The sequence below is a fragment of the Ensifer sp. VA4 genome (genome assembly GCF_055710065.1).
In genome coordinates, this window is sequence record NZ_JBVQPO010000020.1 from 1 (window position 1) to 54,761 (window position 54,761).

Consider the following 54,761-nt stretch of genomic DNA (forward strand, 5'->3'; position numbering starts at 1 on the left):
GTGGCATCCTATGTCGTTTCAAACGCCTCCAAGCTCGAAGAACTCGATATCAATCCATTGATGGTGTTGCCGAATGGCCAAGGTGCCGTTGCCGCCGACGCCCTGATCCGCCGGAGGAAATGACGCGCATGACCGGACCGATCCGCACACGCCGCGAAGGCGGCATTCTCGAAGTCACCATCGACCGGCCAAAGGCCAATGCCATCGACCTTGCGACCAGCCGGGTGATGGGCGAGATCTTCCGCGACTTCCGCGACGACGACAACTTGCGCGTCGCGATCATCACCGGGGCGGGCGAAAAATTCTTCTGTCCGGGATGGGACCTGAAGGCTGCCGCCGCCGGTGACGCGGTCGACGGCGACTATGGCGTCGGCGGTTTCGGCGGCATGCAGGAGCTGCGCGACCTCAACAAGCCGATCATTGCCGCGATCAACGGCATCTGCTGCGGCGGCGGCCTCGAGATCGCGCTTTCGACCGACATGATCCTTGCTGCCGAGCACGCGACCTTCGCGCTTCCCGAGATCCGCTCCGGCACCGTCGCCGATGCCGCCTCGATCAAGCTGCCGAAGCGCATCCCCTACCACATCGCCATGGACATGCTCTTGACCGGCCGCTGGCTCGATGCGGCCGAGGCCCACCGCTGGGGCTTCGTCAACGAGATCCTGCCATTGAGCAAGCTTATGGAACGCGCCTGGGAGCTCGCCCGCCTGCTCGAAAGCGGACCGCCGCTGGTTTACGCCGCGATCAAGGAAGTGGTCCGCAACGCCGAAGGCGAGGCCTTCCAGACGACCATGAACAAGATCACCAAACGGCAGTTCAAGACGGTCGACATCCTCTATTCGAGTGAAGACCAGCTGGAAGGCGTGCGTGCCTTCGCCGAGAAGCGCGACCCGGTCTGGAAGGGCCGCTGAAGGCGGATGAATGTGCGCGGTTTTCCGCCGCACTGAACAGACGCCGCCAGGCATGGCGGCGCAGGTAACAGAGCCGGGCGACCGGCAGGATGACGTGGCAGGACGCGCGGACGAGACCGCGCGCCACGAAACACGCATCCATAAGCCAAGCTTATGGAAATAAATTGTAATTTAGGGCGTTACAAGAAGTGTTCCAGAGATTACGCTTATCGATCTGAATGAAGGACGCCCCGGCCGAGGGAAGGAGAACAAGCCACCGAAAGAACAAGAAGCGGCCGCTTTGGGCCGATCCGAAGCCATCGATACAATGGCTGTACGCAGCAATCTCTAACCAACCACAACGAACGGCGAATGCCGACAGAGAAGGGAACAGGGGAATGAGCGATTACAAGGATTACCTCACACGACAGGTCATGCTCGGCAAGATGAACCGGCGCGAGTTTCTCGGCCGCGCGGCTGCAGCCGGCATTCTCGCCTCGACGGCAGGCACGCTGTTTGCGACCAGCGCGGCGGCGCAGGAGCCGAAGCGCGGCGGCCATCTGAAGCTCGGCCTCGAAGGCGCGGCCGCCACGGACTCGAAGGACCCGGCCAAGGCGCTGTCGCAATTCATGTTCGTCGTCGGCCGCAACTGGGGCGACATGCTCGTCGAAAGCCATCCGACAACAGGCGCGCCGGTGCCGGCGCTTGCCGAATCCTGGGAGCCATCGGCCGACGCGTCGACCTGGACGTTCACGATCCGCAAAGGCGTCAAGTTCCATGATGGCAAGGAACTGACGGTCGACGACGTCATCAAGACACTGCAGCGTCACACCGACGACAAATCGGAGTCCGGTGCCCTCGGCGTGATGAAATCGATCAAGGAAATCAAGGCGGACGGCGACAAGCTCGTGTTGACGCTGACGGAAGGCAACGCCGACATGCCCCTCTTGCTTTCCGACTATCACCTCATCATCCAGCCGAATGGCGGCATCGACAATCCCGACGCGATGATCGGCACCGGCCCCTACAAGGTGTCGAGCTTCGAACCCGGCGTTCGCGCTACCTTCGAGCGCAACGCCGACGACTGGCGCACCGACCGCGGCTATGTCGATTCGGTGGAACTGATCGCCATGAACGATGCGACCGCCCGCATCGCCGCGCTCTCCTCCGGCCAGGTGCACTTCATCAACCGTGTCGATCCGAAGACGGTCAACCTGTTGAAGAGGGCGCCGACGGTCGAGATCCTCAACACGTCGGGCCGCGGCCATTACGTGTTCATCATGCATTGCAACACCGCGCCGTTCGACAACAACGACCTGCGCATGGCGTTGAAATACGCGATGGACCGCGAGACCATGGTTGAGCGCATTCTCGGCGGCTACGGCAAGGTCGGCAACGACTTCCCGATCAACGAGACCTATGCCCTCTTCCCCGAGGGCATCGAGCAGCGCGCCTATGACCCGGACAAGGCGGCCTTCCACTACAAGAAGTCCGGCCACAGCGGCCCGGTTCTTCTGCGCACCTCCGACGTCGCCTTCCCGGGCGCGGTCGATGCGGCCGTGCTCTACCAGGAAAGCGCCAAGAAGGCGGGCATCGAGATCGAGGTAAAGCGCGAGCCGGGCGATGGCTATTGGACGAACGTCTGGAACGTGCAGCCCTTCTCGACCTCCTACTGGGGCGGCCGTCCGACCCAGGACCAGATGTACTCGACCGCCTATCTGTCGACGGCCGACTGGAACGACACCCGCTTCATGCGTGCGGATTTCGACAAGATCCTGCTCGAGGCCCGCTCCGAGCTCGACGAAGCCAAGCGCAAGGAGATGTATCGCACCATGGCCATGATGGTGCGCGACGAAGGCGGCCTGATCCTGCCGATGTTCAACGACTTCGTGAACGCCGCCACCAAGCAGGTGAAGGGCTACGTGCACGATATCGGCAACGACATGTCGAACGGCTATGTCGCGACCCGAGTGTGGCTGGACGCATGATGATGGAAAGCGGACCGCTCACTGGTCCGGTTCCGACGGATGGGACCGCGGATGCATCGCATCCGCGGTCTGCCGAACCTACCGGAGTACCAGCAAAACCCAACCCTGCCGCCGATGGTGAGATCGCCGGCACCTTCTGGCGGCGCTTCACCTTCCGTCGCCCTCTCGCGGCGCTGATCCTGCAGCGCCTCGGCTTGAGCGTCGGCCTGCTCTTCGCCGTATCGCTGATGATCTTCGGCGGCATCGAGGCGCTTCCCGGCGACTTCGCCACCACCTATCTCGGCCAGTCGGCAACGCCGCAGGCGGTGGAAAACATCCGCAAGGACCTTGGCCTCGACAAGCCCTGGACCGAGCGCTACGTCTCCTGGCTCGGCGGCGCCCTGCAGGGCGATTTCGGCACCTCCTGGGCGAGCAAGAACTCGGTCGGCGAACAGATCTCCAAGCGCCTCGGCAACTCGCTGTTCCTCGCCTTTTTTGCAGCACTCATATCCGTGCCGCTCGCCGTCGGTCTCGGCATGCTGGCGGTGCAGTTCCGCAACAGGCTGCCCGACAAGATCATCAACGTCATCTCGCTCGCGGCCATCTCGCTGCCGGAGTTCTTCGTCGGCTATCTGCTGATCATGTTCTTCGCCGTCAAATTCGGCATCGCGACCTTCCCCGCAACCGTCTATGACAGCATGAGCTTCACCGAACGGCTTTCGGCGATCGCGCTTCCCGTCGCAACCCTCGTTCTCGTCGTTCTCGCCCATATGATGCGCATGACCCGGGCGGCGATCCTCAACGTCATGTCGTCGGCCTATGTCGAGACGGCGGAGTTGAAGGGTCTCAGCATGTTCCGCATCATCGCACGCCATGCAGCCCCCAATGCGGTGGCGCCCGTCATCAACGTCATCGCGCTCAACCTCGCCTATCTCGTCGTCGGCGTGGTCGTGGTCGAAGTCGTCTTCGTCTATCCCGGCATGGGACAATACATGGTGGATGCGGTGACCGTGCGCGACATGCCGGTCGTCCAGGCCTGCGGCCTGATCTTCGCGGCCTTCTACATCTTCCTCAACATGGCGGCCGACATTCTCGCCATCATCGCCAATCCGAGACTGAGGCACCCGCGATGAACCTGAGATCCATCCCCTTGAGCGCCTGGATCGGCATCGCCGGCATCGCGATTGCGACCTTCTGTGCCGTCTTCGCACCGGTCATCGCCCCATTCGGCGAGCGCGACGTGGTCGGCGACATCTGGCTTCCCGCCGGCGGCGACTTCCTGCTCGGCACCGACAATCTCGGCCGCGACCTGCTCTCGCGTCTGATCTACGGCGCCCGCACCACCATCTTCGTGGCGCTGGCAGCAACCGTGCTCTCCTTCTCGCTGGGCATGCTCCTGAGCTTTACGGCGGCCGTCGTCGGCGGTTTCACCGATCAGCTCTTCTCCCGCTTCAACGACCTGATGATGGCGATCCCGACGCTGATCTTCGCCCTCGTCGTGCTCGCCGTGCTGCCGCAGCATCTGTGGATCCTGATCCTCGTCATGGCGGTGCTCGATTCCACCCGCGTCTTCCGCATCGGCCGTGCCGTTGCGCTCGATGTCGCGGTCATGGAGTTCGTCGAGGCCGCAAGGCTGCGCGGCGAAGGCTCGCTCTGGATCATCTTCCGCGAGATCCTGCCGAACACGCTGTCGCCGCTCTTGGCCGAGTTCGGCCTGCGCTTCGCGTTCTCGATCCTGTTCCTCTCCACCCTCTCCTTCCTCGGCCTCGGCATCCAGCCGCCGGCCGCCGACTGGGGCGGCATGGTCAAGGACAACAAGGACGGCATCATCTTCGGCATCTCGGCGGCGCTGATCCCGGGGGCAGCGATCGCCACGCTCGCGATCTGCGTCAACCTCGTGGTCGACTGGCTGATGAAACGAACCTCCAGCCTCAAGGGAGGACGCGGCGATGCCTGAACTGCTCTCCGTCAAGAACCTCAAGATCGAAGCGACCAGCTACCCGCCGGGCGAACCGCCCAAGGTCGTCACCCTCGTCGAGGGCGTGTCCTTCGATGTCGCGAAGGGCAAGGTGCTGGGCCTCATCGGCGAATCCGGCGCCGGCAAGTCGACGATCGGCCTTTCGGCGCTCGCCTATGGCCGCGGCGGCGTGCGTATCACCGGCGGCCAGGTCCTGCTCGAAGGCCAGGACATCCTGACGCTCGAAAAGAACGGCATCCGTTCGATCCGCGGCGCCCGCGTCTGCTACGTCGCGCAATCGGCCGCCGCCGCCTTCAACCCGGCCCACCGGCTCGGCGACCAGGTGATCGAGGCGTCGCTCCGCCACGGCATCATGAGCCGTGAGGAGGCAAAGAAGCGGGCGCTCTATCTCTTCCGGGTGCTGGGCCTGCCCAATCCGGAAACCTTCGGCGACCGCTATCCGCACCAGGTCTCCGGCGGCCAGCTCCAGCGCGCCATGACCGCCATGGCGCTCTGCCCCAATCCGGAACTGATCGTCTTCGACGAGCCGACGACCGCACTCGACGTCACGACCCAGATCGACGTTCTGGCAGCAATCAAGCACGCGATCGAGGAGACGCATACGGCCGCGCTCTACATCACCCACGATCTCGCGGTGGTCGCCCAGATCTCCGACGACATCATGGTGCTGCGACACGGCAAGACCGTCGAATACGGCACGACCAAACAGGTGATCGAGGCGCCGCGGGAAGACTACACCCGTGCGCTCGTCAGCGTGCGGCAAACCAAGCGCGACGAGGCAACCGACCAGACCGGAGCGCAGTTGAAGATCGAGCATATCAGCGCCGGCTATGCCAATGGCTTCAAGGTGCTGCACGATGTCTCGATGCACCTGCCGAAAGGGCAGACGCTGGCGATCGTCGGCGAAAGCGGCTCGGGCAAATCCACCCTTGCCCGCGTCATCACCGGCCTCTTGCCGCCGACCGAGGGGCGCATCTCCTTCGAGGGCAAGGAACTGCCGCGCGCCCTGAAGGGCCGCAGCAATGACGAGCTCCGGCGCATCCAGATGATCTACCAGATGGCCGACACGGCGATGAACCCGCGCCAGACGGTGCGCGACATCGTCGGCCGGCCGCTCTCCTTCTATTTCGGCATGCGCGGCCAGAAGAAGACGGAGCGGGTCAAGGAGCTCTTGGACCAGATCGAGATGGGCAGTCGCTTCCTCGATCGCTATCCGGCCGAACTTTCCGGCGGGCAGAAGCAGCGCGTGGCTATCGCTCGCGCCTTGGCCGCCAAACCGGAGCTCATCCTCTGCGACGAGCCAACCTCGGCTCTCGATCCGCTTGTGGCCGAAGGCATCCTGAACCTGCTCTTGAAGCTTCAGGAGGAAACCGCTGTTTCCTATGTCTTCATCACCCACGACATCGCCATCGTCCGGGCGATCGCCGACAGCGTTGCGGTCATGCACCGCGGCCGCCTCGTACGCTTCGGGCCGAAGTCGAAAGTGCTGTCGCCACCCTTCGACGACTATACCGACCTGCTTTTGAAGTCGGTTCCGGAGATGGAGATCGGCTGGTTGGAGCGCGTCCTGAAGACGCGAAGGATGGAAAGCGCCGGAAACTGACGCGGCGCCGGAAAACATGCGTGCCCGTCGTGGAGCGCAACTTGAAGGGAAGCCGCCCGCGCACAGGCGTTCGGCTTCCCTGCCCCCAATGCCGCGTCTCGACGCGACGGGCGCATTCACGCTTCGCGTGGGCTCGCGTCAATGCTCCCAGAAATGCTTCTTGATCTCCACATCGACCTGCTTTTCTGTCAGGCCGATGTCATCGATCAGCTCCGGCGCATCGGCCGCCATTTGGGCAAGCTGATCGCGGTAGTGCTGGCGATCGTCCCACATGGCAAAGAGACGCTTCGGGTGAAACCACTTGGCGATGCGGCCGTCGCCGGGCTCGGACGTCTGCTCGACGTCCTCGGATACGGCGTGGTAGAAGTCGGACATGCCTGACAGAAGCTTGCTCATGGTCGTCCTCCCACGTGATGTTCAGCGCAAACTCTAGCCTCATAGAGCTATGCGGCAATCGCACATGTGCGGTGTTTTGCTTCCAGCATTTGTAGTATTTTGCTGGAGCCGCAGCAGAACGAACCGGTAGAACGGCAAGGAGGAGGCAGGTATGGCCCGCATCCTGACGCCTCGTTTTGTGCCTGCGGTCCTGTCGGATCGCGAGCGTGCGGTTGCCGAACGCTTTGCCGCCGGCCTGACCTATCGCCAGATCGGCGAAGCGCTCTGCATTGCGCCCTCGACCGTGCGCAGCCATCTCGCGGCGATCTACGGCAAGCTCGGCGTTCGCAACAAGATCGAGCTGGCGTCGGAGATAGCCCGGCCAGCGGAGGGAACGACCGCGGCTGCGACGGAGCAAGGACCACCGGTGCTCGCCCTGTTCCCGATCGAAAGCCTCAACGAGGAGCAGCGCTGGCGTCGGTTTGCCGATGGCCTTTCGTCGGATATCTGCGTTGATCTCGCACGCTATGCGGACCTGCCCGTCATCGGCTTTCACACCATGAAGCTGCTTGGCAACCATCCAGAGAACTACGATGACCACGTCCAGGCCGTCGGCGCGACCTACGCGGTGACGGGCCAGGTGCGCGCAGACGACCGGCAGGTGCGGCTGACGATCCAGCTCTCGGAAACGCGCTCCGGTCTGACGCTCTGGAGCGAACGCTATGACCGGCCGATCGGAGACATACTCGCGCTTCAGGACAATTTGACCGAGAGCGTTGTCAACGCGCTGGCAGGATGCTTCGGCAAGCTGGCCGCGCTCGTACGTAGCGCCAGCCGCAAGAAGACACGCTCGAACCTGCACTCCTACGATTATTATCTTCTCGGCGTCGAGCAGCTCAACCGGTTCAGCGCGGAGGGAAACGCCGCGGCAATTGAGCTTCTCACGCGGTCGCTCCAGTTGGACCCCGCACGGGTAAGGGCCTGGATCGAACTGGCCTACGCCTATTCCGTCCAGGCCTGCAACGGCTATGGCGTCGACCTAGCCACGACCATCGGGAACTGGCGATCGGCGATAGAACAGGCCCTGCGGCTCGATCCGACGAACCCCTTCGCCCACACCTGCCTTGGCGATCTCAAGGCATGCCTGGGCGATCTCAAAGGCGCGGCCGACGCCCAGGCAATGGCGCTCCAGCACGGCAAACACAGTGCCGACACGCTGGCGCTGCTGGCCGGAAGCAAGGCTTTGGTGGCTGGAGACCCGGACGAAGCGATGGCGCTGATCGAGAAGGCGCTGTCCCTCAATCCCCTGGCGCCGCCCTGGTATTACGGCATGCTCGGCCGCGCCCTCTTCGTCACCGGACGCCACGCGGAGAGCCTTTCGGCGCTGGAACACAGTTCACAGGAATCGCCGAATACCCTCATGTTCCAGGCGATGGCCCAGGCTTTTGTCGGGCAATCATCCGAAGCGGCGAGCACCGCGCTGAGGCTTAAGACCGAGTTCCCGCTTTTCTCGGTCGAACGGTTCATCGCCGGCTATCCGGTCACCAACCCTCCGGCGCTGCAAGCAGTTCAGGAAGGATCCCGGCTGGCGATGTTCGACTAGAACGCCGTGCGTTCAACTGAACGCACGCCGCCGCTCGGCTCTGGCAACTGTGTGCTCCGTTACCTCTGCCGGCAGTCGACATCGCCCAGGCGTTGCGCCGCCTCGCCTTCAAAGGTCACCGTCGCCTCGCCCTTTGCCGAGCAATCGCCCGTGGCGCCGCTTCCGGCGCGGAAATGCACGACCGGCTGGCCCTCGATCATGATGCTCGGCACCACCTCGTAAAGTTCCGGCGGGCAATTGGCGACGTCGGAGAGCCTAAGCGCCGGCTGGCCGCCGATCATGACGCTGGAGGCGCCCGAAAGCGCACAGGACGGGATCGGCGCCCGCGCCTCCTCGGCCATCGCCGACGGAGCCGGCAGAGCGGACGAAAGGCAGGCGATGACGGCCACTGCAGATTTCATGATCCCTCCTCCATGGATCCGCGTCGGCGAAACCTATCACAAGGCCGCGCCCCCGCCTCAATATTCGGTGGGCACGGTCAAGAGCTCGGCATCGGGCGTATCGAGAAAGGCGCGGACGGTCTGGGGCATATGGCGCGAGCCGAAGGAAAGCACGCCGCAACGCGAGAGCATCTGGCGCAGGTCCGGCTGCTGGCCGAGAGAGCGCCAGATCATGCGCGAGGCATAGGGCAGGTTCTCCTTGCGCCAGGAGACCCCCATGGTGGTGCCGCGCAGATAGACCCGCTGGTGCACTTCGAACGGAAGAAGGATCGTCTGCGCCAGCATCGGCTCCCGCCCGATGCTGCGCTCGGCGATGAAGATGCGGTTTCGCCAGAAGGTGACGAGCCCCACATATTTCGAGAATTGCTGGATCTCGTTTATCGGATCGCGGATGCGCTCGATCGACTTCACCCGGATCGAGCCCGCCTCCTCGTAGATCCGGGCCGAGGAGCAGACGACGAGCCCCGGCCAGGACGGCGAGACGTGATAGGTCTGATAGTAGCCGATGTGACGCCGGAGACCGACGATATCGCCCGGAAAACCTTCGAGCAGCAGGCCGGCATCCGAGCGATCACGGTCTGGCCGCACCATCCGGGCCTCGAACTGTTTCGGGGTAAGCGAAAAGTCTTCGGCGGCAAGCCCGAAGAAGCGGGCGATGCGCGCGACATTGTGCGGCGACGGCCGCGCCTCGCCGCCGATATAGCGGTTGAATTGCTGCCGGTTGATGCCGATCTCGCGGCAGATCTGCGAAATCGAACGCCTGGTTGCGCAGGCAAAACGCAGATTGGCCGAGAAGATTTCGATGTCCTGCACGCCACTCCCCCAAACATATGCTCCCGTCGCGCCGGCCGCTGCGGCCCGGAGCAGTCGAGAGATAGCGTAAAAGAGCGTAAATCAGCGTCAAGTCGCGAAATTGTGCACGACCCCGCAGGCGCTAGGTTTTCCCCACAGCGCCACGCGTCTTGAAACGCGCGTAGATCGCTGCAGCACCTTGATCTGCTGCATGTTTTTCCCTTCCATCGGCGACGATTGAAGGGACATGCGGGAGAAACATCATACAAAAAGGGAACCTGGAAATGACCGACTTCACGAAGCGACCCGACGGCCTTCTTGTCCCGGCTGGCCTTGCCGCGGCTGGCATCAGCCGGCGCGGCTTTCTGGCCGGCACCGCCGTGCTTGGCCTTGCGGCCGGACTTGGCGGCACGCTGACGGCCAAGGACGCGCGTGCCGAGGAGCCGAAGCGCGGCGGCCACCTGAAGCTCGGTCTCAAGGGCGGTGCCACCACCGATTCGCTCGACCCCGCCGCCTATAGCGGTTCGGTCTCCTTCGTCATCGGTCACCTCTGGGGCGACACGCTGGTCGAATCCGATCCGAAGACCGGCGCGCCGCTGCCGGCACTTGCCGAATCCTGGGAGCCCTCGGCCGATGCGTCCGAGTGGACCTTCAAGATCCGCAGCGATGTCAGCTTCCATGACGGCAGCAAGCTGACCGTGGCCGACGTCGTCGCCACGCTGAAGCGCCATGCGGACGAAGGCTCGAAGTCCGGCGCCCTCGGGCTGATGCGCTCGATCAAGACGATCGAGGAAAAGGCCGGCGCACTGGTGCTGACGCTGACCGAAGGCAATGCCGACCTGCCGCTGCTGCTGACCGACTATCACCTGATCATCCAGCCGAAGGGCGGCGTCGACAATCCGGCCTCGCCGATCGGCACCGGTCCTTACAAGCTTTCAAGCTACGAGGCCGGACTGCGCGCCACCTTCGAGAAGAACGCCGATGACTGGCGCTCCGACCGCGGCTTCGTCGATTCGGTCGAGATCATCGTGATGAACGACACGACGGCGCGCATCGCGGCGCTTTCCTCGGGCCAGGTCCACTTCATCAACAACATCGACCCGAAGACCGTGCCTCTCCTGAAGCGGGCGCCGCGCGTCGAGATCCTGCGCACCGCCGGCAAGGGCTTCTACAGCTTCCTGATGCATTGCGACACCGCCCCCTTCGACAACAACGATCTGAGGCTTGCGCTGAAATATGCGGTCGACCGCCAGGCGATCCTCGACCGGGTTCTCGGCGGCTTCGGCACGCTCGGCAACGACTATCCCGTCAACGGCAACTACGCGCTGGCGCCCGAAGGCATCGAGCAGCGGGCCTATGACCCCGACAAGGCCGCCTTCCACTTCAAGAAGTCCGGCCACGACCGGCCGATCCTTCTGCGCACCTCCGACGCCGCCTTCCCCGGCGCTGCCGATGCTGCGGTCCTCTTCCAGGAAAGTGCCAAGAAGGCCGGCATCGAAATCGAAGTGCGCCGCGAACCGGAGGACGGCTACTGGACGAACGTCTGGAACGTCCAGCCCTTCTGCGCCTCCTATTGGGGCGGCCGGCCGACACAGGATGCGCGCTATTCCACCTCGTATCTCTCGACTGCCGAATGGAACGACACGCGCTTCAAGCGCGCGGATTTCGACAAGCTCCTGCTCCAGGCCCGCTCCGAGCTCGACGAGACCAGGCGCAAGGAGATGTACCGCACCATGGCGATGACGGTGCGCGACGAAGGCGGCCTGATCCTGCCCGTCTTCAACGACTATGTGAACGCCGCCTCGGCCTCGCTGAAGGGCTTCGTCGATGACATCGGCAACGATCTTTCCAACGGTTACGTCGCCAGCCGCGTCTGGTTCGACAGCTAAGCAATTCCAGCGAAAGTGCAACGCGGTTTCGCGTCAGGAATTGCGAAAAGCAATGGAGCAATTCCAGTGAAAATGGGGCGCGCTTTCGCGTCCCGAATTGCCCGAGAGAACGAACGAAGAGATAGTTAGAACGACATGTCCGAACGTGAATTCACCTTGATCGAGAACGAATGGATCCGGCTGAAGGACGGCACCCGGCTCGCCGCCCGCATCTGGATGCCCGCCGGCGCCGAAGCCGATCCGGTACCGGCCGTGCTTGAATACCTGCCCTATCGCAAACAGGGCGGCACGAGCCTGCGCGACGAATCCACCTATCCGGTCTTCGCGGCCGCCGGCATTGCCGGGGTGCGCGTCGATATCCGCGGCTGCGGCGAAAGCGATGGTGTCATCGACGGCGAATATACGCCGCGCGAACTTGCCGACGGCTGCGAGATCATCGAATGGATCGCCGCGCAGCCCTGGTCCAACGGCAAGGTCGGCATGATGGGCATCTCCTGGGGCGGCTTCAATTGCCTGCAGGTCGCCGCCCTCAAGCCGCCGGCGCTGAAGGCCGTCATCTCCATCGCCTCGACGGTCGACCGTTACAACGACGATATCCACTACAAGAACGGCTGCCACCTCTCGGCCCAGCTTTCCTGGGCCGCGACCATGCTCGGCTACCAGTCGCGCTCGCCGGACCCCGCAATCGTCGGCGACCGCTGGAAGGAAATGTGGCTGGAGCGGCTGGAGAACGAGCCCTTCTTCATGGAGGAATGGCTGGAACACCAGCGCCGCGACGCCTTCTGGCAGCACGGCTCGATTTCGGACGATTTCGGAAGCGTCGAGATCCCGGCGCTCGTCATTGCCGGCTGGGCCGACGGCTACCGCAACACGCCGCTGAAGGCGGTCGAGGGTCTCGGCGACAAGGCGAAGGCGCTGATCGGCCCCTGGGTACACAAGTATCCGCATTTCGCCTTCCCGAAGCCGCGCGCCGATTTCCATGGCGAGGCGATCCGCTGGTGGAATCGCTGGCTGCGCGACGAGAAGAACGGCGCCGAGGATGGGCCGCAGGTGCGCGCCTATATTCTCGACGGTCCGCGCCCGTCGCTTAGGCGCGACAGCGATCCCGGCCGCTGGGTGGCGAAGGATGCGTGGGCGTCCCCGGAAATGCAGCTCTTCGGCGTTTCCCATGACGGCAGGCTGACGCCTTCGGCCGGCGGCACCGGCATCGGCGAGATCTACCTGAAATCGCCGCTCGATACCGGCACGGCCTCCGGCGAATATTTCACGCTGAAGCCCGACGCCGAAATGGCCGGCGACCAGCGCATCGACGATGCCGGTTCGCTCACCTTCGAGACGGCACCGCTGCTCGAAGCCGCCGACTATCTCGGTCAGCCGACGCTGACGGTCGAGGTCACCTGCCAGGCGGCAACCGCCAATCTCGCCGTCCGCCTCGTCGATGTGCATCCGGATGGAACCGCGACCCGCGTCGCCTTCGGCGTGCTCAACCTGGCGCATCGCGACGGCAACGCCCAGCCGCGGCCGATGGAGCCGGGCCGCAAGACGCGGATCACGCTGGTGCTCGACGCTTGCGGCTATCGCTTCCGCGCCGGCAACCGTATTCGCGTGTCGCTCTCCACCTCCTATTGGCCGTTGATCCTGCCATCGCCCACGGATCCGGGCCTGACGATCGATACATCAAGCCTGTCGCTGGCGCTGCCCCTGCTCGGTGCACACAAGGAGATTGTCGTGCCCGAGCCGGCAAACCCGGACCCGCTGCCGAAGTACCGCGAACTGACGCGCGGCAGCACCAGCCGGACGGTCGAGCGCGACATGACCCACGGCATGACGCACTACCGGATCTACGAGGACACCGGCCTTTCCGAACATCCGGATACGGGCCTCGCCACCCAGGACATCCGCGACGAAACCTGGTCGATCGCGCCTGACGATCCGCTGTCGATGATCGGAACCTCGACCTGGACCTGCGTCGCCAAGCGTGAGGGCTGGTCGGTGCGGACGGTTTCGACTTCGACGCTCCATTGCACGGAGAGCGAATGGATTACAGAAGCCGAGGTCGTCGCCTATGAGGGCGGGACCCAGATCTTCGAGAAGCACTTCAAGAAGCGGATCCGCCGCGATCTCATGTAGAACGCGCAGGGGAAGAGGCGTGCGGTGGGTCGCCGCCGCGTCCGGTTTCCAGCCGCCTGCTTGACACCACCACAAAAGCATTGTACCGATCGGTAAACAATTTACTGATCGGTACAATCATGCGTCGTTTCTTCTTTCGTCATCAGCCTCCCGTCCACATCTCCCGCGGCCTGATCGCCGGCATTGGCGGCCTTGTTGCCATCGCGGCCATCGGCGCACTCACCAATCTCGTCGGCCATCCCCTGCTGATGGCGCCGTTCGGGGCGAGCTGCGTGCTGATCTTCTCCGTCGCCGCCAGTCCGCTGTCGCAGCCGGCCAACGTCGTCGGCGGCCATTTCGTCGCCACCCTCGTCGGTCTCGTTCTGAGGACTGTCTCCCCCAACGAATGGTGGGCGGTGGCGATCGCCGTCGGCGTGGCGATCGCGCTGATGGCGGCGCTGCGCATCACCCACCCGCCGGCCGGCGCCAATCCCCTCGTCGTCTTCTCGGCCGATCCCGGTTTCGAGTTCCTGCTCTTCCCGGTGCTGACCGGCTCGCTGATCCTCGTCGCCGTCGGCGCGCTGTTCCACCGCTTCGCCAAGGTCGAATATCCGCTGGTGAGGAAACCGGCATGAGCCGCGTCGTCGCCGAACGCCGGGACGTCATCGCCATGCTGGCCGAGATCTTCCGCGAGCATGGTTATGACGGCGCGAGCCTCAGCCTGATCACCGAGAAGACCGGCCTCGGCAAAGGCAGCCTCTACCACTTCTTCCCCCGCGGGAAGGAGGAGATGGCCGAAGCCGTGCTTGGCGACATCGCCGCCTGGTTCCGCACCCACATCTTCGACGCGCTGCGCAACACGGAAAATGCCGAGCAGGCGCTGGAGGTGATGTTTGCCGCGGTCGATAGCTACTTCCGCCAGGGCCGCAGGCTCTGCCTGATGGGAGTGATCGCGGCCAGCGGCGCCCATGACCGCTTCGCGCGCGAACTCAACGGCTATTTCTCCGACTGGCGCGCCGACCTCGCCGTCACGCTCGAGCGCAACGGCACCCCTAGGGCCGAGTGCGCAGCGCTTGCCGAGGAGATCATCGGCGGCATTCAGGGTGCGCTGATCCTCGCTCGAAGTCTCGACGACCCCGGAGCTTTCGGCCGAGTGCTCGCTCGGCTGCAGACCCGGTGCCTGCCTTATCGTGAAAAGCGAGATACGGGCGGGTAGCCGCCCGCGTATCGCCCGTTCGCATCAATTGACAAAAATCAGATCGCCGCTTGAGCCTGCCTTGACAAACGCCTCCGTGCCCGCATATTAACCGATAAGTTAAATAACTCTAAGGTTAAAGACTGGGTGCATTGGGGCGCCCAGCGAGGAGGATTCATGCCAGCGGCGACCGCGAACGCAAGACGCAAGGAAATCGGCCTGGAAATCGTGCGCGACTTCGAAGCGCCTGCGAGCCTCGTCTTCAGGGTCTGGTCGACGCCCGAGCACATGCTGCGCTGGTGGGGACCGCGTGATTTCACCCCGCATTCGGTCAACTTGGACTTCCGTCCGGGCGGCGCATGGCGCGCCTGCATCCGCTCGCCCGAAGGCCGCGACTACTGGATGGGCGGTGTCTATCGCGAAGTGCGGGAGCCGGAGAAGCTCGTCTTCACCTTCGCATGGGACGAAGAGGGCGAGCCCGGCAGCGATACGCTCGTTACCGTTTCCTTTGCCGATATCGGCGGCAAGACCCGGCTGGTCTTCCAGCAAACACCATTCGAGACCGTTGAAGAGCGCGACTCGCACCAGGAAGGCTGGGGCGAGTGCCTCGACAGGCTCAGGGACTATGTCGAACACATCTGAGATCGCGCAAGACGCAAGCGGGCTCGGCCTGAAGGCAACCCGGTGCGAATGGATCGGGCTGGCCAAGGCGGGCGATGGCGACACGGGCGGCGACCTGGCGCTCGTCGATAAGGCGACGCCATCGGGCAACGTCGGATAACGCACCGCGGCATCGATACGAAAGCAATGCTGCGCCCACCGGCGCCGGCCACCCAGCCGGCGAACGAGGCCGTACGCCCAACCTCAGGGAGGAAACGATGAAAAAGCTCTATCGCGGCAGCTGCCATTGCGGCGCCGTCACCTTCGCGTGCCGGCTCGATCTCGCCGAGGGCATCCGCCGCTGCAATTGCTCCTTCTGCGCCAAGACACGGATGCAGAAAGCGTTTGCCCTTCGAGAGGAATTCGAGATCACCGCCGGCAAGGACAGGCTCTCGACCTATCGCGCCGAAAACTCCAACTGGCGCGAGGGCGACGTCGATCACTATTTCTGCAGCCATTGCGGCGTCAGGCCCTTCTCGCGCGGCTATCTCGAGGATTTCCTCGGGCATTTCTACGCGGTCAACGTCGCCTGCTTGGATGGCGTCAGCGACGCGGAGCTCGGCGAAGCGCCACTGATCTACGAGAACGGCCGTGCCGACGACTATTTCAATCCGCCGGCCGACACGCGCTTCATGTGACGGTGCCCGTCTCGAAACAGGCGCAGGGACATCAGGCGATCGTGAGTGCGCGCAACGCCGCGAGCGCCCGCTCCGCATCCGCCTCCGGCACGAAGATATGATCATGATAATAGGCCGCGATCACGTTGGCGCTGATGCCTTCGCGCGTCAGCGCCGCCGAGACGGCCGCAGTCAGGCCGACGGCTTCCAGCGCCGAATGCACGTTGAGCGTGATGCGCCGAAGCAGCGGACCGTAGTCGAGCCCCGCCTCGTCCGCATCGCTGCGGGCAAGCACCAGCGTCAACCCTTCATCCTCGCGATAGGTGGCCAGCGGTTCCAGCGCCTGATAGCGCGCAACGTCGCGATAGGCGACCGTGCAATAGACGTAGGTCTGCGGAAACAGCACCGGGCTCATCGTCGCCAGCAGCTTCGCGAGATCCGTTTCCCCGGCCATGACGTTCCCCCTGTTTCGCACTGCTTCTTCGAATGAAGTGGTAGCGGATCGTCACGTTGGCGTGAAGCACGCGATCGCGATTTGACCATTGTCATTCCCGTGAAAACATGAGGTCATCAAGCGCCGGAAGCGGAAACCAGGTGGCGGAGAAGATGAAAATGGTGACTTACAGTCAATCGAGACACATCTCTCGCGGACTCGTAATGCGGGCTGCCGCCTTCGCCGCTCTGCTGGCGTCGGCGCCGATCGCCGCCGCCCAGGAACCGGCCGTGGTCATCCCGCCGCCCTCGCTCGATGAGAAGATCTCCGGAACGACGGAGATCGCCGTCTTCGCCGGCGGCTGCTTCTGGGGCGTGCAGGGCGTCTTCCAGCATGTCAAAGGCGTCAGAAACGCCGTCTCCGGCTATTCCGGTGGCACTGCGGCAACGGCCGATTACGAGACGGTGAGCGGCGGCAAGACCGGCCACGCGGAATCGGTGGAAGTGACCTACGACCCGCGTGAGGTGACCTATGGGCGGCTGCTACAGGTCTTCTTCTCCGTCGCCCACAATCCGACGCAGCTCAACTATCAGGGGCCCGATCATGGCACCCAGTATCGATCGGCCGTCTTCACCGTTACCGCCGAGCAGAAGCGCATCGCCGATGCCTATATTGCCGAGCTCGCCAAGGCAGGCGCGTTCCCGGCAAGGATCGTCACGGAGGTCACGCCGTTCAAGGGCTTCTACGCCGCCGAGGACTATCACCAGGACTTCCTGACGCGGAACCCGACGCACCCCTACATCGTCTATAACGACCTGCCCAAGATCGAGAACCTGCGGGCGTTGTTCCCGCAGGCCTTCCGGGCAGATCCGGCTCTGGTTTTCAAGGCGAAGAGCTGAGCATTCCACAAGAACCGTGTAGCGGCCGCAAATGCGTCGTACCAGATCGCGGCGTCAGCGGGTACCGACGAGAACCGCAACCCCCTCGGCCAGCCGCCGGAACCCTTCGCGCGCGCCCTCGCTCATGTGCCGCGCCCTGAGCCAGGCATGGATCATCTGCGGCTCTTCGCGGAAGGTCACGTTCACGCCCGCCGCGGCGAGGCGCCCGGCATAGATGCGGGCGTCGTCGCGCAACGGGTCGAAGAAGGCCCCGGTGATGTAGCTCGGCGGCAGGCGCGAGAGGTCCCTTTCCGCCAGGGGCGCGGCGAAGGGATTGTCGGCCGGCGCCTGCAGGATCTTGCGATAGTAGATCGTGTCGGCGGTCGTCAGCCCCGGCGCCTCGGCCATTTCCACATAGGAGCCGGAGACCAGGTCGCCGCCGAGCCCCGGATAGATCAGCACCTGGCCGACGATGCTTTTGAGGCCTTCGGCCCGAGCCTTGAGCACGATGCCTGCCGTGAGGTTGCCGCCGGCGCTGTCGCCGGCAACAACGACCGGACGGCCGTCGGACAGCAATTCCTTCAGCACCGCGTAGCAATCGTCGAAAGCGGCGGGCCAGACATGCTCCGGCGCCAGGCGGTAGTCGACCGACACCAGCTCGGCCCGAGCAAAATCCGCAAGCTCGGCGCAGATCGCATCGTGGCTGTCGAGCGAGCCGACGACGAAGCCGCCGCCGTGAATGTAATAGATGCGCGTCTCGGCCGAGACCGTCGCCGGGCGGTAGCGCCGGATCGGGATGCGGCCGTCGACGAGCGTGTCCTCGCGGGTGAGACCGGCCGGGCTCGGCGCATCGAATTCGGCGCAGAGCGCATCATACCATTTGCGCTGCTGCTCGATCGAGGCATCGACCGCGTCGGCGGGATAGAAGTCCTCGCAGCGGCGGTGAAAGGCGAGGATCCCCTCCTCCGTCGGCATCGGCCGCTTGCTCGCCTGGTCCACGTCATCCTCCACTGATCCCGCTCTTGCGCGCAAGCTTATCACCGCCGCCCCGGCTCCCTGTCCGAAAACCGACATGGCTGGAAAAAATGACCAGTCGATCCGCTTACGTTTCGCCGCTTGCCAGCGCCGCCCCGCAGCTATTAACTCGCGCCATGGCCTTCACGTTTCGACAGTTGCAGTATTTCGTTGCCGTCGCCGAACAGGGTTCGATCACCCGCGCGGCGCAGAACCTTTCGATCTCGCAATCCTCGATCACCGAGGCGATCAAGGAGCTCGAAGGCGATCTCGGCGTCGAGCTCTTCGACCGGCATCCGCGCGGCCTGTCGATCACCCACAATGGCCACCAGTTCCTGCGCCACGCCACCAAGATCCTCGCCAATGTCTCGGACGCCAGGCGCAGCTTTTCCGAGAGCCGGGAGGAGACCGGCGGCAAGCTCAATCTCGGCGTCACCTCGCTCGTTGCCGGTTATGTGCTTTCCGATCTGCTCGCCCGCTATCGCCGCGCCTGCCCCGGCGTAGAGGTCAGCGCCATCGAGGACAACGGCTCCTATCTCGAGCACCTGCTGATTGGCGGCGAACTCGACGTCGCCGTCATGGTCATCTCGAACCTGCGCGACCGCATGGCGCTGCAGGCGGAAATCCTCGAAACCTCGCCCTATCGCCTGTGGCTGCCGATCGGCCATCCGCTGGTCAGCGCCGACATCATCTCCGTCGGCGATATCGCCAGGGAGCCGCTGATCATGCTGACGGTCGATGAAATCGAGGAGAATACCGGCAAGCTCCTGACGGCACTCGGTGCCCGCCCGCATGTGGCCTTCCGCACCCGTTCGGTGGAAGCGGTGCGCAGCCTGGTCGCGACCGGCGCCGGTATCGCGCTGCTGCCCGATCTCGTCTACCGCCCCTGGTCGCTGGAAGGCGACCGCATCGAAAGCCGCGACGTCTCGGGCGCGCTCCCGGTGGTGCAGGTCGGCATGGTCTGGCGCAAGGGCTCCAGCCTGCCGCAATCGGCCCGCGACTTCGTCGGCATCGCCGAGGCGCTGCGCAGCGGCCGAATACGTTGACACCCGGACACCTTCGGCGCCTAAACGCGCCACCAAAGCCGCGACGCTATATCCCTTTGTTTTTATATAATTTTTATCGCAAAGCCGCACCGCGTTTTTGCTGGCATTGTCCCCGATATCGGAAAATCCGAAAACGACATTCTGATTAATGAATTTGCGAATACGGAGAATTCAAGGCACGCTTCATCCTGGGAACGAAGCCGCAAAACGCGGCTCAAAACTGGGAGAATTCAGATGAAGCAGATGCTCAAATCCTGCACGGCATTGACCCTGACGCTCGGCCTTGTCGCCCCGGCCTTCGCGCAGGAGCCGCTGAAGGAACTTGGCAAGGGGGAAGGCGAACTCTCCATCGTCGCCTGGGCCGGCTACATCGAGCGCGGCGAGACCGACAAGAACTACGACTGGGTCACAAATTTCGAAAAGCAGACGGGCTGCAAGGTCAGCGTCAAGACGGCGGCGACCTCGGATGAAATGGTGGCGCTGATGAACGAAGGCGGCTTCGACCTCGTCACCGCCTCGGGCGACGCGTCGCTCCGCCTCGTCGCCGGCAAGCGCGTCCAGCCGATCAACACCGACCTCATCCCGAGCTGGAAGACGATCGACGAGCGCATGCAGAATGCGCCCTGGCACACGGTCAACGGCGTCCACTACGGCGTGCCCTATGTCTGGGGCCCGAACGTGCTGATGTACAACAAGGACGCCTTCAAGGGCGAAGCGCCGAAGAGCTGGAACGTCGTCTTCGAGGAAATGACACTTCCCGACGGCAAGTCCAACAAGGGCCGCGTCCAGGCCTATGACGGCCCGATCCATGTTGCGGACGCCGCCAACTACCTGATGAAGCACAAGCCGGAACTCGGCATCAAGGATCCCTACGAGCTCAACGAGGACCAGTACAAGGCGGCCCTCGATCTGCTTCGCACCCAGCGCACCCTCGTCGGCCGCTACTGGCACGACGCGATGATCCAGATCGACGACTTCAAGAACGAAGGCGTCGTCGCTTCCGGCTCCTGGCCGTTCCAGGTGAACCTGATGGAAGCCGAGAAGCTGCCGATCGCCTCGACCATTCCGGAAGAAGGCGTGACCGGGTGGGCGGATACCACCATGCTGCATGCCGAGAGCCAGCATCCGAACTGCGCCTATATGTGGATGGAGCACTCGCTGTCGCCGAAGGTCCAGGGTGACGTCTCCGCCTGGTTCGGCGCCAACCCGTCGGTCGGTGCGGCCTGCAAGGGCAACGAACTGCTGACCGATGCCGGCTGCAAGACCAATGGCTACGACGACTTCGAGAAGGTCAAGTTCTGGAAGACGCCGGTGACGAAGTGCGCAAGCCAGGGCGAATGCGTGCCCTATCACCGCTGGGTCTCCGACTATATCGGCGTAATCGGCGGCCGCTGAGCCGTCGCGACATATCGCAAGCATCGCCCCTCACCCTGGCCCTCTCCCCGCATGCGGGGAGAGGGAACGCCCCCGGCCAAGCCTTGGGCGTAACCTCTGAGGCAAGACGCCCGCCACGAGTCTCCTTCGCCCCGCATGCGGGGAGAAGGTTCCCGGCAGGGCGGATGAGGGGCACACCTTCCGGAGTATCTCAATGACCACCGCCGTTCTCTTCGACAATGTTTCCCGCCACTTCGGCGCCGTGCGCGCCGTCGATGGCGTGAACCTCGAAATCGCCGAGGGCGAGTTCTTCGCCATGCTCGGCCCCTCCGGCTCGGGCAAGACGACGTGTCTCCGCCTGATGGCCGGCTTCGAGCAGCCGACCGGCGGCCATATCGAGATCTTCGGCGAAACGGCCGAGGGCGTGCCGCCCTATCGCCGCAGCGTCAACACGGTCTTCCAGGACTATGCCCTCTTCCCGCATCTCTCGATTCTCGACAACGTCGCCTATGGGCTGATGGTCAAGGGTGCTAACCGCGAGGAACGCCGCAAGGCCGCCGAGGACGCGCTCGCCATGGTCAAGCTGCCGGGTTACGGCACCCGCCGCCCCGGCCAGCTTTCCGGCGGCCAGCGCCAGCGCGTGGCGCTCGCCCGCGCGCTCGTCAACAAGCCCAAGGTGTTGCTGCTCGACGAGCCGCTCGGCGCGCTCGACCTGAAGCTCCGCGAGCAGATGCAGGAGGAATTGAAGAGCCTGCAGAAGTCGCTCGGCGTCACCTTCGTCTTCGTCACCCACGACCAGGGCGAAGCGCTGTCGATGGCCGATCGCATCGCCGTCTTCAACGATGGCCGCATCCAGCAGCTCGGCCGCCCGGAAGACGTCTACAAGCAGCCGAAGACGCGGTTCGTTGCCGATTTCGTCGGCTCCTCCAACGTGCTGCCGCAAAAGCTCTGCCAGCGGCTGGGGCTGAAGACGCCCTTTGCGAGCCTCCGCCCGGAGGCGATCGCCATCGCCGCACCCGCTGACGGCGCGCTCAGCCTCTCCGGCACCGTCTCCGCCCATAGCTTCCTCGGCGCCGTCAACCGCGTCGTCGTCGATGTCGACGGCGCCCGTGTTGCCGTCGCCAGCCCTGCGGCGCTCGCCGTGCCTGCGGTCGGCAGCCCCGTCACCATCAGCTTCGCCGCTAACGAGCTGCACCCGATGGAGGACGCATGACCGCCTTTGCCGAACCCCTCGTGCTGCCTGAACGCCGCGGCCCTGCCGGCCGCCTGTCGGACTTCTTCTGGCGCCACCCACATCTGCTGCTGACGGTGCTGCTCGCCCCGCCGCTGCTCTGGCTCGGCATCGTCTATCTCGGCTCGCTCTTTGCGCTCCTGCTGCAGAGCTTCTTCTCGATCGACGATTTCTCCGGCCTGATCAATTACGAGTTCACGCTTTCGACCTATCGCCAGCTCCTCAGCGAAACCAATCTCGACATCATCCTGCGCACCGTGCTGATGGCCGCGACCGTGACCGTCGCTTCCGCCGTCATCGCTTTCCCGATTGCTTATTATGCGGCCCGCTATGCGCAGGGAAAATGGAAGGTGCTCTTCTATCTCGGCGTTATGCTGCCGCTCTGGTCGAGCTATCTGGTCAAGATCTATGCTTGGAAGCTGATCCTCGCCAAGGAAGGCATTCTCACCTGGATCTTCGAGAAGCTGCACCTCATCTGGCTGCTCGACGGCTGGCTGTCGCTGCCCGTCGTCGGCGGCAACTCGCTCTCGGTCAGCTATACCGGCACCTTCATCGTCTTCGTCTATGTCTGGCTGCCCTTCATGATCCTGCCGATCCAGGCAGCGCTGGAACGCGTGCCGGGCAACCTGATCGAGGCCTCCTCCGACCTCGGCGGCACGCCGGCGCAGACCTTCCGCTTCGTACTCTTTCCCCTGGCGCTGCCGGGCATCGTCGCCGGATCGATCTTCACGTTTTCGCTGACGCTCGGCGACTACATCATCCCGCAGATCGTCGGCTCGTCACGCCTGTTCATCGGCCAGGCCGTCTATGCCCAGCAGGGCACGGCCGGCAACATCCCGCTCGCCGCCGCCTTTACCGTCGTGCCGATCGTCATCATGGGCGCCTACCTCTTCATGGCCAAACGCATGGGGGCCTTCGATGCGCTCTGATCGCTTGAACCGCTCGCCAATGGGCCTGAAGATCGCGGCCGCCGCCGGCCTCGCCTTCCTGCACCTGCCGATCCTCCTGATCTTCCTCTATGCGTTTACGACCGAGGAGAAGAGCTACCAGTTCCCGCCGCCGGGACTGACGGCGCAATGGCTCGCGGTTGCCTGGAACAGGCCCGATGTCTGGGCGGCACTGACCCTCTCGGTGAAGGTCGCCTCGATCGCCACCGCCATGGCGCTTGTGCTCGGCACGCTCTGCGCCGCCGCCGTCAGCCAGACGCGCTTCTTCGGTCGGGAGACGATCTCGCTGCTCGTCATCCTGCCGATCGCGCTGCCCGGTATCATCACCGGCATCGCGCTCCGCTCCGCCTTCTCGATGGCCGATATCCCCTTCTCCTTCTGGACCATCGTGCTCGGCCACGCGACCTTCTGCATCGTCGTTGTCTACAACAATGCGGTTGCCCGCTTCCGGCGGATTTCCGGCTCGCTGATCGAAGCCTCGATGGATCTCGGCGCCGACGGTTTCCAGACCTTCCGCTACATCATCCTGCCGAACATCGGCACGGCGCTACTCGCCGGCGGCATGCTCGCCTTCGCGCTGTCCTTCGATGAGGTGATCGTCACCACCTTCACCGCCGGGCAGCAATCGACCCTGCCGATCTGGATGCTCGAAGAGCTGATCCGCCCGCGCCAGCGGCCGGTGACCAATGTCGTCGCCATGGTCGTGGTGCTCGTCACCTTCCTGCCGATCCTCGGCGCCTACTACCTCACCCGCGACGGCGACCAGATCGCCGGCGCCGGCAAATGAACTCGACTATCAAGGGAGAACAGACATGGACACCCAACTGCTGATCGGATCGCGCTTCGTGGCCGGCACCGAGGCCGAGGAGCATATCCTGAACCCGCGGACGGGCGGCAAGATCGTCGACCTGCCCGAAGCCTCGCACACTCAGGTCGAGGCGGCCGTCGACGCCGCCGAAAGCGCCTTCACCGCCTGGTCGCAGACGACACCGGCCGAGCGCTCCAACTATCTCCTGAAGATCGCCGATGCGATCGAGAAGGAGGCCGACGGCTTTGCGGCGCTCGAAGCGCTGAACTGCGGCAAGCCGATCAACGCCGTGAAGAACGATGAACTGCCGGCGATCGTCGACTGCTGGCGCTTCTTCGCCGGCGCCGTGCGCAACCTGCACGCACCGACCGCAGGCGAATATCTGCCCGGCCACACCTCGATGATCCGCCGCGACCCGATCGGTATCGTCGGCTCGATCGCGCCCTGGAACTATCCGCTGATGATGATGGCCTGGAAGCTGGCGCCGGCGATCGCCGGCGGCAACACGGTCGTCTTCAAGCCTTCCGAACAGACGCCGCTGACGGCGCTGAAGCTCGCGCGCATCCTCGCCGATATCCTGCCTGAAGGCGTCGTCAACGTGGTTACCGGCCGCGGCGAGACCGTCGGCAATGCGCTGATCAACCATCCGAAGATCTCGATGGTTTCGATCACCGGCGACATCGCCACCGGCAAGAAGGTGCTGGCAGCGGCGGCCAAGACCGTCAAGCGCACCCATCTGGAGCTCGGCGGCAAGGCCCCGGTCATCGTCTATGACGACGCCGACCTCGAAGCCGTCGTCAATGGCATCCGCACCTTCGGCTACTACAATGCCGGCCAGGATTGCACCGCCGCCTGCCGCATCTATGCCGAGGCCGGCATCTACGAGAAGCTGGTCGCCGATCTCACCTCGGCCGTCTCGACCATCCGCTACAACCTCGCCGACGACACGGAAAACGAGATCGGCCCGCTGATCTCGCGCCGCCAGCGCGATCGTGTCGCAAGCTTCGTCGAGCGCGCCGCCGACCAGAAGCATATCGAGATCACCACCGGCGGCAGCGCCGGCAGCTCGGACGGCTTCTTCTTCCAGCCGACCGTGGTCGCTGGCGCAACCCAGGAGGACGAGATCGTCCGGCGCGAAGTCTTCGGCCCGGTCGTCTCGGTCACCCGCTTCACCGGCAAGGACGATGCGATCGGCTGGGCGAACGACAGCGATTACGGCCTCGCGTCCTCCGTCTGGACCAAAGACATCTCCAAGGCGATGAAGGCCGCCTCGCGCCTGCAATATGGCTGCACCTGGATCAACACCCACTTCATGCTGACCAACGAGATGCCGCATGGCGGCGTCAAGCAGTCGGGCTACGGCAAGGACATGTCGGTCTACGCGCTCGAGGACTACACCGCCGTTCGCCACATCATGATCAACCACGGCTGAAACCTGTGGTCGGACATCGCATGCAAACGGAAAAATCGGGAGGAGTTTGCCATGTACCGTCGTCAATTGCTTGCTGCCGCTGGGGCCCTCGGCCTCAGTGCCCTCGTGCTCACGCCGGCGGCCCTTGCCGCCGACGCGCCGCCGGATGTGGTCGCGGCCTATGTCGCGGCCTGGAACGCCCATGACTCGGGCAAGGCAGCCTCCTATTTCGCCGACGACGTGACCTATTACGACGCGTCCGTCGGCAAGCCGGTGACTGGGAAAGATGCCGCCAAGACCAGCGTCATCGACAATTTCCTGAACGCGGTCCCAGATGCAGTCTGGACCATGAAGGGCGACCCCATCGCCGCCGGCGACAAGGTATCCTTCGAATGGGAGTTCTCCGGCACCAACACCGGCGCTTGGAGCGACGGCACGAAGGGAACCGGCAAGAGCTTCAAGATCACCGGAGCCTCGGTCTTTACCGTCAAGGGTGGCAAGATCGCCGGGCAAAGCGACTATTACGACGCGCTCGGCTTCTACAAACAGCTCGGCTTGATGCAATAGGCGGCGCTTGGCCTGCGTCTCGACGCCTCGACCGCCGCAAGCTCCGGCTTGCGGCGTCTCGCATCTTTGCCGACAAATCATGATTATAAAACTCATAAATGACTTGCGCCGGGAAAAATCTTGAGTAACACGATCACCTTATGAGTATCTGACTGCGCTCAGAAGGTGTCGCATGCTTGCAGGACGGCGTTCTTTCACGGCTGTGTTTCCGATCGGGCCTACCCGTGCGCGGATGACGCCATGACGGCTGGCGTTTGCGAACCGGTCGTCGCGACCGGAGGTCCCAAGGCACTGTCGGCGGCCTTTGCCGGCACCCATGCCTGGTGCAACGAGAAGATGGTGCTCTCGGACGAGCTCTCCGACGGCATGGCGCTGCCGGACTTCTTCGCCTCCGGCGCCTTCGACAGAGCGCTCGACGTCTACACGGAAAAATCCGGAGCCAGCGACCGGCGCGCCGTCGCCTCCATGTGGTCGCTCTATTATTTCTCGAGCCTCACCATCCCCTATCTGGTGGCACGCGTACTCGACCATCAGGTGCTGCCCGTCGCTTTCGACGAAATGAAGATGGCGCTCGCAGAGGATGGCCTGCCCCGGACCTTCGGCGTCGCGACATCTGGCAATTGGCAAGAGGTTGACGACGCCGACGTTTTCGCCACCCTTGGCCCCCTGATGCACGGGCATTTGCGCGAGGTGGTCGGCTATCTCAAGTCTGTCGGCGGCATCGCCCCGAAACTCGCCTGGAACAATGCGCTCGTCTATATCGACTATGCGCTGCGCGCTTCCGGAATCGAGCCGCTGAGCGCCCAGGCCGACGCGTTGATCGGCAACAGGTCGATGCCCGACGGTTCGCCCAATCCCTTCTTCGATTGCCTGCGCCACGAGGAGGAAGACGGCGCCCGCGTCTGCCGCCGCAAGATCTGCTGCCTGCGCTACCTGCTGCCCGGGGTCCCCAGCTGCGGCAGCCTCTGCGCCCTCCCCAGCCAAAGGAACCAATAGGCTTGCTTCATCGTTGCATTCTCCCGGCCGCCCGGCGGCTCATGCTCGTTCTCGTTGCCGCTCTGGCGCTCGCGACCGCGGCCCGCGCCGAAGGCCCATGGCCGATGACCGTCACCGATGCGGTCGGTCGCGAGGTGACCATACCGGCAAGGCCGAAGGCGATCCTGCTCGGCAGCGGCTTCAATCTCGTCGCCCTGTCGCTGATCCATCCGGATCCCGTCAGCCTGCTCGCCGGCTGGTCCGGCGACATGAAGGGCGACAATCCGGAGATCTACGAGAGCTTCCGGCGGAAGTTCCCCGCGATCGCCGACGTGCCGCAGATCGACGACGGCACCGGCCCGGGCCTCTCCTTCGAAACGCTGCTGACGGTGAAGGCCGATCTCGCGCTGCTCAACAACTGGCAATCTGATACCGAGTCCGGCAAGCGCGCCATCGAATACCTGACCGGCATCGGCGTGCCGGTGATCGTCGTCGACTTCAACAACGACGCGCTGACCGGCACGCCGCGCATGATGCGCCTTCTCGGCCAGATCTTCGAGCGGGAGGAACAGGCCGAAGCCTTCGCCCGGTTCTACGAGGACAAGCTGGCGCTGATCCGGTCACGCATCGCCGCCAAGCCGGAGCCGCGCCCGCTGGTGCTGATGGACGCCTTCCCCCAGGCCGACCGCTGCTGCTGGGCCTATGGCACCGGCGGCCTCGGCGAGTTCCTGACGATGGCCGGCGGCCGCAACATCGCCGAAGGCGTGCTGCCGCGGCCGGGCGGCACGGTCAACGCCGAGGCGATCATGGCGGCAAACCCTGATATCTACATCGCCACCTCCTCGCCCGGCGGCAAATACGGCACGCTGTCGATCGGCCCCGGAGTCAGCGAAGACGAGGCGCGTGAGACGCTCGCCCGCACCATCGAAGCGCCGGCGCTCGCGAGCATCCGCGCCGTGCAGGAAAAGCGCGTTCACGGACTTTGGAACTTCTTCAACGCCATCCCGCTCAACATCGTCGCCGCCGAGGCCTTCGCCACCTGGATCCGGCCGGACCTCTTCGGCGATCTCGACCCGAAGAAGAGCCTTGACGAAATCAACGAACGTTTCGCCGCGGTGCCATTCGAGGGCAGCTACTGGGTGGATCTGAAGCCGGCGGACTAGCTTCGGCTCTGTCCTCAGCCGAAACATGACCCATCCCTGGTTCACCGGAACCGGCGGCTGCTGCCTATAGTCGCGTGTCGTCAGCCGTCGGGCACCCTATATAAGTGTCGTCACGGCCTTGCCTCATCAGGGAAAGGCCGTCTAACGCTTTGATCGGCGGCATGGTTTCCCTCTTGCATCGAACCCGATTCAAGGAATGATGCGGTGAGGAGGATCTGGATGCTTTGGTTGATCGCGTTACCGCTGGGTCTTGTCGTTGTGTATCTGGCAACGCGCTTCAGCCGTTTTCGCCAATGGGCGGAACCGATCCTCTCGGTTGCCGTGGCAGTCGGCCTGCTCGTCGCCTTCATCATCTGGTTCGGCGATCGCGAGGACCGCAAGCCCGTAGCACCCGAGCCGACCCAGACGGCACAGCCCGCGAGCCTTACCGCCGCCGACATTGCACTGGATGGATTGACCTTCGAACAAAGCCAGCCGGAACGAAGCTTCCGGCTGCGCGGTACAGTGACGAACAAGGGTCGGATCCTGCTCGAATATTTCCGTCTCTCCGTCACGCTGGAAGATTGCCCTGGCGACGCCTGCCAGACGATCGGCGACGATGCGGCCCTGATTCTCGCCCGGGTGCCGGCCGGCCAGAGCCGGCCATTCGAGACCTTCCTCACCTTTCCGAACCGCGAAGGCCAGAGCCTGACGGCGCCGAAATGGACGACCGAGATCGTCGAGGTCCGCGGCACAAACCGGTGAACAGCGGTTCCGGTGCCCGGAATGCGACACAATTCCGGCGGAAACCACTTTCAGAGTTTATCAGGAATCGCTTGTGAACAGCGCCTGCTCGGCGATTTCGACAGGAGAGTGGGATATTCTAGGCGGCGTCCGCACGGCGTAAGGCTTCGACGAAGGCAACCGTCGACGTCACCTCGGCGAACTCGGCGCGCAGGGTCGCGACATGGGCCCGGTGGATGTCCCGGGCAGCGATGATCGTTCCGTCTCCATCCGGCTGATCGAAGCAGTCGCACGCATCCTCGACGAGGATCATGCGGTAACCGAGATTGGCGCCGACGCGCACCGAGGTGGAGACACACATGTCGGTCGAAATGCCGAAGGTAACGACTGTATCGACGCCGAGACGTCGAAGCCTGAGGTCGAGATCGGTACCGATGAAGGCCGCGTTGACGCTCTTGGTGACGAGCGGTTCGCCGGCCTGTGGCTCGAAGCCGGGCCTGAAGGCATTGCCGGGCGCACCGGGTCCAAGCGTCGAGCCTGGCATGACGCTGTCGTGGCGGACATGGATCACCGGCCGGCCGCCCGCGCGCCAGGCGGCAAGCAGGGTGAGACCGTTCCGGTCGATATCGGCATTCCAGCGGCGCGGCCACGGGGCACTGTCAAAAGCCTGTTGCATGTCGATCGGCAGCAGCACAGCATTGTCGGGCACGACTGGTATTTTCATGGCAAAGCTCCTTCGTTGCGAGAAGGAAGCTATCTGTCCTATCGTCCGGTTTCACTGGACAAGATGGCGCCACACCGGACAATTGTCCGGAATTGGCGCAAAAGGAGATACAATTTGACGGAACTCGACGACAAGGATCGGCTGCTGCTGGCAGCGCTTCGCCAGGATTCGCGCCAGAGCCTGGTAGCGCTCGCCCGTCACGCCGGCCTCTCGCGCAGCGGCGTGCACGAGCGTCTGCGGCGGCTCGAAGCCAAGGGCGTCGTCGCCGGCTACACGATCCGCCTCGGCGTCGAGGACAAGAACCCGACGGTCAGGGCGCTGGTCGCCATCTCGTTCCAGTCCGGCAAGAACTGCGACCACATCGTGCCGCATCTTTCCGCCATGCCGCCTGTCGTTACCTGCTGGTCACTCGCCGGCGCCACCGACCTGATGGTGCTCGTCGAATGCGCCACCAACGGCGACCTCGACACGATCCGCCGGCAAATCTCCTTGATCCCGGGCGTCGCCACGGTGCAGACGCACGTGGCGCTCCGGACCCACTTCGACCGGCGGGATTAGGCGAGCCCTCTCGCCCCGGGGACCGGAGCGAGGATTGGGCCTCGCAACGAAACTCAGCAGTAGATCTGGAATTTCTCCCGGATCATCAGGTCGATCTCCGGCGCGATCGCCGAGGGCGCGGCTTCCGCGAGAATGCGGTTCTTCTTCTCGATCGCCTTTGCCACCAGATCCGGTCGGCCGATCTCCACCCATTCCTTCGGGCTCGTGCGGTCGGCGACGGCCGGATAGATGTATTCCGTCTGCATCAGCCCGAGCGTCTGCGGATGGCCGAGATAATGCCCGGGGCCATCGAGGCACACCGAGCGCATGGTGTCGAGCGAGACCGAATCCTCTGTCACGTCGATGCCGCGGATGCAGCGCTGTACTTGTCCTAAGAGATCGTCGCCGAGCACCAGCGACTCAAGGCAGAAGCCGAGCAGGGAGGCATGCATGCCGACGGCCTCATAGACCATGTTGAGGCCCGAGAGCCCGGCCATGACGTTGGAGATCGCCTGCTCCCAGCCGGCCTGCATGTCCGGCAGCTTCGCGTCGGCAATGCCGGCGGCAGCCCCGCCCGGCAGGCGGTAGAACTGGTGCATCTGCGCGCAGCCGGCCGTCAGCAGCGCCTGTTCGCCGGAGCCGCCGGACATCGCCCCGGTGCGCAAGTCCGAAACGAAAGGCCAGGTGCCGAAGACCGCCGGGTGCCCCGGCGCCATGGCATTGACATAGACGACGCCCGCCAGGCATTCGGCAACCGCCTGCACGATCGCGGTCGCAAGCGGCGCCGGTGCGGTGGCCCCCGCCTGGCCGGCCGAGAGCAGCAGGATTGGCATGCCGGCGCGGATGCACTTCTCCATGGTGATGCAGCTTTCCTCCGCGAACTTCATCGGCGGAACGACGAAGCAGTTCGAGTTGGAAACGAAGGGCCGCGCCCGCCATTTGTCCTCGCCGCCGGCGATCATGTGAATGAGATCGAAGCAGCCATCGACATGCGATGGATCGGAGAAACTCGTGCCGACATGTTTCGTCGTTCCGGCGCAGCAGGCATAGAGCGTGTTGACGTCCATCAGGAAGTTGTCGGCCACGTCCCGGCAAACCATGGCGCGCTGGAAGAAGTGCACGTTGTCGAGGTGATGAACCAATTGCGCCGCGTTCAACAGGTCCTTGGCGGTGGATTCCCGATACTCGCGCTTCTCGACGTCGACGATATGCACCGCCGCACCCGCCGTGCCGTAATAGACGCGCGTGCCACTGAGCTCGAGATCCTGCTTCGGGTCGCGGGCATAGAGCGTGATGTCGCGCGCGGCGATCGAAAGCATGTCCTCGACCAGCGCGCGCGGAAAGCGGATGCGCCCGTCATCGCCGAGGATGGCGCCGGCGCCGGTCATGATCTCGATGCCCGATTTCGGGGCATTGGCAAGGCCGATCTGTTCCAGCGCGTCGAGGGCTGCCTCATGGATGCGTCTCACGCCGGCTTCCGTCAGTGGCTTGTACTGGCCGCCGGAAAGACCGGGACGAACCGGCCGGATGTTTTCGGCAAGTGGCGCGGCGCGCAGCGCCACCCGCGCCGCCCGCCCCCCGGACCGTCTCGAAGCCACAACTGCGCAATCGTCAGCCATCATCATCTCCCAATGGGGCGGGTGTGTTTTTCGCCCCTTATCCGCGCGGTGAGAGAAGCGCCCCTCATCCGCCTGCCGGCACCTTCTCCCCGTTTTGACGGGGAGAAGGGATTCGCCGTTCCCGCTCGTCCTCTCTTCACCACTCAGGGAAAGAGCCCGTTATTCACTCAGATTGCCGCCTTGCCGTCCGGGTGGGCGGCCGGCCCCGCGTCTCCTTCTCCCCGCCTGCGGGGAGAAGGTGGCCGGCAGGCCGGATGAGGGGCAGCCACAACTCTCGTCCTACATCCACACCCGTTCCGCCCGCGGGTCGTACATCGGTTTCAGCGACGCCTCCGCCTTCACCCGCGTTCCGGCGATCTCGATCTCGAAGCGCGAGCCGAGCACGTCGTCTGCGCTCTCGCCTTCCGAAGGCACGTAGCCGAGGCCGATCGCGCCGCCGAGGTGGTGGCCGTAATTGCCTGAGGTGATCGTGCCGACGATCTTGCCGTCGCGAACGATCGCCTCGTTGTGGAAGAGAAGCGGCTCCGGATCGGCCAGCCGGAACTGCACCAGCCGCCGCGACAGCCCGCGATTGTGCTTGGCGAGCACCGCTTCGCGGCCGATGAAATCACCCTTGTCGGCTTTGACCGCGAAGCCGAGCCCGGCCTCGAGCACATGATCCTCGTCGGTGATGTCGTGGCCGAAATGGCGGAAGGCCTTCTCGATCCGGCAGCTATCCAGCGTATGGATGCCGCAGAGCTTCAGCCCCAGCCCCTCGCCCGCCGCTTCCAGCGCCTCGAAGACATGCGCCGTCTGGTCGGTCGAGACATAGAGCTCCCAACCGAGTTCGCCGACATAGGTGACGCGATGCGCCCGGGCCAAACCCATGCCGACCTCGATCTCGCGCGCCGTGCCGAAGGGATGGGCGCCATTGGAAAAATCGTTGGGGCTCACCTTCTGCATCAGCTCGCGCGCCTTCGGCCCCATGACGCAGAGCACGCTTTCGCCGGCGCTGACATCGGTGATCACCACGAACTCATCAGTGAGATGCTTGCGCAGCCAGGCAAGGTCGCGCTGCAAGGTGGCGCCGGGCACGACCAGCAGGAAGGCGGTTTCCGAAAGGCGCGTCACCGTCAGGTCGCTCTCGATGCCGCCGCGGGCGTTCAGCATCTGGGTATAGACGATCCGGCCGGGCTCGACATTCATCTCGTTGGCGCAGAGCCGCTGCAGGAACGAAAGCGCATCGCGCCCCTCTACGCGGATCTTGCCGAAGGAGGTCATGTCGAATAGGCCGACGCCATTGCGAACGGCGAGATGCTCGGCCTTCTGGTTCTCGAACCAGTTCTGCCGTTTCCACGAATATCGGTACTCGCGCTCCTGGCCTTCTTTCGCAAACCAGTTGGCCCGCTCCCAGCCGGCCACTTCGCCGAAGACGGCACCGCGGGCCTTCAGGTGCTCATGCAGCGGCGAACGCCGCACGCCGCGGGCCGTCGCCATCTGGCGATAGGGGAAATGGTCGGCATAGAGCAGGCCGAGCGTTTCCGAGATCCGATCCCTAAGGTAAGCGCGGTTCTTCTGGAATGGCTGCGCCCGGCGGATATCCACCTCCCAGAGATCGAAGGGCGGCTCGCCGTCGTTCATCCATTCAGCCAGCGCCATGCCGGCGCCGCCGGAGGAAACGATGCCAATCGAATTGTAGCCGGCCGCCACCCAGTAGCCCTTCACCTCAGGTGCCTCGCCGAGATAGTAGCGGTCGTCGGGGGTGAAGCTCTCCGGGCCGTTGAAGAAGGTATGGATGCCCGCCGTTTCCAGCATCGGCATGCGGTTGACCGCCATCTCCAGAATCGGCGCGAAGTGGTCGAAATCGTCAGGCAACTGGTCGAAGCAGAAGTCTTCGCGGATGCCCTCCATGCCCCACGGCTTGGCCTTCAGCTCAAAGGCACCGACCAGCATCTTGCCGGCATCCTCCTTGTAATAGGTGCACTCGTCCGGCACGCGCAGCACCGGCAGGCGCGTGAGGTTCGGGATCGCCTCGGTGACGATGTAGAAATGCTCGCAGGCGTGCAGCGGCACCGTGACGCCCGATTGCCGCGCGAACTCCCGTCCCCACATGCCGGCGCAGTTGACGACATGATCGGTCTCGATCGTATAGGTCTCGCCGTTCTGCTCGCAGGTAACGCCGGTCACCCGGCCATCCTTCTTCAGAACGGACGTCACCTTGACGCCCTCGATGATGGTCGCGCCGTTCTGGCGGGCACCCTTGGCCAGCGCCATGGCAATGTTGGCCGGGTCGCACTGGCCGTCGAGCGGCAGATGCACCGCCGCCTTCACATCAGACGTATTGAGGTGCGGATACATCGCCTTCACCTCGTCGGGCGTGATCTGGCGCACATCGACATTGAAGGCGCGCGCCAGCGAGGCCTGGCGATAGATCTCCTCCTTGCGTTCCTCCGTCAGCGCCACGGTGATCGAACCGTTCTGGCGCATGCCGGTGGAAATGCCGGTTTCGGCCTCGAGCTTGACGTAGAGGTCGGCCGAGTATTTCGCCAGCCGCGTCATGTTCTGCGAGGCGCGAAGCTGGCCGATCAGGCCGGCCGCATGCCAGGTCGTGCCCGAGGTCAGTTGCTTGCGCTCCAAGAGCACCACGTCGGTCCAGCCGAGCTTGGCCAGATGATAGGCGACCGAGCAGCCGGAAACGCCGCCGCCGATGATGACCGCACGAGCTTTCGAGGGAATGGGCTTCGTCATGCGCGCAGTCTTTCGTTGGAGGGATCCCAGAGCGGCTGATCCGCCTCGACCGTCGCCTTGAAACGGTCGCCGAAGATCTCGACCTCGATCTCCGTACCGGGCACGGCGAGATCGGCGCGCAGCATGCCGAGCGCGATCGACTTGCCAACGCGGTACCCCCAGTTGCCGGAGGTGGTCTCGCCGACCACCTGGCCGTCGGACCAGAGCGTCGACATGTAAGGCGCATCGCAGCCGTCGGCGGCAACCGTCAACATCACGAAGCGTTTGGAAACCCCCTGCTGTTTCTCGCGCTCCAGCGCCGCCTTGCCCTTGAAGCCCGGCTTCGACCAGTCGACGAAACGCTCGAGCCCGCCCTGCAGGACGGTGTAGTCGGTCGAAAGATCCCCCTTCCAGGCACGGTAGCCCTTCTCGATGCGCAGGCTGTCGAGCGCCTCCATGCCGAAGGGCCTGAGCCCGTGTTTCCGCCCGGCCGCCCACACCTCGTCGAAGATCGGGGCCGTATCCTCCACCTTCGTATGGATCTCCCAACCGAGTTCGCCGGCGAAGGAGACGCGCACGAGCTGGCAATAGCGCCCGGCGATCTCAGCCGTCTGATGCGTGAGCCAGCCCTTGGCAAGATCGGCGTCGCTGACTTCGGCGAGGATGGCGCGCGACTTCGGGCCGGTGAGGATCTGGCAGGAGAAGGACTTCGTCACGTCGTCGATGGCGAAGGCGGCATTGGCCGGTCGGTGCTTCATCAGCCACTCGAAATCATGCCATTGCGCCGTCGCCGCGGTGATCAGGAAGAAGAAGTCCTCGTCGATCATCATCACAGACATCTCGGTGACGATCCGGCCCTTGTCGTCGGCGAAATAGGCAAGACCGATGCGCCCGGGCTTCGGCACGCGACCGGTGATGAGGCTCGAAAGCCAGGCGGTCGCCCCCTCGCCCTTTACCCGGAAGCGCGAGAAGCCCGGCAGGTCGAGAATGCCGGCCGCATCGCGCACGGCCAGGCACTCCTCCTCGATGCGCTTGGCCCAGGGCCCTTCGCGCCCCCAGGTCTGCGTCGCACCTTCAGAGGTATCGTCTCCGGGCTTGGCGTACCACATGGCGCGTTCCCAGCCGTTATAGGGCTTGAACTGGGCGCCGAGCGCGGCGATCCGGTCGTGGATCGGCGAGAGTTTCTTGTCGCGCCCGGCCGGCCAGTAATGCTTCGGGAAATGCATCGCATATTCGTGGCCGTAGATTTCCATGCCCTTGGCGATGCAATAGTCCTGGTCGGTATAGTCGGTGTAGCGGCGCGGATCACAGGACCACATGTCCCATTCGGTCTGGCCCTCGGTGATCCATTCGGCCAGCACCTTGCCGGCGCCGCCCGCCTGGCAGATGCCGAAGGTGAAGACGCAGGCCTCGAACGCGTTCGGCACGCCCGGCATCGGGCCGATCAGCGGGTTGCCGTCGGGCGCATAGGGGATCGGGCCGTTGATGATGCGCGAGAGCCCCGCCGTGCCAAGGATCGGCACGCGCTCGACCGCGTCGTTCAGGTACCATTCCAGCCGGTCGAGGTCGTCGGGGAAGAGCTGGAAGGAGAAATCCTCCGGCATCGGATCGTCGGGCGTCACCCAATGGGCGCGGCAGTTGCGCTCATAGGGGCCGAGGTTCATGCCGTTCTTCTCCTGGCGGAGATAGTAGGAGCTGTCGACGTCACGCAAGAGCGGCAGCTTGTGCCCGACCTCCTTCGACCAGGCGGCAAGCTCCGGGATCTCGTCGAACAGGATATACTGATGGCTCATCACCATCATCGGCACGTCGCGGCCGAACATCTTGCCGACCTCGCGGGCATAATAGCCGGCGGCGTTGACGACATATTCTGAGCGAATCTCGCCCTGAGGCGTCGAAATCACCCACTCGTTGTTTTCGCGCCGCGCCCCGGTCACCGGACAGAAGCGGATGATCTTCGCACCCATGTCGCGCGCGCCCTTGGCCAGCGCCTGCGTCAGCTGCGCCGGATCGATGTCGCCGTCATAGGGATCATAGAGCGCGCCGGTTAGCTCGTGCGTTTCGAGGAACGGGTAGCGGGCGCGCATCTCGTCGGGCGAGAGGATGTCGAGATCCATGCCCTGATAACGCCCCATGCCGACGACGCGCTTGAACTCCTGCAGCCTCTCCTTGGAGTGGCCGAGCCGGATCGAGCCGGTGACGTGATAGTTCATCGGGTAATCGACGAGCGCGCCAAGGTCGCGATAGAGCGAGGCCGAATAGCGCTGCATGTTCATGATCGACCAGGAGGACGAGAAGGTCGGCACGTTGCCGGCCGCATGCCAGGTGGAACCCGCCGTCAACTCGTTCTTTTCCAGAAGCACGCAATCGGTCCAGCCCGCCTTGGCGAGATGGTAGAGCGAGGAAGCGCCCACCGCTCCCCCGCCGATGATCACGACACGCGCGTGCGACGGCAAATTCGACATCAACTGTTCCCTCGTTTTGGCGGAATTCTTGCCGGTGAAGCGAGGCGTCATCAAGCGAAGGAAACAGGCTTTATTGATCGACGAATTCGATTAGATTGGAGCGGCTGCAATCGGGGAGAATGGCATGCAGGTAGAGCTGATCGAAACCTTCCTCGACCTGATGGAGAGCCGCTCCTTCAACCGCACCGCCGAGCGGTTGAACATCACCCAGTCGACCGTCTCGCATCGGGTGAAGGCGCTCGAAGCCCAGTTCAACCGCAAGCTCTTCACCCGTAACAAGGGCGGCACGGTGCCGACGGCGGCGGGCCTGCGCTTCCTAGATTACGCAAAAGCCCTGCAAAACCAATGGCATGAGGCAACGCGTGCGGTCACCAATGCCGGGGCACTGGAACGCTCGATGCGCCTCGGTATCCAGCACGATCTGGCGGAGGCTTTCGCCGGCGAATGGATGGCGGCGATCCGCCGGGAAATGCCCGGCATCGAGGTCTATATGGAGGCCGATTACTCCAACCAGATGAACCGCGATCTCGGCGCCGGCAACCTCGACCTCGCGATCCTCTACACCCCCCACTACCTGCCCGATCTCTACTATGAACGGATCGGCGATCTGCATTACGTGCTCGTCAGTACCGAAGCGCACAGTCTCTCCGAAGTCCGCTCCGAGAGCTATATCCGCTCGAGCTATTCGCCGACCTTCGACCGTGCCCATCGCCTGGCCCTGCCACACCTTTCCGCGGCCCTCCTCTCCGCCGGCCAGAACATGGCAATCACCCGGCTGCTCGCAGCCCTCGGCGGCTCGGCCTATGTGACGGCGGCAACGGCGGAGCGGCTGGTTTCGGATGGATCTGCCGCGCGGGTACAGGACGCGCCCGTGATCCCGCAGACGGTCTACGCGGCCACCAGCCTTCGCACCCGCCACGCCCACCAGCATCGCAAGATCATCGCCGCAATGGGAGGGTTGCTCTCAACTTTACCGGTGCCGTCCGAGCCTCAATAGTGGCCGTAGCCGATCGGCGAGGTCGTCGCGAGCGCCATGTCGGCGAGCAGTTGGAACATGGTCGCGACCGGGAACCAGCGCAGCGCTGGAGAGACATCGGCCCCGCGCGGTGCCTTCATCCAGTCCGGTTCGCGGTAGAAGGAATGGGGATCGAAGAAGGTGATCGGGTCAGCCCCGGGTGACTTCTACGGGGGTCTTCATGATGATTTCGCGGTGCGGGAACGGGATCGAAATACCCGCCGCCTTGAACGCATCCCAAAGCGCGATCAGCACTTGGCCGCGAATGTTGGTCAGCCCGTTGCTCGGATCGGAAATCCAGAATCTGAGCTTGAAATCGAGCGACGATGCGCCGAAGCCGGTCATCCAGCAGACCGGCTCCGAGTGGCTGCTCGCAACCCGTGGGATCGATTTGGCCGTCGCAACGGCGATGCGCGCCACCTCGTGCGGATCGCTGTCATAGGAGGTGCCGAAACCGACGTCGATGCGGACGAAGTCGCTGGAGAAAGACCAGTTCACCACCTGCTGCGAAATGAAGTCCTCATTCGGAATGAGGTACTCCTTGCCGTCCCTGGTGATGACGGAGACGAAGCGGGAACGCAGGTCGCGCACGGAGCCGAAGGTATCGCCAAGCGTGATCGTGTCGCCCGGCTTTATCGATTTGTCGAGCAGGATGATGATGCCGGAGATGAAGTTGGAGACCACCTTCTGCAAACCGAAGCCGATACCGACGCCGACCGCCCCGGAAAAGACCGTCAGCGCCGTCAGGTCGATGCCGGTTGCGGAGAGCGCGATCGCACCGGCAAAGCCGATCAGCGCGATCTTGACCAATTTGCTGATCAGCACCTTGAAGGACGGCGTGAGATCCGCTGACCGCTGTATCCAGTGCGCCGAGACGTTGCCGATCAGCACCGCAAGCCAGATCAGGGCGGAAGAAAGCACGATGGCTTTCAAGACGAGCAGCAGCGACAAACGAACCGCGCCGAGATTGACGGCAACGCCATCGAGCGTCGTCAGGATCACGCGGTCCAAGCCGACCGCGTAAAGAGCAAAATAGATCCAGCCCACGACGGCGGTAACACGCGCCAGCATCTGGTTGCGGATGATGCGCGTCAGGACCGAGATGACAAACCACGCCGCCGTCAACGTCAGCGCGGTCGACACCAGCCAGCGATAGGAGGGCCACCCGAAGCGCAATATCATCCCGTCGGCGATCCACAGCCAAACGATCAGAAAGAGCCACCGCAGCCGCCGCATGAAGGCGATGATGACGCGCAGCAAATCAGGATTGCCCTTGATCATGCGGGCACGGGTTTCGACGAGCGGCTCTATCCGCTTTGCCAGCGCGCCGCAGACCAGGTAGCCGGCAACGATGATGGCAAGCTGATAATACGTCCATTCGTTCAACAGGACCGTCCGCAACCAGGAAGCGGCGGCGTCGAACGCTGCTACGAAATCCATCGTCTCTCTCCGAGAGAGCCAGGCGTCCGACCGAGCGTATGAAGGACGCCCTAATCCCTTGAATCTAGGGCGTCCTTGACACTTTCAAAGCCACCACGCGCAGCCGTTGCGACGGGATCCCTCGAGCTCGAATGCCACGACAAGATCCGCCGTAACCGCAACACCATGGCAGAAGCTGGAGAAAGTCGAACGTCTTCAAAGATTTATTGCGGCATGGACGCTAGATCCGCCGCTCCTTGATCGTGTTCATGACGAAACTCGTCTCGATCGAGGCGACACACTTGAGCCGCGCGATCTTTTCCTTGATGAAGCGCTCGTAGTGCTCGAGCCCGGCGCTCATCACCTTCAGCACATAATCGCGCGAGCCGGTGACCAGATGGCATTCGAGCACCTCGTCCCAGCCGCGCACCGCCTCCTCGAACATGACGATCTCATCCTCATGCTGGCGGCTGAGCCTGACGGTGGCAATCGCGGTCATCGTCCAGCCGTCGATCGACGGATCGATCAGTGCCGTATAGCCCCTGATGACGCCGGTTTCTTCCAGCCGCCGCAACCGGCGCAGGCAGGGCGAAGCCGAGAGTCCCACGCGCTCCGCAAGCTCGTTGTTGGTGAGGCGGGCATCGGCAACAAGCTCCTTCAAAATCCTGCGATCCGTCTCGTCGGCAATTTTCTGCGCCATATCTTTTCTTTCCAGCCAAATCTTTGCTCAACTCAAGGCGATCCGATCGGAAATAGCAAGGATCGGTCCAAGCATCTGATATAATTTGCCAGTCAGTCGAGTCCGCTTCCCTTCAGGAGACAAGTCATGACCGCACCGCATCCCTCCAAGACCCACATCGGAAACCACAAGCTGCATCCCGAAACGCTGATGCTGAACTATGGCTACGATCCGGAACTGTCGGAGGGCGCCGTCAAGCCGCCGGTATTCCTGACCTCGACCTTCGTCTTCCGCTCGGCCGAAGAGGGCCGCGACTTCTTCGATTTCGTCTCCGGCCGCCGCGAGCCACCCGCCGGTGTCGGCGCCGGCCTCGTCTATTCGCGCTTCAACCATCCGAACAGCGAGATCGTCGAAGACCGGCTCGCCGTCTACGAGCGCACCGAAAGCGGCGCGCTGTTTTCTTCCGGCATGTCGGCGATCGCCACCACCCTGCTCGCCTTCGTCAAGCCGGGCGACGCGGTGCTGCACAGCCAGCCGCTCTATGGCGGCACTGAGACGCTGCTTGCCAAGACCTTCCTCAATCTCGGTGTTTCAGCCGTCGGCTTTGCCGATGGCGTCAACGAAGCTGCGGTGATGGCAGCCGCTGAAGAGGCAATCGCAAAGGGCCGCGTCTCGGTGATTCTCGTGGAAACGCCGGCAAACCCGACGAACAGCCTCGTCGACGTCGCCATGATCCGCCGCGTCGCCGATGCGATCGGCAAGAAGCAGGGGCATACCCCTATCGTCGCCTGCGACAACACACTGCTCGGCCCGGTCTTCCAGCGGCCGATCGAGCATGGCGCCGACATCTCGCTTTATTCGCTCACCAAATATGTCGGCGGCCATTCCGATCTGATCGCCGGTGCCGTCCTCGGCCCGAAGGCGATCATAAAACAGGTGAAGGCGCTGCGCGGCGCGATCGGCACCCAGCTCGACCCGCATTCCTGCTGGATGCTCGGCCGCTCGCTGGAGACGCTGTCGGTACGCATGCAGAAGGCCGACGACAATGCCCGCATCGTCGCCGAATTCCTACGCGAGCACCCGAAGGTCGAGCGCATCCACTACCTGCCCTTCCACGACGAGGCGTCGCCCGTCGGCCGTACCTTCAAGGCGCAATGCACCGGCGCCGGCTCGACCTTCTCCTTCGACATCACTGGCGGCCAGGAGGCAGCCTTCCGCTTCCTCAATGCGCTGCAGATCTTCAAGCTTGCGGTCAGCCTCGGCGGCACGGAATCGCTTGCCAGCCACCCGGCGGCCATGACCCATTCCGGTGTACCGATCGACGTGCGCCACCGCATCGGCGTGCTGGAATCGACCATCCGCCTGTCTATCGGCATCGAGCACCCGGATGATCTCGTCGCCGATCTCGCCAACGCCCTGTCGCTCGCCTGATAGCGATCGCGCGCCGCCGGTTCAGCCGGCGGCTCCCTCGCGATCATTTGAGACGGCGCAATTCCGGGCGGAAAACCGTTTCACACTTTTCCTGGAATTGCTTGATGCGAGAGAGTGTTGACGATGTTACCGAAGGGGTCGCGCATGAAGAAACGGCGCACGCCCCAGGGCTCGTTGGTGATGTCGTAGACGATCTCCGCGCCTGCCGCCTTGGCGCGCGCGTAGGTCTGGTCGACATCGTCGACTTCGATCGAAAGCACGGGCACCGGCGTATCGTTGCCGCCCTCGCTGGCGATGCTCACCTGCGGCATCGCGGCCTTGCCCTTGGCGGCAAAGGTCAGGATCCAGCCATGATCCATCACCACGTCCAGTTCCAGCAGGTCGCCATAGAAGGCGCGCGCCACCTGCGGGTCCGGGGCGTAGAGGTTCGAGACGATCCGCTTGACGGTCATGGTTTTCCCTTTCTGGCGGCGCGCCAACATCCACAGATTGTTCTGCCGTTGATGATGCAGCCTATATTGCCCGCCAATTGCGCCCGCTTGAAGCGGAAATCGCCTCTCGCCCCTACAGCGCCGACAACGCCCTTGAGTTGGCGCGGGCAAGCGCCACTCGCACCAGTGAGGCAGCCGCCTTGCCGGCTGCCTCCATGTAGCCGGCATCACGATGCAGCAGCACCACGGCAAAGCTGCCGTCGAGAAGCAGCAGGATCTGTTTCGCCAGCAGGGCGGGTTCGGACGCCCCGGCATCGGCGAGGGTCTCGGCCATCCACGCCTCGAACTTCTTCTTGTGAGCCGCACCGATACGGATCGCCGGATGCCCCGGCATGTTGGCAAGTTCGGCGGAGGTACGCAGGAAGCCGCAACCTTTCCACTTCGGATGGCGCGCCGCCCGCGCCAGGTTGACGAAGATCGCGTCAACCTTCGCCGCCAGTTCGCCGTCGGCCTCGGCGAACCATTTCTGGAAGAGTTTCAGGTTCGGCTGGTCTCGGCCTTCGAGATAGGCCGCGATCAGCTCGTCCTTGCTTTCGAAATGGTAGTAGAGCGTGCGTTTCGTTACCCCCGCCGCTTCGGCCACCGCATCGACGCCGACGGCACGGATGCCCTCGCCATAAAAGAGCTTTGCCGCGGCGGCGACGATCACATCCCGGGTCGACTTCTCTGCTTTCGCCATCACGATGTATACCGACTAGTGAATATACATGACATCATCCCTCACCTAGCCTCCCCGCGTCAACCTTTGCCGGAGAGCAACGATGTCCAATACCGTGCTGATGCAGATTTCCGAGGGCATTGCCCTCCTCACGCTCAACCGCCCGCAGAAGCTCAACGCGCTGAACTACGAGCTGATCGACTGGCTTCTCACCCTTCTCGACACGATCGAGGTAAACGATAATGTCGGCGCCGTGATCATCATCGGCGCTGGCGACCGCGCCTTTTCCGCCGGCGGCGATATTCATGAGTTTTCCGAAAGCGTGGCCAAGGGCGTGAACCCCGCCGTGCGCGATTTCGTCCGCCGCGGCCAGGGGCTGACGGCCCGGCTCGAAGCCTTTCCAAAGCCGGTCATCGCCGCCGTCAACGGCATCGCCTATGGCGGCGGCTGCGAGATCACCGAGGCCGTGCATCTGGCCATCGCCAGCGACAGGGCGCGCTTCGCCAAGCCCGAGATCAAGCTCGGCATGCCGCCGACCTTCGGCGGCACCCAGCGCCTGCCGCGCCTTGCCGGCCGCAAGCGCGCGCTCGAACTCTTGTTGACGGGCGAGGATTTCTCGCCCGAGCACGCACTGGCGATGGGGCTCATCAACCGGGTCGTCGCCCATGACGCGCTGATCCCTGCGGCCCGTGACCTGGCCAGGCGCATCTTGGGCTATTCGCCACTTGCCGTTCGCTCGATCATCACCGCCGTTACCCGCGGCCTCAACATGTCGATCGCGGAGGGGCTGCTGGTCGAGAGCGAACAGTTCGCCCAGATGGTCCCGACCGACGATCTCTCGGATGCGCTTGCCGCCTGGAAGGGACGACGCATCCATGAAGACGGCCCGATACGCTGAGCGCCTCGGCAACACGGCAAAACGGCGGCAAGGTGCGAAGGCCTTGCCGCGCTATTCGTCACGTGCGGGCGAAGCCGAGAATGAAGAGCGCCAGCGCGCCGATCGAGGCGACGGTGCGCACGTGGTTCCACCAGACCCAGTCGATGAGATAGCGCTGCTGCCAGAGATCGGTCGCGGCCTGGCCGGTTACCGCAGCGGCAAGCGCATCGTTCATCGGCACGTTGAAGATGATCGTGACCAGCAGCACGCCGACGACATAGGCGATGCCGCCTGCCGCGAGCAGCCATCCGCCTTCACCGTCCGAGAGGAGGGCCATGATCACCAGCGCCAGTCCGATCAGCGCCGTGCCCATGAAGGCGCTGAGGAAGAACGGGTTCTGGATGACGTCATTGATTGCGTTCATCGCGGCGATCCCCTGCTCCGGCGGCAGCCGCGACAGGGCCTGCATGATGCAGACCGAGAAGATGAAGAACAGGCCGGCCATCAGGCCGGAACCGATGGCGGCGATGAAGGCCAAAGCGGGGATCAGCGAGATCATGCGGCGACACTCCAGACACCGGTTGCTGCGGTCTCCCGGACGTAAGTTGCAAAGTCACGCGGCCGCCGCATAAGCAGGTGCTCGATATCGGACGTCAGGCTGGAATTGCGCCCATCGAGCACGGACGAGAAGAGATAGCGGATGAGTTCGACGTAGTCATCCGGCAGCCCCTCGGCTCGCATCTGCGCCACGAAATCGGCAAGCGGCACGGACTGGTAACCGATGGGACGCCCCGATGCCGCGGCGATCTCCGCGACGGCCTCGGCGAAGGTCAGAAGCCGCGGCCCGGTCAGTTCATAGATCTTGCCGACATGCGCGTCGTCGAGGAGCGCAAGGACGGCGACATCGGCAATGTCGTCGGCGCTGACGAACGGTTCGGTGACCGCGTCCGGCGGCAGGTAGACCATGCCGCTGCGAACCGCGTCCATCAGGAAGGCTTCGCTGAAATTCTCGAAGAACCAGCTGGCGCGAATGATCGTCCAGTCGGCGCCCGAGGCCTGCAATTCGCGTTCGGCCGCCTGCGCCGCATCCTCGCCGCGCCCCGAAAGCAGCACGAGCCGCTTGATGCCGGCACCGACCGCAAGCGCGGAAAAGCGGCGGATCGCCTCGACTGCACCAGGCACGGCGAGATCCGGCTGATAGCTGACATAGACACGCTCGACATTCTCGAGCACCGGCGCCCAGGTCGTCTCGTCGTTCCAGTCGAAGGACGTCTCGGCCGAGCGCGCCCCGACGCGCACCGCGACGCCCTTGGCGCGCAGCCGCTCCGCGATGCGACGCCCCGTCTTGCCCGTACCACCCAGCACCAACGTAACCTTGCCAGACATGATCTTTCCTCCCGATTCAAAACATGAGTAACTCTCACATTTGCAAATGTGATAAATCCTCGTATTTTGGGAGTCAAGACAAAATGCGAGGATCACTCATGATTGAGCCGACAGGCACCCTGCCGATTGCAGGCGAGGACGACACCGCGCTCCGCCGCACGCCCAGCCAGAAGCGCAGCCGGGAGCGCGTCGAGCACATCCTCACCTGCGCCTCCACGCTCATCGCCGAGAAGGGCAGCGATGCCATGCGCATGAGCGAAGTGGCGGAAAAGGCAGGGATTTCGATCGGATCGCTGTACCAGTATTTCCCGGACAAGTCGGCGATCGTGCGCACGCTCGCCGAGCGCTACAACGCCTATTCCCGCGAATGCATCGAGGGCGAATTCGCCAAGGTGACGTCGATGGCAGAACTGCGCGACGCCTTCGGCGCGCTCTTCGATACCTATTACGACATGTTCCTCGCCGAACCGGTGATGCGCGACATCTGGTCGGCGATGCAGGCCGACAAGACGCTGAGGCAGATCGAACTGGAAGAAAGCCGCATGACCGGCCGTCTGCTCGGCGATGTCCTTGCCCGGCTCCAGCCGCAACGCCCACGCGCGGCGATCGACGAGGCCGCGTTCCTGATCATGTATCTCGGCGAATGCACGATGCGGCTCGCCATCTCGGTCGACCGCGCCGAGGGCGGCCGCATCGTCGAGGCCTACAAACAGATGATCCTTCGCGATTTTGTCGCTGATGAAGCGGCCGGCGGCGCAGGCTCAATTGACAACGCCATGACACGCTCATAATCATCAGCGATCGATTGGTTCCCGAGACGCGAACGTGTGTCGGGAGTAAACGGGAACGTGACGGATGGACCCAAGCTGGGCATTCAAATCACGGCCGACCCCGCGACTGTAGAGCGACGTCGATCTTGCCGTTCCGGAGCGATCCGGGAGAAGCCACTGGAAGAGACCGCGAGAGGGTGGTCGGACTGGGAAGGCGAGGCAGATCCCGGGCATTTCGCCCAGCGCCGTGAGCCAGGAAACCTGCCACTCGATACGGGCATAGGGCCCACACCGGGAATTTCCCGATGCCATCACGGAGGTTGTCATGGCTACGTCTACCATTTCGAGCACCCCGCTCTCCCTCAGCGATCGTCTGACCGCTGGCGTCATCGCGCTTCTCATCGGCGCATTCCTCGTCTTCGGCGCCGGCCTTGCCAACTCGGCCGTGCTGCACGACACCGCGCACGACACCCGCCATTCCTACGGCTTCCCCTGCCACTAAACAGATGTCTCGGAACGTAGCTTACGTTCCGCACCGACGTGTCTGCGGACCTGAACGCATCCGGCCTGTGCCGGATGTGGGTGTTTGTGCATGCCGGTTCGTCCGGCGCACAAGGGCCGTCCGCATGGCAGAAAGAACGGAAAGGCCTGCAAACCACGCCAGAGCGCGTGGCTTTTGTCGTTATCGAGGGAATTCAAGATGATTGTCAGAACGCTTCTGGCCGCGATCGTGGCTGGGCTGATTGCCGGTGTCTTCATGACCGGCGCCCAGGAATTGAGGGTCACGCCGCTGATCCTGCATGCAGAACAATTCGAAGGCGAGGCTCCGGCCACTACCGAGCAGCCCACCGGCCAGCCGGGGGCGGCGCAGCCGGCCGCAGAGGGGCACGACCAGCATTCGTCGCTGAAGGCGGTCTCGCCGCTCGGCGCCGTGCTCGATGCGCTGTCGCCGATCACGCCGGCCTATGCGCATGAAGGCGAACACGAGGAAGGCGGCATCATGTTCGGCCTGAGCCGCTTCTCGGGCACGCTGATGGCGAACCTCGTCACCGGCTCCGGCTTCGGCCTTCTGCTGGCCGGCGTCAGCCTGGTGATCGGCTATCCGATCACGCTGAGGAACGGTGCGCTCTGGGGCGCCTGCGGCTGGCTGGCGGTGCACATGTTGCCGGCAATCGGCCTGCCGCCGGAATTGCCGGGCTTCCCGGCCGCCGAGCTCGGCGATCGCCAGGCCTGGTGGCTGGCAACCGTCGCCCTCTCTGCCGTCGGCCTTTATCTCGTCGTCCTGCGCGAGGAGATCGTCGCAAAGGTCGTCGGCCTCGCGCTGATCGCCGCGCCGCATGTCTACGGCGCACCGCAGCCGCTCGACATCTCCAGCAATGTCCCGGCCGTGCTCGGTGCCGAATTTGCCGTTGCCGCCCTCGCCACCACGCTTGCCTTCTGGATCGTGCTCGGCGTCGTTTCCGGCTTCGTCAACGAACGTTTCGCCAGGGCGAACTGATCCGGCCGATCCCGTGCTCATGAGAGCCTGAACAAGCAAGCGGCGGGGGTTCAGCCCCCGCCGTTTTGCATGAGATGGGCTCCCAGCCGTCGGCGACGATCGTCCGGTTCGAGCAGCACGCAGGTGTCGCAAAAGCTGCCGCCTTCCGTTCGGAAATAGAGGCAGCAGCCGCTGCGTATCCGGTACTGGCGCGACAGCCGCTCGCTGCTTGCCGGATCGATAGCCGAGATCTCCTCGTAGCAGAGTTCTTCCGAGAACAGCGGCGACCCCGGCCTTTTGACGATTGCCAGCGCCTCGGCCATGCCGCGCGCCTCTTCGCCGATCGCCCGTCCGATCTCCAGGAAGGCGCCGGCAAGCGAATCCGCCGCCAGCCGCCACTGCGCTCCGGAGGAAAGCCCCGTCCGCCGTTTCAAGACGGCGACGACCGGCGCCAGATGGGCGGTGAAGCCGCGCTCGAAAGCACTGCCGCGTTCGCTCTCCTGCGGCACCGCGGTCAGCCGATCAAGATGGAAATGATAGCGCCTGCCGGCAATCCCCCGCCCCTCATGCAGCCGAACCCAGTCCTCGAAGCGAATGCCGGCGATTTCTGCGTGAAGCCCCGCGCCGAGATAGAACGCGCCGAGAACCACACTCAGTTGCCGGCTATAAAAGGCGATCAGATGCGCCGCCCGGATTCGGTCCGTCAAGCCGATTGCGAAAAAGTCCTGATAGGCAAGGCCCTGCTCGACCCCTGCCCCGCCCATGGCCCAGAAGGCTTCCGGCGCACTGAAGGCGCTTTCGCCCACATCGAGCGAAACGCCGGCGTCAGGAAACTGCGCGCGCAACCGCTCGACCACCGCCGGCACCTGCGGCGGATATTTCCCTGCAGTTTCCGCTGTCTGCCGGCGCTCATCCAAATTCATGCCGTCTCCGTCGCCAGCCAGCCACCCTCAAACTCCGCGCGTTCGAGGCCGCGCCGGATCGCCGGCAGGCTGCGTGTCAGCTCCCAGACGAAGCCGTTTCGCCAGTTCTCGATCATCATCACGACGAGCCCCTGGTCAAGACCGACGACGCGCTCATCGATCCAGCCTTCCGGCCCATCGCCGGCAAGGCTCGGATTGAAGCCGCCCGGAAGGCGCCCCTCTTTCAGAAGTCCGGGATAGCTTGCCTTAATATGACCGAGTGCCGCGCGTGATGCGTCCGGATCGAAAGGCAGGCAGGCGGACGCCGCCCAGGGCACGAGCGTGCCGTCGTCCAGCCCGAACGGCGCGCCCCGGTTGACGTAGCCGAAAAGCCGCTGCCAGCGTCCGTCCGCAAGGCGCAGCCGACCGCGCGGCGCGTGACAGGCACTGAGCCCCCAGAGCTGTTCGCCATAGCCGGCGAAGCGGCCTGAATTCCGGCGCGCATGGTCGCGCTGCAACGCAATGGCGCGCCGGGTGTTCGCGAAATAGTCCGTCCCCCTCTCCCGCATCGGCCGATCGCCGACCGCGCGAAGATCGAGCCATGCCTGCGGGAACAGGTGGATGAAAAGCGGCGCCGCATGGAGATGCGGCTCCCCGTCAACCGGGATCCAGTCATAGCCCTCGGTGAAGGCATCGTAGTGCTCGGGTCCGATGGCTTGATCCGTTGCCCCAAGCGCCAGCACATAGAGCAGCAGCGCCTCGCTATATCCCCGCCAGCGATGTTTCAGAAACCGGCCAGGCGGGCGCCAGCCCATCGTCAGTGTGTCACTCCGGGCCAACGCCCAGCGCCAGTCGACGCGCGCATAGAGCCTTTCGGCAAGGCTTCGGATCTCGCCTTCAACCGCGTCCTCGCCGGAGAAATAGGCGGAAGCCGTCAGGCATCCGGCGATCAGCAGCGCCGTGTCGACGGTCGAGAGCTCGCTGCGCCAGGTCCGCTCGCCGGTCCGCATATCGAGGAAGTGATAGTAGAAGCCGCGATAGCCGCTCGCCCGCTGGTCGCGGGACTGCGGGCTCTCGCCAAGGAAACGCAGCACGGTCAATACCCGCCTGCTTGCCTCGCGGCGCGAAATCCAGCCGCGCTCGACGCCGATGGGATAGCAGGAAAGGCCAAAACCCGTCGCCGCGATGCTCGAGGGCGCGCCGGGAAGCGACGTGTCCGCGATCAGCCCGGTGGCCGGATCGGCATGATCGAGAAAATACCCGAACGCCGCCCGCTGCAGGTTATCGATCTGAAATGGCTCGGCATTTTCCGTCGGTGTCAGCATTCCGCCTTTCCAGCCCCGTCCCCGGCGCGCAGGCATTTCCGGGCAAGCCCCCGGCAAAATCACTCTTTGTTGAAGGGCAACTACACCCAAATGGTCGCCGAATGCCAATCCTGTGTTACATTCTTCTAATCTGACCGCGCGCAATGACTGGTTGAAGCGATGTTGAGCGTGTTGGCGTTGTTTCTCTCATTGAGTGGCGGCCCGAGTCCATCGACCGCCGCGTCGACGGATGTCGATGTCGAATTGATCCTGGCCGTCGACATGTCCGGCTCGATGGATCTGGATGAGGCGCGCATCCAGCGCGCCGGTTACGTCGAGGCGCTCCGGCACCGCGACTTCCTCGATGCCGTCGCAAGCGGGCAACTGGGCAAGATCGCCATCGGCTATTTCGAATGGGCCGGTACGGTTAACGAATCCTCCGTCGTCGCCTGGCAAGTGATCTCCACCGCCGCCGACGCCGATGCCTTTGCCAAGCGGATCGAGGCGCGTCCGGTCGGCACCCGGCGCGGCACGTCGATCTCGAACGCAATCACCTACGGTACGGCGCTGATCGATTCGAACGCCTACAACGGCATACGCCGGGTGATCGACGTCTCCGGCGATGGCCCGAACAATATCGGCCCGCCGGTCATTCCGGCCCGCGAGACGGCGGTCGCCCGCGGCATCACCATCAACGGGCTTGCGATCCTCATCCGCCCCTCGGTCTCGACCGGCCCGCTCGACCAGTATTATGCCGAATGCGTCATCGGCGGCCCCGGGTCCTTCGTGCTGCCGGTACACGAGCCGGAAGATTTTTCCATCGCCATCCGCCAGAAGCTCGTGCTCGAAGTGAGCGGGCTGCCGCCACCGCCAACCGTGCGATATGTCGATGCCTTCCCGGCGCCCGATTGCCTGATCGGCGAGAAACTCCGGCCCGGCTTCCTCGACCGCGTCTATCCCGAACTCGACAAGTAGCCTTCGGCGCGCAACCCATGCGCGACAGATTGTCGTTTCCCTTCGCCCCGCCCGACGATAAGATGAGCCATTGCTTCGCGGATCGATTCATGTCCTTGACCACTACGCCCCCACCGGCCGAGATGGCCACCGACACCGGCAGCCAGCATATCCGCGATACCTTGCGCGATGCGATCGTCGAACGGCGGCTTGCCCCTGGCACCAAGCTTTCGGAAAGCGATGTCGGCGAACTCTTCAATGTCAGCCGCACGCTGGTGCGCGCAGCCCTTCAAGCGCTTTCCTATGAGGGCCTCGTCAATGTCGAGAAGAACCGTGGCGCCTTCGTCGCCCATCCCTCGATCGACGAGGCACGCCAGATCTTCGCAACCCGCCGGCTGATCGAGCCCGGTATCGTGCGCGCCGCAGCGGCGAATATCGGCAAGACCGAGCTCGCAGAGCTCCGGCGCATGCTTGCTGCCGAACAGCGGCTGACCGAACAACGCGGCCAATCGGCCAGGCGCGCCGAGATCAAGGCCTCGGGCGACTTTCACCTGGCGCTCGCCGACCTCAGCGGCAACGCCATTCTCCGCCGCTTCATGGACGAGCTCATCGCCCGCTCATCGCTGGTCATCGCGCTCTACGGCCAGTCGACCGTTTCGAGCTGCGGCCACAGCGAACACGACGAGATCGTCAACGCGCTGGAACGCGGCGACATCGACGCGGCCGCCAGACTGATGGTCCATCATATCGACCACATCGAAGCCGACCTCGACCTTCGCACCCACAAATCGACCGACCTCAAGGCGGCACTCGAACTTTAGAATCCGCTCCCGCGCTCCGGGAAACACAAAAGGGTCAAGTGCCGAAAAAACTCGGTGAACCCGCGGAACCATTCCCGCACGACAGCGTTGGCCTCGCGCTCGAAAAAGACTGAGAACGAGGAAAGCAAATGAGCGAGAAATTCTTCGCCACTCCCATCCCCCTCCGGTTATCCGCAAAACGGCAAACTGTCGTCAGGACGGTCTTCGAAGCCGTCGAGTTGCTGCGGCAATGGCCGGGGCGTCGCGGGCGGGAGTATCGCGCGGCTCTCAGGCGCTGCCTGGACGCGCTGGACGGATTGACGAGTACCGAACGGGCCAGCCGCTGCTTTGCGGCCGCTGCCCGCGAATCGGGCCTGCTCTTGACCTGACGCGGAAATCCCCAAGGTCCCGTGGACCAGTCTCTCACGATGCGCCGAAGGACGATCGGCGCATCGCCCAAAGGGCGCCGAAGACCCCAAGTCATCACGCTTTGACGAATGAAACAGACGATCAGTCGGTAAGTTCCGCCGCTTCCTTCGTCTGACGGCCGGCAAGCACCTTCAGCGCTTCCTTGTCGAGCCGCCAGTCCGGCGAGCCATAGCCGAGCGGCCACTTGTAGGGCTCTTTGTCGTTGAAGAACACGACGGCGGTCAGCAGCGGAAAAGCCTGCCGATAGGTCCGCTGATCGAGGATTTCCTTGTACCAGGCGCGCCTGTAATCGGCCGAGCCCGAGACGCCGAGTTCGGCGATCATGACCGGTTTGCCGAAGCCGGCGACACGCTGGTATTTTTCGTTCAGCGCCTCGCTGAAGCGGCGCTCGCGCCCCCAATAGTCGACGTCCATCTTCTGCAAGCCCCAGACGGGGATGCCGACGACATCGACGACATCGTCGCCCGGATAATAGCCGGCGAGATTACGATGGCCCTTCGGCGACCAGACGAACCGCGCCTTGGGCGCGAGCTCCCGGCATCTCGTCACGAAATAGCGGAATGCCGTCTTGTAGCCGTCCTTGTCGCCGCGCGCCCAGGGATAGCGGCCATCGGGGTCCTCCATCTCGTGGCCCCAGCGCACATAGACCGGGCCTTCGAAGGCCGCGGCGCGGGCGCAGACGTCGCCAATCTCGCGATCGAAGCGGCCCTTGCCGATATCGGCAAAGAGCCTCTCGCCGCCGGCACGCCAGTCGGCGGCATGGGTATAGGGCTCGACCGAGAGCATCAGCGCCCGCCCCTGCCGCGCGGCGATCGCGGTCTTGCGCTTCAGGAGCGCCCGGTCCGGTTTCTGCCAGTAGACGAAGACATGTTCGAGCTCCAGCGCATCGCTGTCGGCAACGGCGTCATGGGGATCGTAGACGCCGATGGCGACCGCACGCTCCGTCACGGCCTTTGCCTGCGGCTCGATCGCCGCCGTCGTCAGCCTTCGGTCGATGCCGCCCGCCGGATCATCCGCACGCGCCGCCGGTGTTCCGGTGACGGCGAGAAGCGCCAGGGATCCCGCGGCAAGGGCTGATCTCAAAACTCTGGCAGACAACGAACATTCTCCGGCGGATCGCCCCTACTGCATGTTTCCTTAAGTCGTAGCCGATTTAAGGACACATGCAGCTATTCAAAATGCTACAGCGACCTTTGCGCGTCTGATAAGACGCGCGGCGCTGTAGACGCCGCAAATGAAACCGGACACGTCACGCATGCGGCAGTCGGAAAGTCACCGCCAAGGAGGGAACCGGCCGATCCCCAAACGATCCCCGGCGACCTCACCGCACTGGAATTACGCAAACTCGAACGGAAACAGTCCCGTTAGAGCGAAGCTCTCAGGAAGCAGTGCGACGTACGGCCGAAGCCGCTCGCCGAGCAGATATAGGGAGCGCGGCCCAGATAGGCGGCCGTGCTGTTCCTCACGGGCCGCGGCGCGACCACATCCTCATCGGCATTGGCGACCCGCAACTGCTTCTGCTCCTTGCGGATCTTCACCGAAGGGCTGGCATAGGCGCCGGAATGGCTGGACGCGAACAGCGGCGTTTCACCGATCACCGTCGACGAGCAGCCGGCAGTGGCGAGCAGAAGGCCAAGAATGGAAGCGGTCGGTACGAGATACTTGAAACCCGAAATGGTGGTGCGGCGCGCGCCTGCACATGCGGTCTTATCTCGCATAAGCATCCTTTCGAATTAGCGGCCACGACCGCCCGGCGCCTCCTTTGGGGTATATGGCGGCAATGTTCAACCCCTCTTCCATTATAAATTGCTTAAATTAATATTTTCTTAGCAACCTCTTCCGGAGGTTGCAGCTAAGCCCGCTGACCCAAGTGCCAATGCGGCTGGAGCTTGGCCGCGCACCGCGCTCGCGCGTCGGCACGGGGATCGGCAAGACAAAACAGGAAAACCAAACGCTTGCCTGATAGACAGCGCGAAAGCGGCCCCACCCGCCATCAGGCAGCCCGCCCACCCCGCCGGCTACCACGCCCGGTGGTATGCGGGGGCGGCACCGCCGAATGGTTCGTACGGAATAATTTCGCGCGAAAGCGGGAAATCGGCGGCAAAGCCGCCCCATCCACCGCGCCGACCGGTCGAGCGGCACGGTATCGGAACGCAAGTACCGCCCCATTCCTCATTTTTAGCCACCGCGCATTTACAGTTCGTTGACCTCTGGCAGCCACCTTGGTGCCAGGCGCAACATGTTTGAGCGTATGCGCCCACTCCAAAACTGCCCGCGTTCTGCGGGCATTTTTTTGGTCAGCGCCAAGCGGTCAGGCAAAGACCGGATCAGGCCGACACGCCTTGCAATCGGAAGGCACTATTCGCTTGGGCAAACCTGATGCCCACCGCTCACGCGACGCACTCAATTCGCATCCTTGAGTTTCCAACACCCAGATTGGGAAATAGAGGCGGTCGTGGTGACGGACAAAAGTGGTGGGCCCGGAGGGACTCGAACCCCCAACCAAGCGGTTATGAGCCGCCGGCTCTAACCATTGAGCTACAGGCCCACTCTGGATCTGCAGGCTTCCTCAAATCGCAATGATCCGAGGATGAGACATGCAGCAACTCTAAGTGCTGCAGCGGCCGTTCCCGTCTCTGATAAAACGTGTGGCGCTGCAGCGATCCAGGTGCGCGAACCAATGGCAGTTCGCGGATGGCAAAGGCTCTAGCGGAAAACCTTTTTGCCGACAAGCCATTGCCGCAATGCTCACACAATCGCTAAGCATGAAGGCGCAGGGACGGAACAACCGGAGAGACATAGACCATGATTTCCACACGCACTGCCCGCACGCTTTCGATCGCCGCCTTCGCCGCCGCTTTTGCCGGCGTGGCCGCCGCTCAGGCTGAGGAGTCGGACAAGGACAAGGCGACCATCGTCGTTGCCGGCGAAGGCCGCGCGACGGCCGCGCCCGACATGGCGGTCCTGCAACTCAGCGTCGTCAAGGACGCCAAGACCGCCCGCGAAGCGCTGGACGCCAACAACAAGACCATGGCCGAGGTGTTGAAGGCGTTGAGGGCCGACGGCATTGCCGATCGCGACCTGCAGACGAGCGGCTTTTCGGTGAACCCGCAATACAACTACCCGCCCAACAATGACGGCGGCAATCGCCCGCCGGAACTGATCGGCTACCAGGTGATAAACGGCGTCAGCGTGCGCGTGCGTGATCTCGCCAAGCTCGGCGAAGTCGTCGACAAGTCGGTTACCCTCGGCGTCAACCAGGGCGGCGGCATCCAGTTCACCAACGACAAGCCGGAACCCATCATCACCGAGGCGCGCAAGGCCGCCGTTGCCGATGCCATCGTCAAGGCGAAGGTTCTCGCCGAAGCCGCCGGCGTCTCGCTCGGCAAGATCGTCAACATCAGCGAACAGGGCTTCCGTCCCGAACCGG

Annotated in this window: 54 protein-coding genes, 1 tRNA gene, 1 pseudogene and 1 riboswitch (1 of these 57 running past the window's edge); of the genes and pseudogenes, 35 read left to right on the forward strand and 21 right to left on the reverse strand. The window is 64.0% G+C overall.

Annotated features, from left to right (window positions below; genetic code table 11):
* Nucleotides 1-128 precede the first annotated feature (128 nt).
* The 5 genes from AC0C6X_RS27195 to AC0C6X_RS27215 all read left to right on the forward strand — a co-directional run bounded on the left by AC0C6X_RS27195 (nt 129) and on the right by AC0C6X_RS27215 (nt 6,438).
* On the forward strand, nt 129-911 hold the full coding sequence (locus tag AC0C6X_RS27195) for a carnitinyl-CoA dehydratase (protein ID WP_472956183.1): 783 nt from the start codon (nt 129-131) through the stop codon (nt 909-911).
* A 377-nt stretch (nt 912-1,288) separates the two neighbouring features.
* On the forward strand, nt 1,289-2,878 hold the full coding sequence (locus AC0C6X_RS27200; RefSeq protein WP_173517278.1) for an ABC transporter substrate-binding protein: 1,590 nt from the start codon (nt 1,289-1,291) through the stop codon (nt 2,876-2,878).
* A complete protein-coding gene (locus AC0C6X_RS27205) occupies nt 2,878-3,990 on the forward strand; it encodes an ABC transporter permease (protein ID WP_472956227.1) in 1,113 nt (370 codons plus the stop codon). The genes AC0C6X_RS27200 and AC0C6X_RS27205 overlap by 1 nt, the downstream gene beginning before the upstream one ends.
* Entirely contained in the window at nt 3,987-4,814 is an 828-nt protein-coding gene (locus AC0C6X_RS27210) for an ABC transporter permease (protein ID WP_472956185.1), read from the forward strand. The genes AC0C6X_RS27205 and AC0C6X_RS27210 overlap by 4 nt, the downstream gene beginning before the upstream one ends.
* The gene (locus AC0C6X_RS27215; protein WP_173517280.1) at nt 4,807-6,438 is read left to right on the forward strand and encodes an ABC transporter ATP-binding protein; all 1,632 of its coding nucleotides are present in this window, start codon (nt 4,807-4,809) and stop codon (nt 6,436-6,438) included. Before AC0C6X_RS27210 ends, AC0C6X_RS27215 begins: the two co-directional genes overlap by 8 nt.
* A gap of 138 nt (nt 6,439-6,576) precedes the next feature.
* Here AC0C6X_RS27215 and AC0C6X_RS27220 read toward each other — a convergent pair whose 3' ends face one another.
* Nucleotides 6,577-6,834, reverse strand: coding sequence for a DUF1127 domain-containing protein (locus AC0C6X_RS27220; RefSeq protein ID WP_173517281.1), 258 nt, complete (start codon nt 6,832-6,834; stop codon nt 6,577-6,579).
* 151 nt (nt 6,835-6,985) lie between these two features.
* Here AC0C6X_RS27220 and AC0C6X_RS27225 point away from each other — a divergent pair, with 151 nt between their 5' ends.
* A complete protein-coding gene (locus AC0C6X_RS27225; protein WP_173517282.1) occupies nt 6,986-8,416 on the forward strand; it encodes a LuxR C-terminal-related transcriptional regulator in 1,431 nt (476 codons plus the stop codon).
* A 59-nt stretch (nt 8,417-8,475) separates the two neighbouring features.
* Here AC0C6X_RS27225 and AC0C6X_RS27230 read toward each other — a convergent pair whose 3' ends face one another.
* Together AC0C6X_RS27230 and AC0C6X_RS27235 are read right to left on the reverse strand one after the other, a co-directional pair.
* Entirely contained in the window at nt 8,476-8,817 is a 342-nt protein-coding gene (locus AC0C6X_RS27230) for a PAAR domain-containing protein (protein ID WP_173517283.1), read from the reverse strand.
* A 57-nt stretch (nt 8,818-8,874) separates the two neighbouring features.
* A complete protein-coding gene (locus AC0C6X_RS27235; RefSeq protein ID WP_376741660.1) occupies nt 8,875-9,660 on the reverse strand; it encodes a helix-turn-helix domain-containing protein in 786 nt (261 codons plus the stop codon).
* A 272-nt stretch (nt 9,661-9,932) separates the two neighbouring features.
* On the opposite strand from AC0C6X_RS27235, the gene AC0C6X_RS27240 reads away from it, so the two are divergent.
* The 7 genes from AC0C6X_RS27240 (at nt 9,933) to AC0C6X_RS27270 (ending at nt 16,139) form a co-directional block, all read left to right on the forward strand.
* On the forward strand, nt 9,933-11,537 hold the full coding sequence (locus AC0C6X_RS27240; protein WP_173517285.1) for an ABC transporter substrate-binding protein: 1,605 nt from the start codon (nt 9,933-9,935) through the stop codon (nt 11,535-11,537).
* A 135-nt stretch (nt 11,538-11,672) separates the two neighbouring features.
* Nucleotides 11,673-13,667: a CocE/NonD family hydrolase gene (locus AC0C6X_RS27245; protein WP_472956187.1), complete on the forward strand. Its 1,995-nt coding sequence runs from the start codon at nt 11,673-11,675 to the stop codon at nt 13,665-13,667.
* A 119-nt stretch (nt 13,668-13,786) separates the two neighbouring features.
* Nucleotides 13,787-14,281 (forward strand): HPP family protein, encoded by a 495-nt coding sequence (locus AC0C6X_RS27250; RefSeq protein ID WP_472956188.1) that lies wholly within the window; start codon nt 13,787-13,789, stop codon nt 14,279-14,281.
* Nucleotides 14,278-14,862: a TetR/AcrR family transcriptional regulator gene (locus tag AC0C6X_RS27255; RefSeq protein ID WP_247958439.1), complete on the forward strand. Its 585-nt coding sequence runs from the start codon at nt 14,278-14,280 to the stop codon at nt 14,860-14,862. Before AC0C6X_RS27250 ends, AC0C6X_RS27255 begins: the two co-directional genes overlap by 4 nt.
* Nucleotides 14,863-15,018: 156 nt before the next feature.
* Nucleotides 15,019-15,483 (forward strand): SRPBCC domain-containing protein, encoded by a 465-nt coding sequence (locus tag AC0C6X_RS27260; RefSeq protein WP_247958440.1) that lies wholly within the window; start codon nt 15,019-15,021, stop codon nt 15,481-15,483.
* Nucleotides 15,467-15,622, forward strand: a complete 156-nt coding sequence (locus AC0C6X_RS27265; RefSeq protein WP_173517290.1) for a hypothetical protein — start codon at nt 15,467-15,469, stop codon at nt 15,620-15,622. The genes AC0C6X_RS27260 and AC0C6X_RS27265 overlap by 17 nt, the downstream gene beginning before the upstream one ends.
* A gap of 97 nt (nt 15,623-15,719) precedes the next feature.
* Complete coding sequence (locus tag AC0C6X_RS27270; protein WP_247958441.1) at nt 15,720-16,139, forward strand: GFA family protein; 420 nt, start codon at nt 15,720-15,722, stop codon at nt 16,137-16,139.
* Between the two features lie 31 nt (nt 16,140-16,170).
* Here AC0C6X_RS27270 and AC0C6X_RS27275 read toward each other — a convergent pair whose 3' ends face one another.
* Nucleotides 16,171-16,572 (reverse strand): ACT domain-containing protein, encoded by a 402-nt coding sequence (locus tag AC0C6X_RS27275; RefSeq protein WP_173517292.1) that lies wholly within the window; start codon nt 16,570-16,572, stop codon nt 16,171-16,173.
* Between the two features lie 158 nt (nt 16,573-16,730).
* Between AC0C6X_RS27275 and msrA the strand changes: the two genes are divergently transcribed.
* Nucleotides 16,731-17,450, forward strand: coding sequence for a peptide-methionine (S)-S-oxide reductase MsrA (gene msrA, locus AC0C6X_RS27280; protein WP_472956191.1), 720 nt, complete (start codon nt 16,731-16,733; stop codon nt 17,448-17,450).
* A 54-nt stretch (nt 17,451-17,504) separates the two neighbouring features.
* On the opposite strand, the gene AC0C6X_RS27285 is transcribed toward msrA, so the two are convergent.
* Nucleotides 17,505-18,404 (reverse strand): alpha/beta hydrolase, encoded by a 900-nt coding sequence (locus tag AC0C6X_RS27285; RefSeq protein ID WP_472956229.1) that lies wholly within the window; start codon nt 18,402-18,404, stop codon nt 17,505-17,507.
* Nucleotides 18,405-18,580: 176 nt separating this feature from the next.
* Between AC0C6X_RS27285 and AC0C6X_RS27290 the strand changes: the two genes are divergently transcribed.
* From AC0C6X_RS27290 to AC0C6X_RS27335, 10 genes are all read left to right on the forward strand, one after another.
* Complete coding sequence (locus AC0C6X_RS27290; RefSeq protein ID WP_247958710.1) at nt 18,581-19,489, forward strand: LysR family transcriptional regulator; 909 nt, start codon at nt 18,581-18,583, stop codon at nt 19,487-19,489.
* A gap of 234 nt (nt 19,490-19,723) precedes the next feature.
* Complete coding sequence (locus AC0C6X_RS27295; RefSeq protein ID WP_173517294.1) at nt 19,724-20,884, forward strand: ABC transporter substrate-binding protein; 1,161 nt, start codon at nt 19,724-19,726, stop codon at nt 20,882-20,884.
* Between the two features lie 193 nt (nt 20,885-21,077).
* Complete coding sequence (locus AC0C6X_RS27300) at nt 21,078-22,076, forward strand: ABC transporter ATP-binding protein (RefSeq protein WP_472956193.1); 999 nt, start codon at nt 21,078-21,080, stop codon at nt 22,074-22,076.
* Entirely contained in the window at nt 22,073-23,023 is a 951-nt protein-coding gene (locus AC0C6X_RS27305) for an ABC transporter permease (protein WP_247958445.1), read from the forward strand. The genes AC0C6X_RS27300 and AC0C6X_RS27305 overlap by 4 nt, the downstream gene beginning before the upstream one ends.
* On the forward strand, nt 23,013-23,828 hold the full coding sequence (locus tag AC0C6X_RS27310; protein ID WP_173517297.1) for an ABC transporter permease: 816 nt from the start codon (nt 23,013-23,015) through the stop codon (nt 23,826-23,828). The genes AC0C6X_RS27305 and AC0C6X_RS27310 overlap by 11 nt, the downstream gene beginning before the upstream one ends.
* Before the next feature lie 25 nt (nt 23,829-23,853).
* Nucleotides 23,854-25,281 carry a gamma-aminobutyraldehyde dehydrogenase gene (locus AC0C6X_RS27315; RefSeq protein WP_173517298.1) on the forward strand — a complete coding sequence of 476 codons (1,428 nt, stop codon included), beginning with the start codon at nt 23,854-23,856 and terminating at the stop codon, nt 25,279-25,281.
* Between the two features lie 51 nt (nt 25,282-25,332).
* A complete protein-coding gene (locus tag AC0C6X_RS27320; protein ID WP_173517299.1) occupies nt 25,333-25,827 on the forward strand; it encodes an ester cyclase in 495 nt (164 codons plus the stop codon).
* A 240-nt stretch (nt 25,828-26,067) separates the two neighbouring features.
* Entirely contained in the window at nt 26,068-26,823 is a 756-nt protein-coding gene (gene fhuF, locus AC0C6X_RS27325) for a siderophore-iron reductase FhuF (RefSeq protein WP_173517300.1), read from the forward strand.
* Between the two features lie 41 nt (nt 26,824-26,864).
* Complete coding sequence (locus tag AC0C6X_RS27330; RefSeq protein ID WP_173518172.1) at nt 26,865-27,965, forward strand: ABC transporter substrate-binding protein; 1,101 nt, start codon at nt 26,865-26,867, stop codon at nt 27,963-27,965.
* A gap of 219 nt (nt 27,966-28,184) precedes the next feature.
* A complete protein-coding gene (locus AC0C6X_RS27335) occupies nt 28,185-28,709 on the forward strand; it encodes a hypothetical protein (protein ID WP_173517301.1) in 525 nt (174 codons plus the stop codon).
* A gap of 118 nt (nt 28,710-28,827) precedes the next feature.
* Here the strand turns inward: AC0C6X_RS27335 and AC0C6X_RS27340 are convergent, their stop codons facing one another.
* Entirely contained in the window at nt 28,828-29,412 is a 585-nt protein-coding gene (locus AC0C6X_RS27340; protein ID WP_472956197.1) for a cysteine hydrolase family protein, read from the reverse strand.
* A gap of 114 nt (nt 29,413-29,526) precedes the next feature.
* Here AC0C6X_RS27340 and AC0C6X_RS27345 point away from each other — a divergent pair, with 114 nt between their 5' ends.
* Nucleotides 29,527-29,970, forward strand: a complete 444-nt coding sequence (locus tag AC0C6X_RS27345; protein WP_246304317.1) for an Lrp/AsnC family transcriptional regulator — start codon at nt 29,527-29,529, stop codon at nt 29,968-29,970.
* A 53-nt stretch (nt 29,971-30,023) separates the two neighbouring features.
* On the opposite strand, the gene AC0C6X_RS27350 is transcribed toward AC0C6X_RS27345, so the two are convergent.
* From AC0C6X_RS27350 to AC0C6X_RS27360, 3 genes are all read right to left on the reverse strand, one after another.
* Entirely contained in the window at nt 30,024-31,568 is a 1,545-nt protein-coding gene (locus tag AC0C6X_RS27350) for a trimethylamine methyltransferase family protein (RefSeq protein WP_472956199.1), read from the reverse strand.
* 279 nt (nt 31,569-31,847) lie between these two features.
* Nucleotides 31,848-34,295 (reverse strand): GcvT family protein, encoded by a 2,448-nt coding sequence (locus AC0C6X_RS27355; protein WP_472956201.1) that lies wholly within the window; start codon nt 34,293-34,295, stop codon nt 31,848-31,850.
* Nucleotides 34,292-36,739 (reverse strand): GcvT family protein, encoded by a 2,448-nt coding sequence (locus AC0C6X_RS27360; protein ID WP_173517305.1) that lies wholly within the window; start codon nt 36,737-36,739, stop codon nt 34,292-34,294. Before AC0C6X_RS27360 ends, AC0C6X_RS27355 begins: the two co-directional genes overlap by 4 nt.
* Before the next feature lie 124 nt (nt 36,740-36,863).
* On the opposite strand from AC0C6X_RS27360, the gene AC0C6X_RS27365 reads away from it, so the two are divergent.
* On the forward strand, nt 36,864-37,736 hold the full coding sequence (locus tag AC0C6X_RS27365) for a LysR family transcriptional regulator (RefSeq protein WP_247958453.1): 873 nt from the start codon (nt 36,864-36,866) through the stop codon (nt 37,734-37,736).
* Here the strand turns inward: AC0C6X_RS27365 and AC0C6X_RS27370 are convergent.
* From AC0C6X_RS27370 to AC0C6X_RS27380, 3 genes and pseudogenes are all read right to left on the reverse strand, one after another.
* Nucleotides 37,736-37,909 (reverse strand): annotated as a pseudogene (locus AC0C6X_RS27370) (alpha/beta-hydrolase family protein); the annotation flags it as partial. The gene AC0C6X_RS27365 and the pseudogene AC0C6X_RS27370 sit on opposite strands and share 1 nt — an antisense overlap.
* Complete coding sequence (locus tag AC0C6X_RS27375) at nt 37,905-39,194, reverse strand: mechanosensitive ion channel family protein (RefSeq protein WP_247958454.1); 1,290 nt, start codon at nt 39,192-39,194, stop codon at nt 37,905-37,907. The pseudogene AC0C6X_RS27370 and the gene AC0C6X_RS27375, both read right to left, overlap by 5 nt.
* 220 nt (nt 39,195-39,414) lie before the next feature.
* Complete coding sequence (locus AC0C6X_RS27380) at nt 39,415-39,873, reverse strand: Lrp/AsnC family transcriptional regulator (RefSeq protein ID WP_057253242.1); 459 nt, start codon at nt 39,871-39,873, stop codon at nt 39,415-39,417.
* A 126-nt stretch (nt 39,874-39,999) separates the two neighbouring features.
* Here AC0C6X_RS27380 and AC0C6X_RS27385 point away from each other — a divergent pair, with 126 nt between their 5' ends.
* On the forward strand, nt 40,000-41,283 hold the full coding sequence (locus AC0C6X_RS27385; RefSeq protein ID WP_472956204.1) for a cystathionine gamma-synthase family protein: 1,284 nt from the start codon (nt 40,000-40,002) through the stop codon (nt 41,281-41,283).
* A gap of 80 nt (nt 41,284-41,363) precedes the next feature.
* On the opposite strand, the gene AC0C6X_RS27390 is transcribed toward AC0C6X_RS27385, so the two are convergent.
* Both AC0C6X_RS27390 and AC0C6X_RS27395 read right to left on the reverse strand, forming a co-directional pair.
* Nucleotides 41,364-41,735, reverse strand: a complete 372-nt coding sequence (locus AC0C6X_RS27390) for a VOC family protein (RefSeq protein ID WP_247958455.1) — start codon at nt 41,733-41,735, stop codon at nt 41,364-41,366.
* A 112-nt stretch (nt 41,736-41,847) separates the two neighbouring features.
* Nucleotides 41,848-42,453, reverse strand: a complete 606-nt coding sequence (locus AC0C6X_RS27395) for a TetR/AcrR family transcriptional regulator (protein ID WP_173517311.1) — start codon at nt 42,451-42,453, stop codon at nt 41,848-41,850.
* Nucleotides 42,454-42,535: 82 nt separating this feature from the next.
* Between AC0C6X_RS27395 and AC0C6X_RS27400 the strand changes: the two genes are divergently transcribed.
* Nucleotides 42,536-43,330, forward strand: a complete 795-nt coding sequence (locus tag AC0C6X_RS27400; protein ID WP_472956206.1) for a crotonase/enoyl-CoA hydratase family protein — start codon at nt 42,536-42,538, stop codon at nt 43,328-43,330.
* Nucleotides 43,331-43,388: 58 nt separating this feature from the next.
* On the opposite strand, the gene AC0C6X_RS27405 is transcribed toward AC0C6X_RS27400, so the two are convergent.
* Nucleotides 43,389-43,868 carry an anthrone oxygenase family protein gene (locus AC0C6X_RS27405; RefSeq protein WP_472956208.1) on the reverse strand — a complete coding sequence of 160 codons (480 nt, stop codon included), beginning with the start codon at nt 43,866-43,868 and terminating at the stop codon, nt 43,389-43,391.
* Nucleotides 43,865-44,695 carry an NAD(P)H-binding protein gene (locus tag AC0C6X_RS27410; protein WP_472956210.1) on the reverse strand — a complete coding sequence of 277 codons (831 nt, stop codon included), beginning with the start codon at nt 44,693-44,695 and terminating at the stop codon, nt 43,865-43,867. Before AC0C6X_RS27410 ends, AC0C6X_RS27405 begins: the two co-directional genes overlap by 4 nt.
* A 98-nt stretch (nt 44,696-44,793) precedes the next feature.
* Here AC0C6X_RS27410 and AC0C6X_RS27415 point away from each other — a divergent pair, with 98 nt between their 5' ends.
* The 3 genes from AC0C6X_RS27415 (at nt 44,794) to AC0C6X_RS27425 (ending at nt 46,963) form a co-directional block, all read left to right on the forward strand.
* The gene (locus AC0C6X_RS27415; protein WP_472956212.1) at nt 44,794-45,486 is read left to right on the forward strand and encodes a TetR/AcrR family transcriptional regulator; all 693 of its coding nucleotides are present in this window, start codon (nt 44,794-44,796) and stop codon (nt 45,484-45,486) included.
* Nucleotides 45,485-45,748: riboswitch (cobalamin riboswitch) on the forward strand. Its footprint overlaps the gene before it by 2 nt.
* Before the next feature lie 42 nt (nt 45,749-45,790).
* The gene (locus AC0C6X_RS27420; RefSeq protein ID WP_173517316.1) at nt 45,791-45,967 is read left to right on the forward strand and encodes a CbtB domain-containing protein; all 177 of its coding nucleotides are present in this window, start codon (nt 45,791-45,793) and stop codon (nt 45,965-45,967) included.
* A gap of 198 nt (nt 45,968-46,165) precedes the next feature.
* Nucleotides 46,166-46,963, forward strand: coding sequence for a CbtA family protein (locus tag AC0C6X_RS27425; protein WP_472956214.1), 798 nt, complete (start codon nt 46,166-46,168; stop codon nt 46,961-46,963).
* A 50-nt stretch (nt 46,964-47,013) separates the two neighbouring features.
* Here the strand turns inward: AC0C6X_RS27425 and AC0C6X_RS27430 are convergent, their stop codons facing one another.
* Nucleotides 47,014-47,865: a (2Fe-2S)-binding protein gene (locus tag AC0C6X_RS27430; RefSeq protein ID WP_472956215.1), complete on the reverse strand. Its 852-nt coding sequence runs from the start codon at nt 47,863-47,865 to the stop codon at nt 47,014-47,016.
* A complete protein-coding gene (locus tag AC0C6X_RS27435; protein ID WP_173517318.1) occupies nt 47,862-49,169 on the reverse strand; it encodes a glucoamylase family protein in 1,308 nt (435 codons plus the stop codon). The genes AC0C6X_RS27430 and AC0C6X_RS27435 overlap by 4 nt, the downstream gene beginning before the upstream one ends.
* 159 nt (nt 49,170-49,328) lie before the next feature.
* Between AC0C6X_RS27435 and AC0C6X_RS27440 the strand changes: the two genes are divergently transcribed.
* The 3 genes from AC0C6X_RS27440 (at nt 49,329) to AC0C6X_RS27450 (ending at nt 51,291) form a co-directional block, all read left to right on the forward strand.
* A complete protein-coding gene (locus AC0C6X_RS27440) occupies nt 49,329-50,123 on the forward strand; it encodes a DUF1194 domain-containing protein (RefSeq protein ID WP_173517319.1) in 795 nt (264 codons plus the stop codon).
* An 89-nt stretch (nt 50,124-50,212) separates the two neighbouring features.
* A complete protein-coding gene (locus tag AC0C6X_RS27445; RefSeq protein ID WP_472956219.1) occupies nt 50,213-50,923 on the forward strand; it encodes a GntR family transcriptional regulator in 711 nt (236 codons plus the stop codon).
* Nucleotides 50,924-51,051: 128 nt separating this feature from the next.
* Nucleotides 51,052-51,291, forward strand: coding sequence for a DUF982 domain-containing protein (locus tag AC0C6X_RS27450; protein WP_173517321.1), 240 nt, complete (start codon nt 51,052-51,054; stop codon nt 51,289-51,291).
* Nucleotides 51,292-51,412: 121 nt separating this feature from the next.
* Here the strand turns inward: AC0C6X_RS27450 and AC0C6X_RS27455 are convergent, their stop codons facing one another.
* The 3 genes from AC0C6X_RS27455 to AC0C6X_RS27465 form a co-directional block, all read right to left on the reverse strand.
* Nucleotides 51,413-52,429 (reverse strand): glycoside hydrolase family 26 protein, encoded by a 1,017-nt coding sequence (locus AC0C6X_RS27455; RefSeq protein ID WP_472956221.1) that lies wholly within the window; start codon nt 52,427-52,429, stop codon nt 51,413-51,415.
* A 266-nt stretch (nt 52,430-52,695) separates the two neighbouring features.
* Nucleotides 52,696-53,049 (reverse strand): hypothetical protein, encoded by a 354-nt coding sequence (locus tag AC0C6X_RS27460; RefSeq protein WP_173514883.1) that lies wholly within the window; start codon nt 53,047-53,049, stop codon nt 52,696-52,698.
* Between the two features lie 754 nt (nt 53,050-53,803).
* Nucleotides 53,804-53,879, reverse strand: a tRNA-Ile gene (locus AC0C6X_RS27465).
* A 257-nt stretch (nt 53,880-54,136) separates the two neighbouring features.
* Here AC0C6X_RS27465 and AC0C6X_RS27470 point away from each other — a divergent pair.
* Nucleotides 54,137-54,761: the 5' portion of an SIMPL domain-containing protein gene (locus AC0C6X_RS27470; protein WP_173517343.1), read on the forward strand. Its footprint extends 116 nt past the window's final position; the window shows 625 of its 741 coding nt (coding positions 1-625); it begins with the start codon at nt 54,137-54,139; its stop codon lies beyond the right edge, outside the window.

Bases quoted from the DNA above. Each gene is read 5' to 3' on its own strand.
- AC0C6X_RS27260 (WP_247958440.1), top strand. From the start codon at position 15,019: ATGCCAGCGGCGACCGCGAACGCAAGACGCAAGGAAATCGGCCTGGAA.
- AC0C6X_RS27200 (WP_173517278.1), top strand. From the start codon at position 1,289: ATGAGCGATTACAAGGATTACCTCACACGACAGGTCATGCTCGGCAAG.
- AC0C6X_RS27365 (WP_247958453.1), top strand. From the start codon at position 36,864: ATGCAGGTAGAGCTGATCGAAACCTTCCTCGACCTGATGGAGAGCCGC.
- AC0C6X_RS27230 (WP_173517283.1), bottom strand. From the start codon at position 8,817: ATGAAATCTGCAGTGGCCGTCATCGCCTGCCTTTCGTCCGCTCTGCCG.
- AC0C6X_RS27210 (WP_472956185.1), top strand. From the start codon at position 3,987: ATGAACCTGAGATCCATCCCCTTGAGCGCCTGGATCGGCATCGCCGGC.
- AC0C6X_RS27430 (WP_472956215.1), bottom strand. From the start codon at position 47,865: ATGAATTTGGATGAGCGCCGGCAGACAGCGGAAACTGCAGGGAAATAT.
- AC0C6X_RS27315 (WP_173517298.1), top strand. From the start codon at position 23,854: ATGGACACCCAACTGCTGATCGGATCGCGCTTCGTGGCCGGCACCGAG.
- AC0C6X_RS27385 (WP_472956204.1), top strand. From the start codon at position 40,000: ATGACCGCACCGCATCCCTCCAAGACCCACATCGGAAACCACAAGCTG.
- AC0C6X_RS27205 (WP_472956227.1), top strand. From the start codon at position 2,878: ATGATGGAAAGCGGACCGCTCACTGGTCCGGTTCCGACGGATGGGACC.
- AC0C6X_RS27400 (WP_472956206.1), top strand. From the start codon at position 42,536: ATGTCCAATACCGTGCTGATGCAGATTTCCGAGGGCATTGCCCTCCTC.
- AC0C6X_RS27305 (WP_247958445.1), top strand. From the start codon at position 22,073: ATGACCGCCTTTGCCGAACCCCTCGTGCTGCCTGAACGCCGCGGCCCT.
- AC0C6X_RS27215 (WP_173517280.1), top strand. From the start codon at position 4,807: ATGCCTGAACTGCTCTCCGTCAAGAACCTCAAGATCGAAGCGACCAGC.
- AC0C6X_RS27445 (WP_472956219.1), top strand. From the start codon at position 50,213: ATGTCCTTGACCACTACGCCCCCACCGGCCGAGATGGCCACCGACACC.
- AC0C6X_RS27265 (WP_173517290.1), top strand. From the start codon at position 15,467: ATGTCGAACACATCTGAGATCGCGCAAGACGCAAGCGGGCTCGGCCTG.
- AC0C6X_RS27255 (WP_247958439.1), top strand. From the start codon at position 14,278: ATGAGCCGCGTCGTCGCCGAACGCCGGGACGTCATCGCCATGCTGGCC.
- AC0C6X_RS27250 (WP_472956188.1), top strand. From the start codon at position 13,787: ATGCGTCGTTTCTTCTTTCGTCATCAGCCTCCCGTCCACATCTCCCGC.
- AC0C6X_RS27450 (WP_173517321.1), top strand. From the start codon at position 51,052: ATGAGCGAGAAATTCTTCGCCACTCCCATCCCCCTCCGGTTATCCGCA.
- AC0C6X_RS27300 (WP_472956193.1), top strand. From the start codon at position 21,078: ATGACCACCGCCGTTCTCTTCGACAATGTTTCCCGCCACTTCGGCGCC.
- AC0C6X_RS27415 (WP_472956212.1), top strand. From the start codon at position 44,794: ATGATTGAGCCGACAGGCACCCTGCCGATTGCAGGCGAGGACGACACC.
- AC0C6X_RS27460 (WP_173514883.1), bottom strand. From the start codon at position 53,049: ATGCGAGATAAGACCGCATGTGCAGGCGCGCGCCGCACCACCATTTCG.
- AC0C6X_RS27270 (WP_247958441.1), top strand. From the start codon at position 15,720: ATGAAAAAGCTCTATCGCGGCAGCTGCCATTGCGGCGCCGTCACCTTC.
- AC0C6X_RS27310 (WP_173517297.1), top strand. From the start codon at position 23,013: ATGCGCTCTGATCGCTTGAACCGCTCGCCAATGGGCCTGAAGATCGCG.
- AC0C6X_RS27330 (WP_173518172.1), top strand. From the start codon at position 26,865: ATGCTCGTTCTCGTTGCCGCTCTGGCGCTCGCGACCGCGGCCCGCGCC.
- AC0C6X_RS27405 (WP_472956208.1), bottom strand. From the start codon at position 43,868: ATGATCTCGCTGATCCCCGCTTTGGCCTTCATCGCCGCCATCGGTTCC.
- AC0C6X_RS27220 (WP_173517281.1), bottom strand. From the start codon at position 6,834: ATGAGCAAGCTTCTGTCAGGCATGTCCGACTTCTACCACGCCGTATCC.
- AC0C6X_RS27245 (WP_472956187.1), top strand. From the start codon at position 11,673: ATGTCCGAACGTGAATTCACCTTGATCGAGAACGAATGGATCCGGCTG.
- fhuF (WP_173517300.1), top strand. From the start codon at position 26,068: ATGACGGCTGGCGTTTGCGAACCGGTCGTCGCGACCGGAGGTCCCAAG.
- AC0C6X_RS27340 (WP_472956197.1), bottom strand. From the start codon at position 29,412: ATGAAAATACCAGTCGTGCCCGACAATGCTGTGCTGCTGCCGATCGAC.
- AC0C6X_RS27335 (WP_173517301.1), top strand. From the start codon at position 28,185: ATGCTTTGGTTGATCGCGTTACCGCTGGGTCTTGTCGTTGTGTATCTG.
- AC0C6X_RS27225 (WP_173517282.1), top strand. From the start codon at position 6,986: ATGGCCCGCATCCTGACGCCTCGTTTTGTGCCTGCGGTCCTGTCGGAT.
- AC0C6X_RS27275 (WP_173517292.1), bottom strand. From the start codon at position 16,572: ATGGCCGGGGAAACGGATCTCGCGAAGCTGCTGGCGACGATGAGCCCG.
- AC0C6X_RS27320 (WP_173517299.1), top strand. From the start codon at position 25,333: ATGTACCGTCGTCAATTGCTTGCTGCCGCTGGGGCCCTCGGCCTCAGT.
- AC0C6X_RS27360 (WP_173517305.1), bottom strand. From the start codon at position 36,739: ATGTCGAATTTGCCGTCGCACGCGCGTGTCGTGATCATCGGCGGGGGA.
- AC0C6X_RS27290 (WP_247958710.1), top strand. From the start codon at position 18,581: ATGGCCTTCACGTTTCGACAGTTGCAGTATTTCGTTGCCGTCGCCGAA.
- AC0C6X_RS27375 (WP_247958454.1), bottom strand. From the start codon at position 39,194: ATGGATTTCGTAGCAGCGTTCGACGCCGCCGCTTCCTGGTTGCGGACG.
- AC0C6X_RS27420 (WP_173517316.1), top strand. From the start codon at position 45,791: ATGGCTACGTCTACCATTTCGAGCACCCCGCTCTCCCTCAGCGATCGT.
- AC0C6X_RS27355 (WP_472956201.1), bottom strand. From the start codon at position 34,295: ATGACGAAGCCCATTCCCTCGAAAGCTCGTGCGGTCATCATCGGCGGC.
- AC0C6X_RS27390 (WP_247958455.1), bottom strand. From the start codon at position 41,735: ATGACCGTCAAGCGGATCGTCTCGAACCTCTACGCCCCGGACCCGCAG.
- AC0C6X_RS27435 (WP_173517318.1), bottom strand. From the start codon at position 49,169: ATGCTGACACCGACGGAAAATGCCGAGCCATTTCAGATCGATAACCTG.
- AC0C6X_RS27410 (WP_472956210.1), bottom strand. From the start codon at position 44,695: ATGTCTGGCAAGGTTACGTTGGTGCTGGGTGGTACGGGCAAGACGGGG.
- AC0C6X_RS27440 (WP_173517319.1), top strand. From the start codon at position 49,329: ATGTTGAGCGTGTTGGCGTTGTTTCTCTCATTGAGTGGCGGCCCGAGT.
- AC0C6X_RS27350 (WP_472956199.1), bottom strand. From the start codon at position 31,568: ATGGCTGACGATTGCGCAGTTGTGGCTTCGAGACGGTCCGGGGGGCGG.
- AC0C6X_RS27395 (WP_173517311.1), bottom strand. From the start codon at position 42,453: ATGGCGAAAGCAGAGAAGTCGACCCGGGATGTGATCGTCGCCGCCGCG.
- AC0C6X_RS27285 (WP_472956229.1), bottom strand. From the start codon at position 18,404: ATGCCGACGGAGGAGGGGATCCTCGCCTTTCACCGCCGCTGCGAGGAC.
- AC0C6X_RS27195 (WP_472956183.1), top strand. From the start codon at position 129: ATGACCGGACCGATCCGCACACGCCGCGAAGGCGGCATTCTCGAAGTC.
- AC0C6X_RS27425 (WP_472956214.1), top strand. From the start codon at position 46,166: ATGATTGTCAGAACGCTTCTGGCCGCGATCGTGGCTGGGCTGATTGCC.
- msrA (WP_472956191.1), top strand. From the start codon at position 16,731: ATGGTGACTTACAGTCAATCGAGACACATCTCTCGCGGACTCGTAATG.
- AC0C6X_RS27295 (WP_173517294.1), top strand. From the start codon at position 19,724: ATGAAGCAGATGCTCAAATCCTGCACGGCATTGACCCTGACGCTCGGC.
- AC0C6X_RS27240 (WP_173517285.1), top strand. From the start codon at position 9,933: ATGACCGACTTCACGAAGCGACCCGACGGCCTTCTTGTCCCGGCTGGC.
- AC0C6X_RS27380 (WP_057253242.1), bottom strand. From the start codon at position 39,873: ATGGCGCAGAAAATTGCCGACGAGACGGATCGCAGGATTTTGAAGGAG.